This is a genomic window from Anabaena sp. PCC 7938 (assembly GCF_049315035.1).
Classification (GTDB): Bacteria; Cyanobacteriota; Cyanobacteriia; order Cyanobacteriales; family Nostocaceae; genus Anabaena; species Anabaena cylindrica.
In genome coordinates this window covers 1-57,671 of sequence record NZ_CP186034.1, presented here as the reverse complement: position 1 = coordinate 57,671, position 57,671 = coordinate 1, and the positions used below count along the sequence as shown (strand labels likewise).

Sequence of the window (57,671 nt, the reverse complement as noted above, 5' to 3'; positions counted from 1 at the left end):
CAAAGCCTGAATTCTACTGTATTTAACGTAGTTCAAAACCCAGATTATTCAAAGCCTCCCGTAACCTATCCCGACCTGATAAAGACTCAGCAAATGCTACTCTTTTGCTAGAATGTTCTGACCAATCACCAGGAATATTCATTTTCTGCGAAACATAAAAATCTCTCATAATTTGATTGTAAAGAGAAATTCCTTCATTTTGTTTTGCAAGTTGATAAGTTTCCCTATGTAGCACTACCGACTGAGGCAAACGTGGTTTAACAGCTACATTCACAATTGGATCGGCATAACCAACACATAACCCAAACACTGCAACTACATGAGAAGGCAAATTTAGTAATTGTGCCACTTCTTCTGGTTTGTTTCGTAATGCACCGATATAAACTGTTCCTAAACCAAGAGATTCTGCCGCTACCACTGCATTTTGGGCTGCTAAAGATGCATCTATAGCCGCCATCAAAAACATTTCTAAATAATCTAAACCCTCATGGGGTATTCCAGCACTTTCGGCAGTATATGTCAGTCTTGCCAAATCTGCTAACCACACTAAAAATAGAGGACTTTGGCGAATATGAACTTGATTATTAGCCAGCTTTGATAATTCTTCTTTACGATTTGCATCTTCAACTGCTACTACACTCCAAGTTTGGAGATTAGAGGAACTAGAAGCAGATTGAGCAGCAGCGATTAAAACTTCTAAAGTTCCTAGGGGTAAAACATCAGGTAAATAGGCACGAATTGAACGATGGGATAACAGAGTTTCTAATGTGTCACTCCAAGGAATATTTGGATTAAATTTGTCGTTACCATACCGATCATTGAGTAATTCAGTTGGGTTGGTCATAATTCGTAATTCTTGCTGTAAATGATTAACAGGATTAAAGAACTTTGAAGAAGAAATTCTGTAAATCTTTAAATCCTGTAAATTTTAATTCAGAAGCATTAAAACCTGAAGGTAGTACGCAGCCAACCTACTAAACTAGCAGGGTTGCTGGCATCGGAATCTGGTGCTGTTACCCAAATAAATCCAGGAGTAACTTCAATATTGTCAGTGAGTTTATATTGATACCATCCCTCAATGTGCAGTGAAGTATCTTTATCTGCTTGACCCTTACCTGCTCCTAAATCTACATTTGAACTCAAACGAGTCAGTGTAGGTGCCCGACCCACAAAAATAGCCCCTAAGCTACCTTTTTTTCCTAAATCGGGAAATGTTAGTCCTGTTCCCCAGTTCCAGACTTGACCATCTCCATGTCCCAAATAACGATGGGCTGAATAGCCCACAAAACCATTGACTGCTAACCTTGGATTAACTTTATATAATGCCCCAATGCCATAAAGGTTTCCCACAGTTCCGGCTCCAGCTACGGTACTGTTTGCCAAGTTACTACCAGCGGCTGGCCCAAAATTAGTTCCACTTTGACCAGTTGCACCCGGTGGACTGTAGGTATTAGCGTAACTTAAACCAAGGCGAAAATTTTTCTTGGGGCTAAAGTATGTTACTTGCCCGAAAGCCACATATCTGCCTGTAAATAAGCCATTATTAGGTAGAGGATTATCACCATTAGGCGCACTGTATGATGCCCCTAATTGCCACTGGTCACTCAGGTTATGGAGTATGGCAATTCCCGGACCTGTATCTCCATAATTATAGACCATATTTCGCCGGGAAAATCGTGATATTCCATTAGAAGCAGAACCTTCAAATGGGTTAGTAGGACCACTTAAACCGATTTCATTGGCTCCATCTGACTGAGCAAAAATGTTAAATTGTGTCTTTTTCCCAATTGGAAACCGATAACGGACACCACCAAGAATAATCTGATTGGGTTCAAAACGAGGGCTGCGATTATCGGCGGTTCTTCCGTCAAAGGTTCCAAAAATTCCTCTTCTAGTAGTCCCTAAAGACTCAATATTTCCGCCTGAGAGTGTTAACCGTAGTTGATCTTTACCAGTAAAACTGGTGTTTAATACTAAACGAGCCTGGTCTTGAAATGTAATGGTACGGGGTGCGGGTTGCTTGGTGATCACGTTATTGCCCGCTAAAACCCCTCCAAGTACGAACTGAACCTGACCACTCAGTGTGGTTGTTGTCGAGAACTGATTGGCTTCTACTTCTGCTGTACGTGCTTCTAAACTATCTAATCTCCCACGTAATTGAGCAAGTTCGGTGTTAAATTCTTCAGTTAGACGCTGTATGGTTTCCAAATCTGTTTTTACAGCCAGATCAGATGTAGATGATGCGATAAGTTTGTTGACTTGATCTAAACAAGCGTTTAATCCTGCGGCAAATTCGTAGCGACTTAAGGCACGATTACCTTTAAATGTGCCATTTGGATACCCAGCAATACAACCATAACGTTCTACTAAAAATTGCAAAGCTTGAAATGCCCAGTCACTTGGTTGTACATCTGAAAGTTGGGATACGGATGTAAGTTGTGATTCATCAATTGAAGAGGAAGGTTCTTTTTGAGCAATTATTTGAGTACCGTTGTCAGATTTAGGAATATTGATGCTGACGGGTGATAAAGCCTCTTTACCTGCTGTTTGATTTTTTCCTCCTAGTTCACTGGCAAGAGTTTTTGTACTAGCTGCTAAAACTAACAGGAATACAGACATTGGCAAAGTAAGCAATAAATTCCAAGCAGTTTTTTTCATTTTGATAACCTTACACACACACAAAATTTAATTCAGCACCAAATCACAGAGGATTTCGCACTTAATATAGGGAAAAGAAGAGAATTTCTCAGATAGAGATTTCCTGTCATTAGGTCTATCTAGATTAGTTTTGTATTCATAATGATATAAAAGCCTATAGTAGCTAGACAATTACCTCATGCATTAAAGCAATCTACGATAATTTGATCGATTCACAGTAGTTAATGATTGATAAGTAGCAATATTTCATAAAAAAACTCAAATAGTAGTATTAGTGGATACATTTTTTATAATTTTAAATTAATTGCTACAAAGGGTTGTTTATCTCAGTTTTGTATGATAATATACGTTTTTAGCTATTAACTCCGGTAAATCAGTAGATTTAATAGGGTTGCATATAATAGTCATATTTTTAGATTTTGTAGCAAAAAGTAATTAAGGAGAATTATCCAAATCTTATGAAATACAACCAACTGGGAGAAAGCGACCTCAAGGTTTCAGAAATTTGCTTGGGAACTATGACCTATGGGCATCAAAATACTATTGAGGATGCACATCAACAACTCGACTATGCGATTACCCAAGGGATAAATTTCCTAGATGCTGCGGAGATGTACCCTGTACCTCCTCGTGGTGAAACCCAAGGAAAAACTGAGGCTTATATTGGTGAATGGTTGAAAAAACAGCAACGAGATCAACTGATAGTTGCTACTAAAATTGCAGGTCCTGGTCGTCCTTTTTCCTGGTTGAGAGGCGGAAATAATAAAGTTGACCGTGATAATATTACACAGGCAGTAGATGATAGTTTGCAGAGATTACAAACTGACTATATAGATTTGTATCAAATCCATTGGCCTGATCGTTATGTCCCTACTTTTGGTCAAACAGCCTATAATCCCGAATTGGAAAGGGAAACCGTACCTATTGCTGAACAGTTAGCAGTTTTTGCTGATGTGATTAAAGCTGGGAAGATTCGTTATTTGGGTTTGAGTAATGAAACTCCTTGGGGGGTAAGTGAGTTTGTTCGCATTGCTAATGATCTGGGATTACCTAAAGTTGTAACTACTCAAAATGCTTACAATTTACTCAATCGTAACTTTGAATCAGGTTTAGCTGAAGTTTTTCGTTATACAGATGTGGGTTTATTGGCTTACAGTCCTCTGGGCTTTGGGTTTTTGACTGGGAAGTATATCGAAAACCAACAATTAGAAAATACGAGAATAACTTTATTCCCAGGTTTTGGACAACGGTATTTAAAACCCAATGTGCAGGAAGCGGTTAAGGCTTATGTGGAGCTTGCTAAAAAGTATAATCTCTCACCTGCTCAATTAGCGATCGCATTTGTCAAAAGTCGCTGGTTTGTTAAAAGTACAATTATTGGGGCTACAACTTTGGCACAATTACAGGAAAATATAGATAGTGTCAATGTGGTTTTGGATAAAGAGATTTTCGCAGATATAGATGCAATTCATACTCGTTATCCTAATCCAGCACCTTAGAGGATGTTTGAAAAGTTTTGGGCGAATATAATAGAGCCTACGGCACGCCAAGGGCGAACGCTACTACACAAACAAAGTCCACCTACGTGGACTTAGGGACTTCCAAGAAATAAATTATCCGGATTAACGTATCGCTAAAGCGAAAGCTCCGCTAACGCAAAGCGTGCGCGTAGCGCAGAGGACACAGAGGAATAAGGATTTGAGAGATTTTTGCGTTAGGTAGTTGAGTGTTTTTTATTTGGAAGTCCCTTAGTTTGTGTAGACGCGAATTGTATTCGCTTTAGAAAAAACAATGTTATTATCTAATTCTGTTACTATTACTGATATAGAAGCAGCACAAAGACGGCTTTTGGGTATTGCTCATCAAACACCAGTAATTACCTCTAGTACTGTCAATGAACTGACTCAAAGCCAAGTATTTTTTAAATGCGAAAACTTTCAACGGACGGGAGCATTTAAGTTTCGTGGTGCTTATAATGCCTTAGTGCAATTATCAGTAGAGCAGAAAATAAAAGGGGTGATTACCTATTCTTCAGGAAATCATGGTCAAGCGATCGCACTTGCAGGTAAATTACTTAATATTCCCACCATTGTAGTGATGCCTGATGATGCACCAATAGTCAAACAAACTGCAACTCGCGGTTATGGTGCGGAAGTCATTTTGTACAACCGTGAAACAACTAACCGGGAAGAATTAACCAAAAATCTCGCAGCAGAACGCCAATTAACTTTAATTCCACCCTATGATCATCCTCATGTCATTGCTGGACAAGGTACAACTGCATTAGAACTAATTCAAGAAGTGGGACAACTAGACTACTTATTAGTATGTTGCGGTGGTGGTGGATTAATTTCTGGTTGTGCAGTTACTACAAAAGCACTTTTACCTAATTGTAAAATAATTGGTGTAGAACCAGAATTGGCTGATGATGCTACTCGTTCCTTTTACACTAAAACCCTGCAAACTGTCCACAATCCCCAGACCATTGCTGATGGTGTACGGACTCCCAGTTTAGGTAAAATCACCTTTCCCCTAGTCTTGCAATACGTAGATGATATGGTGACAGTATCGGAAGCAGCCATCATTCGCACCATGTTCTTTATTTGGGAACGGTTAAAAATCGTTGTTGAACCCACTGGAGTCATAGCCGCAGCAGCATTATTAGAAGGTGTAGTTAAAGCACCAGCAGCAAGAATCGGCGTAATTATCAGTGGTGGAAACGTAGACTTAGCGCAAGTTAGTCAATTATTAGAAGCAACTTAATCATCTTTTGTATTACTACCTAGATAGCTAATTATCTAATTACTTGATTTTATGTGAATTGATATGGTAGTCTATGTTTATATTTAATCTACAGTTTCTTGATAGACTTGCCGTAGTTTAGCGCCAGAGTGATCAAATGCACTGTTGAAAATCTGAATTTTTAGCAATCGGGAATCTTCTTTTATGCCAAAAGATTGGTTAGAATGGCACGATCTTTACAATAGCGAACCAAAATTGCAGCAACGGCTAGAAATCGTGCGGGAATATATTTCCTATAGTTTGGATAACTCTCCAACTGGTACTATTCGTGTAGTTAGTGCTTGTGCTGGGGATGGCAGAGATTTATTAGGAACATTAGCAAATCATCCTCGTGCGAAAGATGTATCTGCGAGATTAGTCGAAATCAATCCCCAGTTAGTCGAACGTGGACGTGCAACTATAGAATCATTGGGTTTAACAAAACAAATTGAGTTTATCAATGGTGATGCAACTGCTTCAGATAACTATATAGGAGCAGTACCAGCAGATATTGTGATTGTTTGTGGTATTTTTGGCAATTTATCTGATGAAAATGAACTCAATCGGTTATTAGGAAATTTGAGTTTTTTAAGTAAAAAAGGTGCGTTTGTTCTCTGGACTCGTGGAAATTCTAACGGTATTGCTTATTCAGAAACCGTGCGTAAATACTTCCGTGATTTTGGATTTGAGGAAGTTAACTTTAAACTCACAGCCACAGGAGATATGGGAGTAGGGATTCATCGTTATTTAGGTGAAAATTTACCTACACCCAAAGAAGAACAACTATTTGTATTTTCTAACGGAGATTGCGAGAAATAAATTTCTGAATCTCTTGGGTAAATTTATCGGGTGTAATTATGAGTTTAGAACTAAATATATCAGGTAAAACAGCTATTGTTACAGGTGGTAGTGCCGGAATTGGGTTAGCTACAGCTAAAGCTTTGTATAGTGAAGATGTGAATGTAGTCATTGCAGCCCGCAATCAAGAAAGATTAGAACAAGCAGTATTTGATATTCAATCTTTACCCACAACTGGAACTAAAATTATTGCCATTAGTGCCGACTTAACAAAAGCAGAAGATGTTGAGAAAGTTGTCTCTACAACAATTGAACAATTTAGTAAAGTTGACATCTTGATTAATAATGCTGGTTCAGCCCGTGCAGGATCTTTTTTAGAATTAAGTGATGAAGCATTTTTAGATGCTTGGAATTTAAAACTTTTGGGTTACATTCGATTAGTTAGAGCCGTTGTCCCCCATCTAAAAAAACAGAGTGATGGACGTATTGTTAACATTATTGGTGGTGCTGGACGTACACCCCGCCCCAACTTCCTACCAGGAGGAACATCCAATGCGGCATTACTCAACTTTACAAGGGGCATTTCTAAAGAATTAGCCCTAGATAATATTAGAATTAATGCCATTTCTCCAGGTTTAACAGACACAGAAAGAGGCAAAACTTTAGCAATCCAAAATGCTCAAAGTTTGGGTATTACTGTGGATGAATATAAAGCCCAAGCAGTGAAATCAATTCCTTTAGGAAAAATCGTCAAACCTGAAGAAATTGCAGCTTTAGCATTATTTTTAGTTTCTGATTTAGCTGCTTCTATCACTGGTGCAGAAATTCAAGTTGATGGTGGAACTACACCAGGAGTTTAAGTTAGTTGGTAGGTTGGGAAGCCACCCTTGTGGACAGGTTTCCCAGCTGGAAACGAGTGGCGTTTGACGTAAGGAAACCCAACATCTTCAGGATTTTGTTGGGTTGCTACGATTTTTCAATAAATTAAGGTTACAAAAAAGAGGAATTTCTATGACTCAGAAACAATTATTTTCCCAGGATAGCGATGTTGATCAAACCTTATTAGCTGATGTATTAGTAATTGGTGGTGGACCGGCTGGAACTTGGTCAGCTTGGAGTGCTGCTAATGCTGGTGCAAAAGTGGTTTTGGTAGATAAAGGCTATTGTGGGACGAGTGGCTGTGCAGCCGCTTCGGGTAACGGTGTGTGGTATGTCCCACCAGAACCCGACAGTAGAGAAGCCGCAATGGCTTCTAGGGAAGCTTTGGGAGGATTTTTATCTAGCCGTAATTGGATGCAACGCGTGCTAGATCAAACTTATGCGAACGTCAACCAACTAGCTGATTGGGGTTATCCTTTCCCTACAGATGAAGAAGGTAAACCGTATCGGCGCAGTCTGCAAGGCCCCGAATATATGCGGTTGATGCGATCGCAAGTAAAACGGGCAGGAGTAAAAATTTTAGACCATAGTCCAGCTTTGCAGCTATTGGTAGATGCAGAAGGTGCCGTTGCTGGGGCGACAGGAGTTAACCGTCAGACTGGTGAAAAGTGGATTGTGCGTGCAGGTGCAGTAATCATTGCCACCGGAGGCTGTGCTTTCTTGAGTAAAGCCTTGGGTTGCAATGTGCTAACAGGGGATGGATACCTGATGGCAGCCGAAGCGGGTGCAGATATGTCAGGAATGGAGTTTTCCAACGCCTATGGCATCGCACCTGCTTTTTCTTCTGTCACCAAAACCTTATTCTATAATTGGGCGACATTCACCTACGAAGATGGGACACCTATCCCTGGTGCTGGTTCGCAAAAAGGGCGTTCTGTCATTGCCGAAACTTTGCTAACTCAGCCTGTTTACGCAATTATAGACAAAGCCTCAGAAGAAATGCGGGTAACAATGCGGTTATCTCAACCTAATTTCTTCCTACCTTTTGATCGTGCAGGTATTGATCCCTTTACTCAACGTTTTCCTGTGACTCTGCGTTTAGAAGGAACTGTTCGTGGTACAGGTGGCATTAGAATTACTGATTATACTTGTACAACTTCTGTACGTGGACTTTATGCCGCTGGTGATGCCGCAACAAGACAATTAATTTGTGGTGGCTTTACCGGTGGTGGTAGTCATAATGCAGCTTGGGCGCTATCTTCAGGGTACTGGGCAGGACAATCTGCGGCTACATACTCCCATGATTTAGGTGTGCAAGCCAACCAAAGACCAGTTCAAGCTGTAGGTGGAGCAGGATTTATATCTGGTAGTCAGCGTCAAACTAACAGTGAAGAAATAATTAAAGCTACTCAAGCGGAAGTTTTCCCTTATGATCGCAATTATTTCCGTAATCAACAAGGTTTGACCGAATCATTGCAAAGATTACATTTCCTTTGGCATAAAATTCGCAACAGCGAGGTTGCAGATGATAGCAATATTGTTCGCACCAGAGAAGCAGCTGCAATGGTAGCAACAGCCAGATGGATGTACAGCAGCGCCTTGGAACGCAGGGAAACTCGCGGAATGCACAAACATTTAGATTATCCACAACAGGATGCTAACCAACAACATCATTTAATTAGTGGTGGTTTGGATCAAGTTTGGGTGAAAACTACACCTATTCAGGAAATAAAAACGAAAGAACTTGTAACTGTGTAAATTGTTAGGTTGGGGAGCCATCGCCTTGGACGGGTTTCCCGGCTTGTGGCGAATGGCGTTTGACGCAAGGAAACCCAACATTATCAAAACTTTCGTTGATTTTTTTCACTTCATTCTACCCAACCTTTAATATTAATTGTGGTTTTTTATTATGATTGAATTAGTTAGTGAATCGCGGTGTATTGAATGTAATATCTGTGTCAAAGTTTGCCCGACAAATGTTTTTGACAAAGTACCAGATGCACCACCAACAATTGCCAGACAAAGCGACTGTCAAACCTGTTTTATGTGTGAATTGTACTGTCCAGTAGATGCGCTGTATGTTGCACCGGATGTAGAACCTTTAGCAGGGATAAACGAACAATCATTAGAAGAAGCTAAACTTTTAGGCAGCTATCGGAAAAATATTGGCTGGGGAAAATCTCTCACAACTACAGCTAAACAAGATTCAACATATCAATTGTTAAAAAAATGAAATAAACTCTTAGGGATTTACTAGCCATGAAACTCATTTTACCAATAGAAATTACTAGCGAAATTGAACCTCATTTACCTGAGACTACTATTGTAGTCCGTGTAGATGGTGATGGCAATTTAGATGGTGATGCCACAGATGCTGAAGTTTACTATAGTTGGTTTTATCTCAAACCTACAACTTTACATCGAGTATTAGATGCTGCACCTTCATTACGTTGGCATCATGCCCCAAATGCAGGTGTAAATCATATTTTGACACCAAAATATTTAGAAAGAGATTTAATTTTAACCAATGGTACAGGGGTTCATGCTATTCCCATTGCCGAATTTGTAATTGCTTATTTACTTTCTTACAGTAAGCAATTACCAACATTATATAAGCTACAAGCTGAACATAATTGGCAAAGAGGCTGGCAATTTCAAGAACTACTAGATAAAACTTTATTAATTATCGGTGCAGGTGGAATTGGTCAAGAAATTGCTGTTCGTGCTAAGGCTTTTGGAATGCGTATTTTTGGTAGTTCTCGTCACCCAAAACCATTACCAAATTTTGACTGCGTGGTAGGTGCTAATGAGTGGAAAGAATTACTTCCAGAAGCCAATTTTATTGTTATTGCTACACCTTTAACGCCAGAAACAAAGGGAATGATTGATGTGGAAACCCTGCGTTTATTTCGCCCCGATGCCTATTTGATTAATATTGCACGAGGAGCAATTGTTGATGAATCAGCACTTACCCAGGCTTTACAGGAAGGATGGATTGCTGGGGCAGCTTTAGATACAGTATTTACAGAACCATTACCAGCAGAGAGTCCTTTATGGTTATTACCTAACCTTTTTATCACACCTCACTGTTCTGGTCATTCTCCCAGGGCTAAAGAGCGTTGGCGTAGCCCGCCGTAGGCATCGCTTGCCCTGTTTCTTGATAATCTAACCCGCTATCGTCAAGGGCTACCTTTACGTAATATAGTAGATAAAAATGCAGGTTATTAATCAGCCAATTAATTCGATGTTTAGGAGGATTTTTAGAAAAAAGTGATAAAAAAGCCTAGCTCAGAGATTAGATCATGCCATAGGGATGAAAAAACATAATACTTTTAACAATGCTGGTAAACTGACTGCTTTACTATGTTTACTCACCCTCTTACTCACACCTTTTGTAATAGTTAATGCTGGTGAACGCGGTGTATTAATGCAATTTGGTCACGTCCAAGAACAAATATTAGGAGAAGGAATCCATTTAATTATCCCTGTCGTTAATACAGTTAAAAGAATCAGTATTAGAATTCAAAAGCAGGAAATATCGGCTGAGGCTGCTTCTAAAGATTTACAGAATGTTTTTATTGATGTAGCTCTTAATTGGCATATTCTTCCAGATAAAGCCAACACTATTTTTCAACAAATTGGTGATACGAATAATATTATTGAAAGCATTATTAATCCAGCAATTGAAGAGGTATTAAAATCAGTTATCGCCCAATATACGGCTGAAGAAGTAATTACAAAACGTGCCAATGTTAAGATACAATTAGATCAGGCATTAACCACCAAACTAGGGAGCTACAACATAGCTTTTGATGATATATTTTTAGTTCATATTCGCTTTTCTGAAAAATTTAGAGAAGCCGTAGAATCAAAACAAATTGCGGCTCAGGAAGCAAAGCGGGCTGAATTTATTGCTTTAAAAGCAGTAAAAGAAGCAGAAGTCAAAGTTAATTTAGCTAAAGGTGAAGCAGAAGCTCAAAGTTTACTCAGAAACATTTTGACACCCCAATTACTACAAAGGCAAGCTATAGAAAAATGGAATGGGAGGCTGCCATTAATTATAGGTAAAGATAATCTGAAGCTTGGAAATATTCAGGAGTTAATTACAGCCGGTGAAAATTAAATTTGATGAGATCATAGAGAACAAATTTTAGCAACTACTTAGGGCTTGCTGAAAAAGTTATCTGTGAGGGCTAGGAGTCAGGAGTCAGGAGTCAGGAGGAAGAATTAGAAGGAGATCAGAATATTCTCAAATCTGGGTAAATGAACGGTTTTTGATGATTTCATCGCTTATTTCTTGCACCTTCTCCTACTTTTTTCAGCCTGAAACTGTTGATATATCTAGGTTTTTGGTTTATTCAGCAAGCCATACTTAAACAAAATTATTTAAACATTTTTGAATACACATGAAATCGCTGTATTCTTTCACTGTTGCCCGTTCTCTATCCCCATGCCCAATTATGTAATTTATTTTGCATGATTACTAAATTACCCATTGGCAAATAAAACAGGAGTATCAATAATTTTCAATTGAATTAAGAGTACAATCACTAATGTATATACAGTTGAAGAAATTAGACTGTGAAATAAGTCTTTTTTCAGATTACGTTCTTTGTCTTCTTGTTGAAACATATCTACTGAACCAAATTGCATCAACAGAATGCCTATAATATTTGATAGCCAGTAGCCAAGAATAGTACAGGGAAAAAGTAATTTGGGTGATAATAAACTACATAAATACCCAAAAAAGTAAGCAATTGGTAAATTGAATAATAAATCATTCCACCAACATAGGGGAGAAAGCAAGTATCCCAGTACTAGCAAGAATCCACCTCTTAGTTTCTTCCAAATATTGATACTGGAATGCGCTGGAGGAATTGTTGCATTTTCACAACTGACACTGACTTCTGGGCTTTCTGTTTGGAGGATACTCATAAAAACACACTAATTCTATCGACTTAATGTAGTTTAACTTGGAAAGCGAGAAAATGTCCAGCTTTTAGCAATAGTATAGCGATTGTCATAATAAACCTCATCCAAGTTGAGAGCTAAAGTTTTTCAACTTAGTAATATGCTCCAATTAGGCTATAAGTCAGACTAACAAGGACTAATGATGTAATGATGACATAGATAAAATTTCGCTGTAAAAGAAAAGTGAAGAAAGAAATAAACACACGTAAAATAGGGATAGCAATGAGTAGTAACAGTCCTAATTGAATAATCCCTCGTCTGCTACCTGCCAAAACCGCATTTACTACACCTGTTGGGGAGCGAAACTCTGATGGTGTGCCTAAAAATACTTGATATTCAGCAGGTTCAGAGCCATGATGAATTAAGTACAATATTCCCCCGAATAATACTACAGAACTAGCGATTAAAACTCCATACTTAAGGAGGTTACTGAGTAAATATTCTAATTGTTTTTCACTTGTTGATTTTGTGAGTTTTTGATTACTCACATTTTCATCATGATGACTTATTTGTGCTGCATGATTGAAACGCTGTTCTTCTAACTCTTGAATATCAGAATCTCGCTCCTCTAATTCAAAAGCGAAAGTTCCCACTTTTGTTTCTATCTGTGTTGTGCAAGTCCACCGAAAACCAGAATTTAATTTATACATAATTACAGCCCTCCTATTAGACTGTTATAGACCATTTTTAAAGCCATTACTACCAATACAAAACTGAAAATAATTCTGAGAATCTGGGTTTTAGCACCAATTAAGATTCTGGCTCCCAAAAAAGCACCTGGTAACACTCCCAACATGACTGGCATAGATAAACCTGGATCTATGTATCCCTTTGTTAAATAAACACCTGCTGAAGCGGCGGCTGTTACGCCAATCATGAAATTACTGGTGGTAGTAGAAACCTTAAAAGGTAGACGCATGGCTTGATCCATCGCCAATACTTTGAATGCTCCTGAACCAATCCCCAACAGCCCAGAAAGCACTCCTGCTACTAACATAATACTAAACCCAGCAGGTAAAGCATGAACTTGGTAAGGAATTACACCATCAGAAGTGGGGTAAGTACCATTAAGCTGGAGATATTCTGCTAAGGGATCTGGTGAAACAATTTCTGTTTGTTCTGGTCTAGGTCGTTGAGATAGATATGCTGAATAAATTAGGACAATTGCCAAAATCAATGAAAGTATTTTTACAGTTACATGAGTGGCAATTAAAGCACCAATGAGAGCGCCTGTGGTGGTGGCTACTTCTAAAAACATTCCCAAACGCAGATTAGCGTAGCCTTTTTTAATATATGTAGAGGCTGAACCTAAGGATGTGGCAATGACTGATACTAATGATGCACCAACGGCGTAGCGAATATCAACACCAAAAACGGAAGTTAATAATGGAACTATGACGACTCCACCACCTAACCCAGTTAATGATCCGACTAAGCCGGCGCTAAATGATCCCAGCCAAACTAGTAAAGAAAATGCTAGTATGCTCAATTTGAGTTCCTCTTTTTTTAATCTATATTTATGATGCCTAGATAGTTTTGGTCAGCAGTATGTAAACATAAGCAAAGAGTTTATTTATGAATAAGATTGAGGAGGCTAAAACTATTACTGTCGATGAAAATAAAAGCACCTAATCCTATTAAGACAAAGGGCATGAAACGATTACCATATTTAGTGAAGATATTAGCAATAGCTTGGTTGTGAGTTAATTTATGTGCTATGTAACACAAAACTCCCACCAGGAGAAAGAAAACACCCAAAATTATTAGTAGACTTTCCCAATTACTGCTGGCGAATATCGGTACATAAATACTAATATTATCTGTTCCATTGGCAAATGTCACAGCTGCCACACTATAAGTTTGCAAATTGAAAAACTGCGCTAAGTGCGATAGCGAAGCGCTCCGTAGGAATCGCACAGAGTTTAGTGCCGGAGGCAATCGCTCTGAGACTTCTGTATCTGTCTCCACATCCTCTGATTCATCCCCTTCTTGATTCATTAAAGTCTTGATCCCAATTATGATTGGGACTAAACCAAATAAGCCAATCCAAGGACGGGGTAAGATTAAACCGCCAAAAAAACCAGGCAAACTAGCCAAAATCAAGGCGGTGAAACCTAGATACTGACCAATAATAATGTGCCAACGGCGAAATTTAGCATTTACCTGAGAGAAAAATAAGGTCAAAATGACTAAATCATCAATGTTCGTGGCACTAAAAGCCATTGCTCCGGTACTAATTGCAGTTACTATACTCATAGCGATTTTAGATTTTATAGTTTGATTTTTTCCAATTACCAATTACCACCCCTTAATAGTTATTTCTCTCCGCGAACCGGGCATGAATATCATCAACTCTTTGACGTATTCCTGCTACTAAAAGAGGAGAACGCTGTTTTTTGATAAAAAACCAACTACAAGTAGCAAAAAGATACAACAAGAACAAATAAGGAAAGGTATTATAAGGAGCTTCCGGTACTGGAAACAGATTACTACCAGGAATCCCTACACTCCCTAAAACAGGAATCATCATAAACGCCACAGCTAAAACTGCAAACACCACATCTATCGGTTGGAGTTTTCTGATTTTGTATAAATAAACTGGAGCCGCTACGGAAATTAGAATATAGACAGTTAAAAATCCATAACTGCAAATAGCCCCTAAATAGCCCATACACTCAAATAGTTTGATATTAAAGAAGGACATCATCGCCGGGATAAAAAATGTCAATAGTGAACACATTGTTACTGCAACATGAGGTGTTCTATTAGCTGCGTGGGCGTTACCTAAAGAGGCGTGAAACAAACCATGACGAGCCATTAAAAACGCTACTCTAGCCGCAGGATTAATACTGCCAAGAATACAAGCGAAGAAACTAAACAACGCCCCTAAAGCCACTAATTCTCCTAAAAAACCCACTCCTGCTTGTCGGGAAAGGAAACCCAAAGGTTCTTCGGTGTCAGTAATAGAGATTCCAGTACCTTGAAAACCAAGAATTTCTATATAGGTTGTGGAAACGAAAAATAATCCTGCAAGGATGACACTACCCATCACAGCCCTGGGTATGGTGCGTAATGGCTTTTTGGCTTCATCACCTAAGCTAGTAGCACTTTCAAAGCCGGAAAAACCAAACATTACCAATACCAGCCCTGTGGCTACACTACCAGGAGTCACACCAGAAAGGGTGATTTGGGACATATCCACAGCAAAACCTTTGTGCGCCCAAATGATAATGCACAAGATTGCTATTAAAACTAAGGAAGCACCTTCTAGCCAAAGCATAGCTACAGCCGAAAGTTGGATATCTTTATAAGCTGCATACCAGGAAATTCCTGCACCAATAGCTAAAAGTGTAATGCTAGAAGGATGAATACCCAAATGACCAATCAACATTCCACTAAAATTAGCAAAGCCGCACAGAACTGACATTCCCGTAAATAAATAAGCCAGCACTAAACTCCAACCGCAAATTACACCTGCTGTCGGTCCTAAACCTTGGGTGATGTAGGAATATAGAGAACCAGGAGATGCAGAACGACTAGCAAATTGGTTAATGTTAAGACTGACTAATAATAACCCAATCAACCCAATTACAAAACTTAGCCAAGTACCATTTCCTGAAAGTGCCACAATCAAGCCAATATTAGATGCTGGAATAGTTGTAGGTGCAATTACAGCAAATGACTGCGCTAATACTTCGGAAAAAGAAAGGCAATTTGACCGTAATCCATGAATACTTTGATGGGAAGATATTTCTTTACTCACTTTCATGTTTCTCTAATTTGAAATGACGCATACATAGATAGATGATGGGGAGATTTTGATGTTTGTCTGAATAAATAACTATGGTTAATGGAAATGTAAAATCTTCCTTTTATGTGGATGCTGTCAAGCCTATTAGACAGCCATAAATTCTGCCTCTCTACTAAGCTACGGATAATTTTAGTGATGCATTAATAGGCTTGTCAGTTCAATTATTTGTAATTTATGTGCAAAATTCTCTCTAATAATAAACTACAACTGCTATTCATAGATAACCCCTGTATCTATTAATCACAGTTACTATCATTAGTTGTATTTTATTGAACAAATCAAATAGTACCTGATGTATTTCTATTATGCAAGTGTTTAGTATTACTTTTTAGGAAATTTATTGATATTTGATAAATCCTCAAAAGTTCATCGGAGTTTGTGCGAATTGATTTGTATAAAAAAAATATTTAGGAAATAATTATTAATAGTCTAAAAAAATACACTACGTCATTATGAGGATTTTAGATTCATATATGACTAGAACCGTTGAAAATGCTGGAAATATTGATCAAATAAATACATAAATCAACTAAAATACTGGGTATTTTAACAATAAGAATCATATTGTTGCAAATCTGAATTAATGATGGTAATTTAAAATTGCTCATTATTCGGTAAGTAAAATAATTATGACTTTGTAGTTTTATTTTGATGAGAGAATTTATTTTTGACATTTTCTCAAGTTGTTTTCTACTTCTGCTCACAGGGATAAACTTAATTATTAAGCCAGGAATTGCTGCCATGAAAAGTTTGAAATACATATTGATGATTGCAATATGCTGTATCAGCCTATTATTTTCTGAATCTGCATTAGCAGATCCGCCACGATATAAGAAAAATCCTGATTACATAGCACTAACTCAACAACTGCATCAGTTAGAAACTGCTAAAGCTACACAAACTCCACCTGAAGGCTATACACCAGAGCAAATTGAGCAAGAAATCAGTGAATTAGAGTTTCAAAAAATTGCCTTTGAGTCAGGAATTGATTGGGGACAATGCAGTAATCAAACAGGAAAGACTCTAGCTATATATGGACCAGAAACAAATTTGGAAGATGATGATTACTCTAATGGAGCAGCATTATATTTTTTAGGTGATATTCAAACGACGAAAGACAAATGGAATTGTAAAGGAATTTATCTACCCGCTGATGTTCAAGCTGTAGCTTTAGCATCAGATGGACAAAACCAAGTATTAACTGGTGGTATTGTCATCAAAGTTCCTAATGGCACTAAATTAGTATTGAAGTCAAACCCAAATACAGGTGCAATTGAGTTTAATCAAGCGGGGACACAAATTCTCAAACCTGGTGAGATTAACTGGTTTATTCCTAATGTTTCCCAAGCAATTGTAGATGCAAGAGTTACTAACGCACCTACTAAAAAAGCTTAAAAAGGCAACAGGGAACAAAAGGTATATAGAATTGATACTAGATCCCCTACTTTTTCAAGAAGTAAGGGATCTGGGCAGTCTCATTTTAATTTTGAATTGGTTAATTGTTTTTCTTCAGGAAGTAGAGTTGTTTCAGTTTTTATGTTGCTATTAGTAGCGGTGACTCTATACAAATTAGGCTTGATAATGAGACTGACACCAATAGCCCAAGCTAACGCAACCATCCAACCGGCAAGAATATCACTGGGGAAGTGAACTCCAAGATAAAGACGCGTCCAAGCAATGGCTAAGAGGTACAAACTACCAATAGTTAGAACTAACCAACGCCAAGGACGATGCCAAGTTAAAATGACTAAAATTGCTACCAATGTCATACTTGTCATCGCATGACCACTGGGAAAGGCATAATCAAATTCAGGTGCTTTTGATATCCATAACTGGGGACGCACTCGGTGCATAAATTCTTTGGCTGTGCGGTTGATAAGGAGAGTTCCCAAAGCCGTAGTGAGTAAGTAAGCAAAAGTTCTCCATCTGCGATCGCGTAATAATAGAATAGCGATCGCACTCAACACAGGTAAAGCAGTCCAAAATGACCCCCATTTAGTCAACACTACGGCGAAAATATCCAGTTGCGGATTAGCTGTAGAATGGATTGCCCACAAAATTGGCGCATCCCAAGGAAAACCGTCTTCACTTTGCCAAATCTTCACCGCTAGTATTTCCACAACCTGCAAAGGTAAATACACACCCATTAACATCAGCAACAAAGAACGCCAATGAGAAAGCAGCAGGTTTTTCAAAAAATTAAGCGGTGACTTGCGTCTATCCTTAAACATCTTTGCTTTATTTATAACTACAAGCCTAATTTATATTATGTCTGCTTGAATACTTTGATGCAAACAAACAGAGAGTTGTTGGATCATCAATTAGCCAGAAATTATATTAAACCATCAGCCATATCATATTTTTTTAGTTGACTAATTAATTTAATCAGCAATACAATCCCACACAATTGTAGTTTGTATTGTTCTAGATTCTTGATCCTATGATTCTCTATCCTCAACAAGAGAATCACAAAAAAGAGGATAAGTTTACAGACATTGACACTGGACTTTTAACAATTTTAATACTAAAATACGGTAAGCCAATCGGAATAACGTATTTTAGTTAAGTTAAAAAAAATAACCACCTGTATTTTCATCAAGGGGAAAATTCATCCTTCAGAAGTGATGACAGTTTGTTCACCAGATTTATAATCATGCTCAACTCTTACACGTTACAGCTAAAAACAACTACCAAATAGGAATATGGACTATTTATTACTACCAGTTTTCAGTTTTTTCATAGGCATCGTCGTCGGTTTAACAGGAATAGGTGGTGCATCTCTGATCACTCCCATGTTGATTTTTGTTTTTCAAGTACCGCCTTCTATTGCTATCAGTTCAGATGTGGTTGCTGCCACATTAATGAAAGTAGTGGGTGGAGTTAAACACTGGCAACAAAAAACCCTTGATTTAGAAGTAGTCAAATGGCTGGCAACGGGTAGCGTTTCCGGTTCCTTGCTAGGTGTAGGAGTTTTACACCAACTCAGACAAAGTGGAGAACATAACATAGATAGCCTCTTGCTGCGGTTACTGGGAGTAATGATTTTGATAGTTACATTAACAGCATTAGTACAAATGTTGTTAATGACATTTTTTCCTAAAGTCAATTTACCTGAATTACCAAAATTAAATTTAAAAACCAATCAAGGACGTTTTCTCACCGTACTTATTGGCGCAATTTTAGGTTTTTGTGTGGGTATAACAAGCGTGTCATCAGGGTCTATGTTTGCCTTAACTCTGATAGCATTTTTCCGTTTAGATGCACGCAAATTAGTGGGTACAGATATTACTCAAGCAGCGATTTTATTAATATTTACATCCCTTGGACATTTGACATTAGGAACTGTTGATTGGAGTCTGGTCATACCAATTTGGATAGGTTCTGTTCCCGGAGTTATCATTGGTGCAAAACTTTGTGAGATCACCCCTCAACGTCCACTAAGATTTATTATTTATAGCATCTTAATGATGGTAAGTTGGAAACTAGTTGCCCAAGCATAATTACCTCTGCATACCTCTGCGTTTTAATTTTTCTTAAAAGCCAATAAATCAAAACTACCTCGTTCGTACATAATAAATAAACCCAAACCAATTAACACAAAAGGAACAATAGCCTTACCATAGCGACTTAAAATATTACTAATAGTAGATTGACGGTTTAATAAATAAGCAATGCTATACCAAATACCTACCATGACAAAAAATACTGCCAAAATTATGCCTAAACCGACAATACTTTGACCTGCAAATAAAGGTATGTAAATACTAATATTATCACCGCCATTAGCAAGTGTTATAGCCGCAACTTTATAAGTATTTGGATGCAGAATACTCAATAAGAAAGAAGATGCAGTTTTAGACTGTGATGATTCGGCAAACTCAATATTGACTGTCTGAACTTCTGTGCTTTCTTCTTCCCGATTTACTAATTGCTTGATCCCAATAGCAATTGGTAATAGTCCTAGTAATCCAATCCATTCTCGCTGAATGACTAAGCCACCAAAGAAACCTGGTAAGCTGAGGATAATAATGGCTATAAATCCAATGTATCGACCGATAAAAATATGTCTACGGCGAAAATTTTCATCTATCTGCGAAAAAAATAGTAGCAGAATAATGATATCGTCAATATTAGTGGCAGCAAAGGCAATTATCCCTTCTGTAAAAGCGGTAGTAAGCCTATTCATGGTAAAATTTTATAATCTACAATTTATTAACATACCAAACTTTAATTGTTTCATTGCATATAAAAACATTTCTTTTAACTGACTGTTACACTAAATGCTCAAAATTTATGTATTCTAAATACTATAGATTTAAAAAAATTGACATATGAAAAAATATCTGCAATCTAGTAAAGTTATTGATTTCCAGCATCCTTTAGTTATGGAACTGGCGCAAAAAATTGGCTCAAAATATCAAACTTTGGAGGAAACTGCTCAGGCTTGTTTTGAATGGGTACGGGATGAAATTCGTCATAGCTACGACTATCAAATGAATCCTATTACCTGTAAAGCCTCAGATGTACTTCAATACAAAACAGGTTATTGCTATGCGAAAAGTCATTTATTAGCAGCACTGCTTAGAGCTAATGGAATTCCATCAGGTTTTTGCTATCAGAGATTGAGCATTAATGATAATGGTGAACCTTATAGCTTGCATGGATTCAATGCAATATATTTACCGAAAATAGGTTGGTATCGTGTTGATGCTAGAGGAAATCGTCAAGGTGTTAATGCTCAATTTATTCCCCCAAAAGAGCAATTAGCTTTTAAAATTCAATTTCCCGAAGAAGCCGACTTTCAAAACATTTTCGCTGAACCACTTGAACTAGTAGTAGAAGCTTTAAAAGCTTACAATACATGGGATGATCTGCTGATTAATCTTCCTGATATTCCTCTAAAATCTTTTAAAGAATATGGAATTATTGTGAATAAAGCTAGACCTATGGAGTGTTAGCCAAAAGTACGATACCATTCTTATCCAGTATTAATGATGCGTTCATAACGCACTACAAATTTTAGATTTTTAAAATTAGAAGTCCTTGATCTGAAAATGGCTGTAAAATCTTGATCTGCGAAATCAAGGGATATGTAAATGAGCAATATTATTACTCCAATACTCACAGGGGTATTTGCCTTCATCGCTACTAATATTGATGATATTGTGATTTTATTGGTATTTTTTTCTCAAGTAAATGAGAATTTTCGCCCTTGGCAAATTGTTATGGGTCAATATTTAGGTTTTACTATTCTCGTCATCTTCAGTTTACCAGGTTTCTTTGGTGGGCTGATTCTGCCTCCAGCATGGATTGGTTTACTAGGTTTAATTCCTATAGGTATTGGTATTAGTAGCTTAGTAAATAAAGAAAAGGAACAATTAGCTGATGTTCCAGAGGAGATAATATCACCTGCTACATCAATAAATAATTATTCATTAACACCACAAATTTACACTGTGGCAGCAATAACTGTGGCTAACGGTAGTGATAATATTAGCATTTATATACCGTTATTTTCTAGTATTTCCTTCAACAGCTTTTTACTAATTATTGGTTTATTTTTTTTTCTTTTAGGAGTTTGGTGTTATGTGGCATATCAATTAACCCATCAGAAAAAGGTAGCTGATTTTTTTACCAACTATGGTAATTATCTTGTGCCGTTTGTGCTGATGGGTTTAGGGACTGTAATTGTGTGGAAAAGTAAAGCTTTAAGTCCGTTAAAACTCCTTGGTAGTTGTATTTGTTTATTGATTTTGCTGAAAAAAGATGATAGTAATCAAAATGCAGGAGATGAGAAAGAAATTGTTCCTATCACTAATGATGAAAGTTTCAAACTTTAATTAACCATTCATTCTCATCAGCATCTTTAAATAATGAGGTGCTGAGGTAGCGTTCACCAAAGCTAGGCTGCACCATAACTATCAATTTATTGACATTTTCTGGACGCTTGGCCAGTTCCAGTGCTGCATATAAAGCCGCACCAGCAGAAATTCCTGATAGCAGTCCTTCTTCTTTTGCTAACCGACGACTGTAGATAATCGCTTGATCATCTGCGACTTGAATAATTTCATCAACAAGTTCCGTCCGATAGATAGCGGGAATAAATCCAGGGCCTATCCCTTGAATTTTGTGTGGACCGGCTTTTCCTCCTGCTAATACCGGACTATTAACTGGTTCAACTGCTACTGCTTGAAAGCTAGGTTTGCGTTGTTTGATTACTTGGGATACACCTGTAATTGTTCCTCCAGTTCCTACTCCTGAAACAAGGATGTCAACTTCTCCATCTGTATCATCCCAAATTTCTTCAGCAGTGGTGAGAGCGTGAATTTGGGGGTTAGCAGGATTGCTGAATTGTTGCAACATATATGAATTGGGGGTGATGGCGACAATTTCTGTTGCTCGTGCGATCGCCCCCCGCATTCCCTCAACCCCTGGTGTTAACTCTAATTGCGCCCCATAAGCCTTGAGCATTAATCGCCGTTCTTGGCTCATTGTATCCGGCATCGTCAAAATCAGATGGTAGCCTTTAGCGGCTGCAACCATCGCTAAAGCAATTCCTGTATTTCCAGAAGTTGGCTCAACTAAAGTAGTTTTACCAGGAATAATTAAGCCTTGTTCTTCTGCTGCTTGAATCATGCTCACGCCAATTCTGTCTTTAACAGAAGCCGCAGGATTCATACTTTCTAGTTTGACAACAATCTGCGCTAATGCTCCTGACTGTTGAGGAATCTTGTTTAACTGTACTAAAGGCGTTTTACCTACTAATTCGGTAATATTTTTCGCTATACGCATGGCCTTACCTCTTGATGACTAAATGTAATACATGGGATTATTTTGGGCGCGAGTCTCTGTTTCCTGGCGTAAATCTTGGAGTGTATAGCTACGCAAAACCTCAATTGAAGCCGCGTTAGCTTGCTCCCAGATCTCTAGAACCAAAGTTTTTTCTATCGTTGGAGTCTCAGGGCTTTCTTTCTCTTTCCGTTCACCTTCTACCAAGGTGACAATTTCTAGCAAAGTAATTTGCCAAGGTTCGCGCATTAACAAAAAACCTCCTTTGGAACCACGTTGACTCTGTACCAAACCCGCACGCCGCAGTTGAGTGAGAATTTGTTCGAGATAGCGTTCCGGTATAGGTTGCTTGGCCGCAATCTCGTTCATAGTCAAAGGAACTTTTTTATCGTGATGGCTGGCCAGTTCTAACAGTGCTAGGAGCGCGTATTCCACTTTCGCAGAAAGATCCAGAAGAGCGTAGTTTTGACTATTCAAATCTGTACTCAGAATACTACTGTACATTGATAGGGTTTTCGGCTTTTAACCGAAATTATTTTGCTTTTAGGTGTTAGATGTGATAGTGCCACACTTACAATTAGTAAAATATCATAACTCTATCGGATTTGTGGTGATTATGTACAAGATTCTCAAAATTGCTTAATATTTCGTGGGAATTATCCTTATCTATCTGGCAAGAGCAATGCTTTTAGATCGAGAATCATGTATACTACGGTTAGTACATCGGAAATTTGTAATATTTAAGCTGATGTCATTATACACAGGTCTTACTCAATCATCTACTAACAATACTCAAAAGCATTTCAACAGGCGATCGCTATTGCCAATTCAAAAAAATGCCCTCTGGCAAATAGAAAGCGGCTTTGTGATGACATACACTTATCTAGAAAACGGTACAACAGTAGCGTTGGGATTATGGGGTCCGGGAGATGTAGTTGGTGAACTGCTATCGACAATGAAACCCTATCAGATCGAATGTTTAACCAAAGTAGAAGCGACTGCTTTACCTGTGGTTGATTGGCATCAACTCACACCAATTTTGCTTTACCACATCCAACAAGCAGAAGAATTAATGGTGATTCGTAGTCATAAAAAAGTAGAGGCTATGCTGATTCAACTATTAGCATGGTTGTCAAAAAAGTTTGGCTCAGAAGTAGAGAAAGGGCGTTTAATTGATATGCGTCTGACTCATGAAGATTTAGCAGCACTGATCAGTTCTACCCGTGTGACTATCACTCGTATATTAGGACAATTGGAACAGGAGGGATTAATTGATAGACTTTCTCTGCATCGAATTATCGTGCTACAAGAGGATATTTGGTATTACGAAATTTAAAGAACTTCCAATAAAACATCCCATGAAAGATGATAATAATTATGGCTCTTTAGTACTTGTTATGCTAAACTATTAGATATAATGCCAATTTAATAAGCATCTAATTCGGAAATTCTCAAAGTTTTTAAATCCATACCCCGAACGTTTTATTAGTTTAAGCTTGTTATTAATTCCCTCCACAGTACCACTGGTTGTCCTATTATCAAAGTAAGTGATAATTTCACTAAACCAACGAATAATAGTATTGTTACTATTTGGGAAGTACTTCTTGGCTTTTGATAACAGGGTAAGCTCATCTAATTTGGTATAATATGTACTTGACAAAGTAAACAAAATAAGCAATGAGAGATTGCGTAGAAACAATACTTGACAGATAAAACCGATAAGTGAGATGAAAACAATGCTGTAGTTGAAAATCTCATAAAACACCCTATATGTCTCAAGGCTTTGACAACAAAACTGCCGATGCTCAGAAAATTTTTCCTTCTGAGAGAAAACTAACAGAAGTAGCAGATATCGGGTGTATTCAAAAAAGTTTAGTTCAGCACTTCCAAGATATCAAAGATCCCAGAGTAGAGAGAACTAAGAAACATCAACTCACAGATATCTTGGTAATTGCTGGAGCGCAAGGATGGGAAGACATGGAAAATTATGGCATTAGCAAAAAACAGTGGTTAGAGAAGTTTTTGGCATTACCTCACGGTATTCCCTCTGATGACACGTTCCGCCGGGTATTTGAGTTCATTAATCCAGAAGAATTGAATCGTTGTTTTCTGCAATGGGTAGAAACCGAATGGCACTAAGAAAAGAGATCAAAAATCTCGAATCACGCTCTAGCAATAGATTTGAAAGAATCAAATAGAGAAGTGCTATTCAGTATATTGAAGAGATAGGTAAAAAGAGATACTAAAAAAATACTGTAGAAAACGTCTCTTAGAGTCTGAGAAACTAAACCAGACCATAAGAGACAACAAAAAAAAAAGATTAGCTACAGTATGCCAAATCGAGTGAAAATTCTCAAGGAAAAATTTAGTCAAAGTGTGGGATTACCCTTTGCAGAATTACTACCGGAATCGGTAATTAATGAGAGTATTCAAGAATTAAATCTAAAATATCACCAAAGAATATTTTCACCAGTAGTAAGGATATGGGCATTTTTATCGCAAGTGCTGGATGTAGATAAAAGTTGCCAAAATATAGTGAGTAGAGTAATAGCATGGTTGAGTACGACAGGAGCAGAATTGCCATCAACAAATACAAGTGCATATTGTCAAGCCAGAGAAAGATTACCAGAGAAATTATTGTCAAAATTATTTTCTAAAATAGGAATGGGGTTAGAGGAAAAAGTATCGCAGCAACAGTTGTGGTGTGGTAGGTCAGTGAAAATAATTGATGGTTCCACTGTGTCAATGCCAGATACAAAAAGTTTGCAGGAAGAGTATCCACAGCAGAAAAGCCAGAAACAGGGGTGCGGTTTTCCGGTAGCGAAAATATGCGTGTTATTTTCACTGGCTACAGGTGCAGCATGGGAAGTAGTAATAGATAAATTAAATGTACACGATATCAAACTAGGAAGAAATTTATATAAATTTTTGAATCCAGGAGATGTGCTGTTAGGAGATAGAGCCTTTTGCGCTTATGGGGATATCTTTTGTTTAAAAAATCAAGGATGCGATGTAGTTTGTCGGAAGAATCAAAAGCGTAAAAGTCACCCGGTGGAAGGAGAGATTACCAATGCATCAGACAGACAAGTAATTTGGTACAAACCGAAAACTAGACCTGCGGGAATGAGTCTAGAAGACTACAGGAGTTTACCAAAAAGTTTAGTTGTCAGAGAAGTGACATATTCGATAAATATCCCTGGTTTTCGCACAGAAAATGTGACGCTAATTACGACTTTATTAGATACAAATACATATTCTCTAGAAAAACTGGCGGAACTCTATGGTTTACGCTGGCAAGTTGAGTTGGATTTAAGGCATCTTAAAACCACTCTAAATATGGATATTTTGAGATGTAAATCTCCAGCAATGATTCGCAAAGAAATCTATGTATTTTTGTTAGCATACAACCTATTGCGAAGTTTGATGTGGAATGCTGGAAATCTTTATGGAGTTAATCCTCTATCTCTTTCTCTACAACGCTCTCGGCAGATGTTTATTAACTTTATTCCTACATTTTTATCGGTACAATCCAAATACCTTCGTCACTATTATTTGACTTTACTAAAACTGCTGGTTCATCAGTCCTTACCCTTTCGACCTAATCGCATTGAACCCAGAGTTCAAAAACGCCGTCCTAAAGCTTATCCCTTTATGCAAAAACCTCGGAAATTACTCCGAAGGACACTAATTAAAGACAATTTATCTGTCTTTTCTTAGTGCCATTCGGGTAGAAAACCTTGTCACCAAGATGGGAGGAGAAATAATCCCCATAGATGGGAAGACAGTTAGGGGTTCATATGACCGAAATCAAGGGAAATCAGCACTTCATGTCATTAGTGCCTGGTCGAGTGAACAACGTCTGGTTTTGGGACAGATGAAAGTAGAAGATAAATCTAATGAAATTACTGCTATTCCTGCATTATTAGAATTGCTGGATATCACTGGCTCCATCATCACCATTGATGCAATGGGGACACAAACAGAAATTGCTAAAAAGATTATCGAAAACAATACTATAGCCAAATTACGAGGGTTAAACGGCTGTAGAAGCATTGTGAATACGACCAAGAGAGGTTAGTTTGGCAAAAATCTGGGATAATAAAATAGGCTCAGGCTGTTGCGGAAGCATTTTTAACATTTCCCGAACATATCGAAAACCCCGACAATAAGCCTTTATATCAACAATGCCAGAGCCAGGATTATCTTCACGAAACTGAGCAAGAAGATAATGAGACTTTCTTGACCATAAAAAAAGAAAGATTAACAGCATTAGTCACAGCAGTTTGACCTCTGTTCATAAAATCTTCTAATCCCCAAAACTGTTTGGCATCCCGGAAATTAAATTCAATTTGGAAGCGGAGTTTATAGTAGTCGATTATTTTCTCATAAGATAAAGTTATGTCACTAGAAAACAGAATTACGTGACTGCAAGCATTAGTTTTTAGATTGGTTTTTACCAAAATCACTACATTAAGAGGCTGGGCAAATTCTTTGTGCAGTAAGGTAGCTTGATAAGTATTGGTTTGGATATCTTCTTCAATACTATTTTGACGCAAATATTCACCAGGAATATTACGCCAGTCAAATCTATCTCCCTTCGGGTTCAGCAGTCCCCTGCGACGGGAAACCCGTCTTCAGGGCTGCTTCACCGTATTTACGACGAGAAGGATGATGAGGATCAGAATTTTGGTAAGGTATATATAATGCCGAATCGTGGCGTAACTTGGAAATTATGTGTAACTTTACCTGCCTAGCCATCTGCAAAGCATTATTGTTCCCAAAGTGACCGTCTACGACTAAGTAGGTGAGAGGAATAAAGTCAGCTACTAACTTGAATAACTCATTAATCATCTTCTGAATTCGTAGTAATTCAAACGTGAAAATCACTTCCGTTTTATTTTTATTCTTACTTCCTTTAGGTCGTCCACGTCCACGTTTTTCTTGGGGTTTTATTTCCGGGTTTGGTGAGACAATACTTTTTTCTACATCGCTCTTGATTACCTGTTCTATCTGAATCGGAAATGAGTGTCTTTGCTGAACACTTACTAATGATAATGTAAAGAAAGATAGTCCCGATATCGGCTTGCTTAACAGACTTGAAAAGAACCTATCTAATCCATGTGTTTTTTTGCCCGCTTTAGTTATTACCACCTCGTCTCCTGCGAGCAGATAAACATCCTTTGGAGAAAACAAATGCCGCCGAAAAAACACCCAAAATAATGTTGCCCAGGGTATGACTGTATGAAAGAATCCACTTTCGGATAAGTAAATGAGTGAGTCTACCGATATAGATGAAATAAGTGCAGCTTCCCTAGGGTTGACTGCTCCTATTCCCATCACAGAACACCCTGCCTCTGTCTACCTTTCCAGTCTGTCCCCCGGTTCTCGTCCGGCTATGGGGCAAGCTCTAAATGCGATCGCTCAAATATTAACCAGCAATCAGTGTGATGCCCTTACTCTTGATTGGGCTGAACTCAGGTATAAACATACAGCAACATTACGCTCTATACTGATGGAGAGGTACGCACCAGCCACGGCTAATAAAATGCTGAGTGCGTTAAGGAGAGTCTTGAGAGAAGCATTACGTTTGGAATTAATGGATGCTAGGGACTTTGATCGGGCGGTGGATATCGCTAATATCAAAGTTTCCAAGGAATTACAGGGGCGTTGTTTAACTGAAGGTGAAATCAATGCCCTAATGCAAGTATGCTTTGCAGATCCAACTCCCATTGGTTATAGAGACGCTGCATTGATAGCGATTTTACGGGGTGCAGGATTACGGCGGGGGGAAGCGGTGAATTTAAACTTGAGTGACTTGCACTCTGGTAGTATTAAAATCCGCAATGGTAAAGGTGGAAGAGACAGGACTGTTTATTTACCAGATACAGCTGTGACGGTGGTGGAAGATTGGTTAAAAATTAGGGGACGGGCTGCTGGGGCGCTGCTATGCCACGTTAATAAAGCTGGTGCTGTAACTTTACGACAGTTGACACCTCAAGCGGTGCTGTTCATTTTGGATAAAAGGGGTATAGAAGCTGGTGTAGAAAATTTCTCTGCACATGATTTCCGCAGAACTTTTATCTCTGACCTTCTCGATTCGGGTGTAGATATTGTCACGGTGCAACGATTGGCAGGCCACGCTTCACCGGAATTAACATCAAGATATGACCGCCGGGGTGAAGAAACCAAGCGTCAAGCAGTACAGTTTATTAGTGTTCCCAAACGGAAATAGTTGTAAAATCTTTTACTGTGAAGCTGTAATCACTCTTTACTATAGGAATCCGGTTTGATTCTTGTTCATTATACTGAGACTCAATCGTTGATTAGATGGGGTTTACGGTTTACAGCTTGTATGGCTTACGCCACGCTACGCTATCAAAAATCAAATAGTAGTCCTATATATAAAAGGGAATAGGAATTGGTTAGCTTTTTTAATCAGGTTTGAGCCAGTTTTCTACTTTTAAATTAGGAACACGGGAAAATTCACGAATATTGGCAGTAATAAGAATTAAATTTAGGGTGTATGCTTGGACAGCAATTAATAAGTCATTACTACCAATGGGAGTTCCAAGACGTTCCAAGTGCGTGCGAATTATGGCATAATTATGATCTATATCAGGTATTAAGGGCAAGACAGGAATTATACTAAAAGCTAGGTCAATTCGTTGTTTTAATCTGAATGAGTTGCTTTTTTCTGCGCCAAATCGTAATTCACAAGCTACAATGATGCTGGTACAAATTTTTTCTTCACCAACATCTTGAATTTGAGAAAAAATCTTACCTGTTGGGTGTTTGATAAAATCAGAGAGTATATTGGTGTCGAGTAAGTAAGAATAAGACATTTTTACAGTTCAATATCATCTAAGGGTAATAATCCTTCATCCACGTCGGAAAAGTCTTCTTCGATGTCATCTAAGGTGGCAAAGATTTCGAGAAGGGATTTTTTCTTGTAGGGTTCAATAATCAATTTTCCGTCTTCTTGTCGGATGATTACTTCTGTTGTTGATAGGGTTAATTCTTGAGGAATTGTTAAGGTTTGGGTGTTTCCTTCTTGAATAAGTTTGACGTGATATTCTGTATTCATTTTAATTATCCTCTTTTTGATTGTGGTTTTCTGGGGTTAGGGGATGGGGGACTTGGCGTACATCTATTTTACCTGTGACGGCATTGGTAATTAAGGAGGTGGGATATTCTTTTAAACGAGATTTAGTTAAACAACATACATTTCTAGTCTAGTTCCAGGGAACTATGAAGATAATTAATGTAGTTTATTTCGGATTTTATCGGAAATAATGGAAAAAATTTTAATCATCTGAGTTAAGAGGAGGAATTTGTTCAGCGGTTAATGTCACAACTTGTCCATCTTGCCAAATGCTTATTGATTCTCCTAAACGGCGGTGTCTTTCTATAGCTTTCTTCATGGCGAGTTTAACACCTGCGTCTATTTGGCTAGATAATTTCTCAGGAATTGGTTTATTTACAGAAATTGGCTTATTCATTAGTAGTGATTTGACTCCATAGTTGGGGTAGATAAATTATAGACTCTTGATTTAAAGGTTGTTCAGCTATTAACTGTAAAATCGGGTTAGAGTTATCATAAATAATCCATCTATCGCATAAAGGTAAGTATAATTCAATTAAGTTCTTTTTACCACGTTCGTAGCGACGGCGAATAGTCTCTTCTGGGATGTTGTGACCACCACTTTCTACCCGTCTGCGTACCCGTGCTATCGCTAATTCTGGACTTTGTAACCAAAAGTAAATTAAGTTGATAATATAACCTTTGGCTTGACATTCTCTCAAGAATCGGGCAAAGTTACGGGCTGCTAAAGTTGTTTCAAAAGCAAAATCAGCTTCAGCATTTACCAGAGTTTCTAGCCTTGCTAACATTAATCTTCCGGCTTTAACTGCTACGGATTCGGGGTTAAGAGAACTCCACAGAATGATTGATCCTATAATGAGAGAAGATAATTTCAGTGTGCAGCCGACCTCATGCGTCCAAAATCTATAATTCAACTCACGGAGAACCTAAAATCTCTGTACATAAAAACAGCCAAAAAACTCAAGGGAAGTGACCGAAGACAATTCATGGCAGAAGTAGTCAAAGGATTGGGAATAGGTGGACAGACTTTAGTAGAACGGGAGTTAGGATGGAATAGACGTACCATCAGGAAAGGGATGCAAGAATTGGAGAGCGGTAAGCCTTTTATTGATGGTTTCGACCGGAGTGGACGCAAGGGAGCAGAAGTAAAATTACCGAACTTATTGAAGGATATAAAATCCTTAGTAGACCCACAAAGTCAAACTGACCCCAGCTTTAAGAGTACCAGGTTATATACACGCATAACGGCAGGTGAAGTGCGTCGTCAACTAATTGTACAATATGGTTACACAGACGAAGAATTACCTTCATCAGAAACAATTCGTCGAAAATTGAATGATTTAGGCTATACCTTAAAAAGAGTCCTGAAAACCAAGCCTATCAAGAAAATTCCGGAAACAGAAGCAATTTTTGAACAAGTTGAACAAATTAATATTGAAGCTGACAATGATCCTCATACTCTACGGATATCTATTGATGCTCATGTGGCAGTTAAGGTGGGAGAATTTGACCGAGGTGGTACAACTCGGATGCCAACAGTCTCATTAGACCATGACTTTCCGACGGAAACAACTCTGACTCCCTATGGTATTTTTATCCCTGAGTACAAGGAGTTATTTTTATTCTTCGTTACTTCCAAATTAACTGCTGATTGTATTGTTGACTTACTTGAAAGCTGGTGGCAAACTGTCAAACACCGTTTTACTCACATTCAAAAACTGGTAATTAATCAGGATAATGGACCGGAAAATCATTCTCGTCGGACTCAGTTTATGAAGCGGATGGTCGATTTTTCCACATCATCTCAACTGAATTTACAACTTGCCTATTATCCGCCTTATCATAGCAAATATAACCCGATAGAACGTTGTTTTGGTTGGTTAGAACAGCATTGGAACGGCAGTTTACTTGACACTGTTGACACTGTGCTGAATTTCGCTCAAACTCTCACATTTAAGGGTAAAAATCCGGTTGTCACATTGGTAGAGAAAGTTTACTCCACAGGTATTAAACTTACCATCTCGGCTATGGCAGAAATTGAAACACAGATTCACCGCCTCCCCAATCTCAAAAAATGGTTTGTGGAAATTTTTACTAAACCAGCCTAGTTATTGGATCATCTTTTTTGTGGAGTTCTCATAAAGCAACGAAGACTTTGGCAATCGGGGTAAGAAGGATTACCAATATTGGAACAAAGAAAGTCATTGGGAAATTCCCTTCAATGAAAATGAACACCATTATCTGGTGGGAATCACAAATCGAACGAGACTATATCTATTTACTGGAGATTGACCCCAGCGTTGAGTCCTACAAAGGTCAGCCCTTCAAGATCCACTACACATTGAGGGGTTCTTGCAGAAGCTATACTCCAGATTTCTGGGTTACCAGACCTGACAGACAACAGGTGGTAGAAGTAAAACCTGCTTCAAAATTCAACGATGCTTCTAATATTGACAAGTGGAGGCACATAGCTGTTTGGTGTGAAGAGCAAAACATGGAATTTATGGTTGTTACTGATGTAATGATTCGACAACAGCCAAAATTAGATAATATCAAACTGCTGTATAAGTATGCTAGAACACCGCTCACAATTCAAAATTACTTAGATTGCCAAAGGTATTTCATTTCAGTTTCGTCAATTCCTTTGAACGATGCTTGTCTTGATTTAAAAAAATTAGGAATAGAGAAAAGTATTTTATTTAAATTGCTTTATTTTGGATTGATAGAGATAGATTTAACGCAACCGATTACTGCCAATAGCCTGATTAAATTATCCCCCAATCCAGGCAATTTCCAATCATTAATTTCTTAGTATATGAAAAGAATTCAACTCCGAACAGGACTGCATTTCTGGCTTCATGGACGTGAATACGTGATAAAAGAGCGTTTAGATGGAGGAGAGTTTCAAATCTGTGAATTTGTTACAAAAGCATTATCTAAAATCACATATAGTGCTTTCATTCAGTTTTTATTTCAGGGCGAGTTAGAAATCCAGACAACTGTAACATCTGAAGAAAAAAACAATTATATAAAAGCTGATTTTACCCAAATTCCTGAGTCGCTACGCGCCGAAGCCAAAAGGAGATATTGCTATATCAGCTTGGTTTTAGAGTTAGATGTACCTCACCGAAATCAAGACTTTCTACAACCGATTATTGAAGAAATTAAGAAACAAATTGATGACCCTAATCCTCCAAGTTGGCTAACTCTTTACCGTTGGCTAAAAACTTATGAGGCAGCCGGGAAAGATATTCGTTCATTAATTCCAAAGCATTTTAGTAAAGGAGATTATCGTCCCAAACTCCATTCAGAAGTTATTCAAATTATTGAGCAAGCAGTTCAGTCAACTTATCTTACACGTTTGAAACCCGACATTGCAGATGTTTATGATGAAGTTTTACGCCTGATAATTCATGAAAATGAGCAACGAGTAGCTATCGGTATTGAAGCCTTAAAAATTCCACACCGTTCAACTATTTATAGATTTGTTTCTAAATTAGAACCATCTGTAATCACTTCTTCTCGTTACGGCTCTCGTATAGCTTCTCAAATGTATGACCCAGTAATGAAGGGTCCATGTTCTACTCGTCCCTTAGAAAGAGTAGAAATAGACCACACCAAATTACCGCTGTTTGTAGTGGACACATCCAATCGGTTGCCCATTGGAACACCTTGGTTAACAACTGCTGTAGACAAATATTCAGGAATAACGCTAGGTTATTACGCTTCTTTTGAGCCACCCAGTTATTTATCGGTGATGCAATGTCTCCTACACGCCATACACCCCAAAAATTATGTGAGAGCGCAATACTCCAGCGTAGAAAATACTTGGGAAACTTATGGGCTGCCCGAAGTAATTGTAGTTGACAATGGCAAAGAGTTTTACAGCACTCACTTTGAAGATGCCTGCCTTCAGTTAGGAATCGCCATTCAATATTGTCCCCCCAAAATGCCTTGGTATAAAAGTACGATTGAAAGATACTTTGGCACTTTAAATAGTCTACTGCTTTCAGATAAACCAGGTAAAAACTTTTCCAACTTGATGAAGCAGTATGATTACGACCCTCTCAAAAATGCTGTAGTTTCTTTTGAGGCTCTACAAGAAATTCTACACATTTTCATCGTCGATATCCATAATCAAAGTTCTCATCCCTCACTCAAGTCTCCCCGTCATACTGTTTGGTCAAAAGCCATCTCAGAATTTCCCCCGACTTTACCATCATCAAATCAAGAGCTAAAAGTTTTAATCGGTAATATAACGAAGCGCCAAATTACTAGACATGGGGTAGAATTTCAAGGTCTTTTATATAACAGTCATGAACTAGCTCGGATTCGTTCTTCCACATCTACAAAAGCAAAAACAACAGTCAAATATGACCCAACCGATTTATCACGAATTTATGTTTTTGACTCAACAATACACCAGTTTTTGGAAGTGCCTGCGCTATCTCAAGAGTATACGAAAGGAATGACTCTCTGGCAGCATCAAGTGGTAAAGCGTCTGGCAAGTATTGAAGCTGAAAAAGTAGATATCGTGGCACTGGCTTTAGCCAAAGAGAAGATTCAAAAAATTGTTGAACGGGAATGGCTTTCATCTAAAAAAGGCAAAACTCGTGTAGCAATGGCAAGATGGAAAGGAATAGGTGTCCCGGGAATAAACACAGAATACATTGAAGAAAAGCCACCGGAACAAATACATACTAATATTGATATTCCTGCTCATGAATCAAATGTAATGGCAGGAATATCAGATATTGGCAGTGCATTTAATAATTGCCCATCATCAGAACCTGATAAGAATCAAAAAACAATGGAAATTAATCTTGATGATAAAAAACTAAATTCTTCTGGAGAAAATGCCGCAGAAAAATCTACATCTAAAAAACAGCGAAATCCCTTAGCTAGTAAAGAATCTCCCGCCTCAACTATTAACAGCTTATCGGATAAAGTAACAGACGCTTATTTGGCATCAAATGAGATGGCTCTGCGTTTTTACTATGCTTCTGACGGAATTGTTGCTTATGTGATGAAGCTCATTCGTTATGGAACACATCTGGCACTGAAGTTAGGCAAAGAGAAGTTGGAATTGAATCTATTAGCTCTGGCATTTGATAAATATGTAAAAGCAGATAAACCTAATAAAAAAAATCCTTTCCTCACTAATGATTTTCTATCTCAAGCAGATAAATCTGCTGAGGATATAGAGTCATTAACGATAGTGGGAGGTACTTCTCGAAGAATCCAAAACAAAAAGAAAAAACTAGTTTCATCTGATGTTTTACGAAAATAAAAGATTTCTGCGCCGTCCTCTTCCCTATCCTGATGAGAGTTTGGCTGGTTATATTATCAGGCTTAGTGAGAGCAATTACTATCCTTCCCCTAATTTTATTTTTCAAATATCAGGTTTGAATAAGCGAGGAATATATGCTAATGTATTCCAGCCAGGAATAGATGATTTATCCCAACTCAGTAAGATTTCTGGTATAGAAGAAAGTCTTCTGTGGTCAATGACATTTCCTACTGTAGTTCCAAGTCCTATTAAATATGGAAGTAGTGTTAAGGTATTTGAAAGTATAGTCCCTCATTATACTTTAACCAATAGAAAAGCAAAGCTTTGCCAAATTTGTTTACAGTCCAAGGCTTATTGTCGAAAAATATGGGATTTATCTGTTGTTTCCGTATGTCCATTCCATTCTTGTTTACTAATTGATAAATGTCTTAAATGTTCCCAAAATATTACATGGCTAAGACCAAGTATCACCAGATGTAATTGTGGAATTGACTGGCGTGACTATCAACCAGACGAAATTTTAGATCCGCAAAATCTCGTTTTATCTTCACATATATATAAACTTTGTAAAATTGGGAATATAGAATCAGAAAATATCTGAAAATTATCATTATTAAATCCATTATACCAATTAAAATTAGCTTCTTTAATGCAGATTTTATTCTCCCTCATAAAATTTCGTTATTTTGATTATATTGGAGATAAATTCTTGGATAGGATACAATCTCCAGTCTCCCCAATTGAAAATTATAAGTTTTGTTTTGATAGAGTTTTTTGTATATTAATCAATTGGGAAGAAGAATTTTTAAGTTGGATGTTAGGTTATGAAGATTATCTAGAAAATCTTGACAATAACTCTGGACAACCTATTAACAAACATAATGTAGTATTGAGGGTATTTAAATCAATTTTTAAGTTATTTTTGCTGAATGAATACAAATTTATATTGAATGTTATGGAGGTTTATTTTTGGAGTCTATTATCTCGAATGTCTATAAAAAAGGTAAAAATTTCTTTGAGGACAAAATTCCGTGTTTATTCTTTATATGTTTCTCTTGAACAAAATCAGTCTCCTTTAAAACGATTCACTCAAAAATTTGGGTTACAAGAGATGAGCTTGGGTTTTTTATTGAATACGAGCCAATTTTATATTCAGGATGATACGATTTTCTTTAAGATGGGCTAAAGTCGGAAAATTTCAGCTAGTCTGCGATTTTGGTAGGAATTTTTCATCTACTCCGCGACAGATTTTCACTTTGTCTGCGACAAGGTAAGTTAGAACCCTGATTATTTCGTTGAAATTTTTTCATTTAGTCTGCGAACCGACACGTGCCTACTGTACTAATTCCTATAGTACGCCACTTAGCTAAAATCCACCGCAACGGTCACACAACAGCGCTGCTGCAAGCATTACAGGAAGTGATTTCACAATTCGATAGCAGCTTGGAACTGGAAGCAACAGGTGAATTACAGCAAGTTGACGATAAACTGGGGCAATTGGAAGCGCACCTTTGCCAACAAGATGAACTGCTGTCCAGTAAACTGGAAACTCTTGCAGAACAACTAGAGAAAATAGAACGTGCGCTTGCTTCTGGTAAATACAGTGGTGGTAACTCTAGACCCCGCCGTTCAGGATATGCCTATCAGTATCAACAACAACCAGTAGAAATTAATTCTTTTGCACCTGAAAATTTAGCGCAGAGATTGGGCGTTACTCTCCAAAGTATAATTACAGAACGGGAAAGCAAGAGTGAGCAGGAATTTATCAGCTGGTCGAGGAATCGTGACCCAAGTGGGTTAGGGTGGAAATTTCAGCCTAAAGATGGGTTGTATTATCCAGTGAGGCAGTAGGAAGCTCATTTTCCACTGCAAACATGATAATTAAAAGTCATAAAAACTGCTGAACCTTGATTTAAAAACCGCCCATAAAGTGTATAATAAATAGTAAGAAAATCCATTTTAAATAATTACTAAATTGAGTTACGATAACGCTTGTAAATATTTATCATAACAGTATCCAGATTTAGCAGGTGGTTGTTAGCAATAGAACCGCATTGAAATTTGAAAACCTAAAATAATGCCCAACTTATACATTATCGGCGGTGCAAACGGTTCTGGTAAAACTACCGCCGCATTACAAATCCTTCCCTACTTCCTAAAAGTATTTGAATATGTCAACGCTGATGAAATAGCCGCCGGACTTTCGCCTTTTAGAGAACTCCACAAAAAAGATGATCCAATAACTAGGCTGGTTTAGTAAAAATTTCCACAAACCATTTTTTGAGATTGGGGAGGCGGTGAATCTGTGTTTCAATTTCTGCCATAGCCGAGATGGTAAGTTTAATACCTGTGGAGTAAACTTTCTCTACCAATGTGACAACCGGATTTTTACCCTTAAATGTGAGAGTTTGAGCGAAATTCAGCACAGTGTCAACAGTGTCAAGTAAACTGCCGTTCCAATGCTGTTCTAACCAACCAAAACAACGTTCTATCGGGTTATATTTGCTATGATAAGGCGGATAATAGGCAAGTTGTAAATTCAGTTGAGATGATGTGGAAAAATCGACCATCCGCTTCATAAACTGAGTCCGACGAGAATGATTTTCCGGTCCATTATCCTGATTAATTACCAGTTTTTGAATGTGAGTAAAACGGTGTTTGACAGTTTGCCACCAGCTTTCAAGTAAGTCAACAATACAATCAGCAGTTAATTTGGAAGTAACGAAGAATAAAAATAACTCCTTGTACTCAGGGATAAAAATACCATAGGGAGTCAGAGTTGTTTCCGTCGGAAAGTCATGGTCTAATGAGACTGTTGGCATCCGAGTTGTACCACCTCGGTCAAATTCTCCCACCTTAACTGCCACATGAGCATCAATAGATATCCGTAGAGTATGAGGATCATTGTCAGCTTCAATATTAATTTGTTCAACTTGTTCAAAAATTGCTTCTGTTTCCGGAATTTTCTTGATAGGCTTGGTTTTCAGGACTCTTTTTAAGGTATAGCCTAAATCATTCAATTTTCGACGAATTGTTTCTGATGAAGGTAATTCTTCGTCTGTGTAACCATATTGTACAATTAGTTGACGACGCACTTCACCTGCCGTTATGCGTGTATATAACCTGGTACTCTTAAAGCTGGGGTCAGTTTGACTTTGTGGGTCTACTAAGGATTTTATATCCTTCAATAAGTTCGGTAATTTTACTTCTGCTCCCTTGCGTCCACTCCGGTCGAAACCATCAATAAAAGGCTTACCGCTCTCCAATTCTTGCATCCCTTTCCTGATGGTACGTCTATTCCATCCTAACTCCCGTTCTACTAAAGTCTGTCCACCTATTCCCAATCCTTTGACTACTTCTGCCATGAATTGTCTTCGGTCACTTCCCTTGAGTTTTTTGGCTGTTTTTATGTACAGAGATTTTAGGTTCTCCGTGAGTTGAATTATAGATTTTGGACGCATGAGGTCGGCTGCACACTGAAATTATCTTCTCTCATTATAGGATCAATCATTCTGTGGAGTTCTCTTAAGTGATTTGTTTGTTGATGTCAATATATTGGAAGAACCCAGTAGTGAGCGCAGAGATGAGGTAAAAAATCTGTGGCAAGACTTTCAGCACGGGTTAAATAATTATTCTAGGGATCGCAGTTTAGATCGGATTGGATTGGGACAAAAACTGAAGCGGGTTTCAGGTTTAGAAATTTTGGCAACGAAAACGAGCAATGGACAGATTGAGAATCCTAAACTGATGGTATTAGGCAAACCAGGTTCTGGTAAAACGACCTACTTACAGCGAATTGTGACGGAATGTAATACAGGAAAATTGCTAAAGGATCAAATTCCTGTCTTGATTCAACTAAGACGCTTTATTCAACGGAAAACTACGATTGACTACAACATTAAATGTTATTTGATGCAACTTTGGCAGATTTCAGAGATAGAAATTGAGGCAATTCTCCGCCAGGGTAAAGCGTTTGTTCTCTTTGATGGTCTGGATGAAATTACGGGAGAAAACGGTCGCAAGATCACAGATCAGATCAAGGAGTTTATTGAAACTTTCCCAAAAAATCCAGTTATTATTACCTGCCGAACCCAGAATCATGATTTACAGTCTGCCTGGAAGACTCTTCTTTTTCGGTATGTAGAGGTAGCAGATTTTAATAAAAAGCAAGTAGAAACATTTGTACAACAATGGTTTCAAGTAGTCATTCAGGATGTTAAGACTGGTGAAGAAAAAGCCAAAGATTTTTTAGTTCAGTTGTTTCTAGATGAAAACAAGCCGATTCAAGATTTAGCAATTACCCCGATTTTACTGAGTTTAACCTGTGCGGTTATAAGACAGGAAAATTTTACTCAAAGCGTTCTAAGCTATATAAAGAAGGGTTAGAATTGCTATTAAAACAATGGGACAAATCACGGGAGATTGAACGAGATGAGATTTATCGGGATTTGTCAGTGAAGAGGAAGCTAGGGCTATTGAGTTATCTGGCAGTGAAAAAGTTTGAGCAAGAGCAATATGTATTATTTGAGCAAACGGAGATTGAGATATATATTGCGGAGTTTTTGAAGATTGAGCAGGAAGATAGTCAAGTGGTATTGAAGGCGATGGAATCTCAGCATGGATTATTGATTGAGCGATCACACGAGATTTGGTCATTCTCGCATTTGACCTTTCAAGAATATTTTGCTACCCTATTTTATACTTCCAATTATACAGATATAAAAGATTATAAAAAATTAGCAAAAAAAATTATAACCAACAAAAAATGGTTACAAATTTTTTTATTGATTGGTGAAATTATAGATTATGAAGATTTACTTGTACTAATGAAGGAAGAAGCTGATGCGATTATAATCTCTAATAATGAATTGCAAAGTTTTCTTTCGTTACTTAATAAAAAATCTATCTTAATTAAGATACCATATATTAAAAAGTCAGCTATTCGAGCATTCTATTTAGATTGTTTATTTCTTACAAATAAAAATTCATTAGATGGTGGAATTTCACTCTCTATAAGTCCAAATTCTGAACGAGAGATGGAAAGAATAATAAAATTCAATCATGGTTTCAAATATATTTATGAACGAATTAATGATCTTAATTCAGAAATTATTTATAACTATTTAGATAATAAAAGCGTTATTAATTATCTTGAGAATACTAGATTTAATCATTTTGCTATCTGTATTAATGATGCTTTAATATATTCTATTCAAAATGCTTATAATGATGAAATGAAAAAAGATTTACAATATATTAAAGAACTACTTCCACAAAATCAACCGTATCCATATATGAACGAAAAAATCATTCAGTTTAAGTATTGGTGGAAGGATAATAGGTTAACTTTTTTTAATAAAATTGAATTAGTTGTGAAAAAGCATGGAGATATTGATGATTTTAAATTTAATGATAATCAAGAAAGAAACTTATTAAAAAGTTATTATGATGCTAATAAGTTGTTAATATTAACATATTTAAATAGCGGTTGTATAGTAAGTGATAGCGTGAGGCAAGAAATTGAAGAAACCCTATTATTGCCGATCGCCGAAATTGAAAAACGCAAACGTGAAATAGCCGAATAGAGCGATCATCTCATAATTTGTATTGAATTTTAGGCTACATCATCAGAGAGAAATTTAGGAATTTGATTGTAAACTTCTGAATTTTCTGCAAATGCCTGACGTAAATCATATTGAGTTTGTAAATTTAACCAAAACTGGGCAGTGTTGCTAAAATAGTAAGATAGACGCAAAGCTGTATCTGCTGTAATATAATACTGCGCTTTCCAGATAAAAATTCGCTAATTTGTGTCTGAGATACATCTCGTCTACCTACTTCTCTTCGTACTTTTAATTAGTGCTGAATAATTTTATTTCTGCTACCGCAGTCACCTTTCTAGTAATGACGCAACCAGAGATAAACGATTATGACTCAAACAGCACCAAGACAAAAGATAAAGACTGCAAATCAGACAAAACAAACAAGTGTTGCTAATCCTGAAATAGACAGTGAAGTATCAACAAATATCACAAAAATACCTGAAGTTAAAAAGAAGAAATCTACATCTGCAAACCCTGATACTCCAACTGAACCCATCGAAAAGAAGCGGAATAAGCAAAAAAAATCCAAATCAAAGTTAAACCCTCCAATACCCAGAGAATTAGGCATGGAGGTAATATGTGAACAAGCTAAATTTTACGATGCCCTCTTTTTAGTGAATTGTGCTACCCCAGCTAAACCTAGTCATCCTATTCTTGCCAATGTCCTTATAATTGCAGATGTGGAAACACAACAGATACATCTAACTGTCACAGATATAGCATTAACAATTCAGGCGAGTTTTGCTGCCCAAGTGTTATTAAAGGGTGAAATTACTGTACCAGTGCAAATTTTATTGGAGATAGTCAAGTATTGCCCTAATGGGACTATTTCTCTGAATAGTCAAACTCAAATTACTCAATTTACTGATGACTCATATCTTGCACCTTAAAATAGTAATGTCAATTCCATGACTAAGTGCTAAGGGTCGAAGTCGTTCAATGTCAAGTAATAACAAAGACAGGACTAAATGAGGAAGAAAAGTAGAGAGTGCAAGAAAAGCAGCTTTACCCCAGTCCAAAGAATCAGATAAGGAAGATGAAATATATGCCCAATATGCTAATAAATAGGCAGTCATAGACAAGATTAACCAACGATAAACCCCTAAAAGAGTGCCTTGTCCAAACTTGTCTAAACCAAAGCGATGTTTAGCAGTTTTGAACCAACCTCAAGAAAGCCAACGGCGTTTACCCCACCAAGAAATAGTGCTAGCTTTAATGGGTTTTGTAGAGATAACATATCTTTTGACAAACTGACCATTCTCGCGTTTAAAATAATACCAAGAAAGGGTAACAGGAAAATCTAATCCAACGAGTTGAACTTGTCTTCCTCGACGATGTAAAAGTTTAACAGGAGTGCCATTAATTAATTTACGATTACAACCAATACCAAGGACAGCATGATATTTAAGTTTACGAATACCGTTGATAAAATCTTTAGTGCCAAAGGCTGTATCAGCTAGAATTTTCACCTCGAATTTTTTGGTAAAATCTTTTGGTAAATTACGTACCATTCGTAGTGCCATCTGAGCAGGACTGGCTGTACCTTTACCTCTCCAGACGCGAAAATTCCAGGGTATACGCCATTTTCCAACTACCAAATATAAGATTACTATATGGAAACCTCGCCTACCATTGTAGACACTTATTAAGTTATTTAAACCTTTGAATTTACCACATTTTTCTAAAGTTGTGAGGTCAATAATCACTTGTAAAAATGCTTTTCGCCCTAATGGACAGTGACTATTAATTTGTTCAAGCGCCTGCTGGCGGAGATGATAAATGAGTTTACGAGTAGACCAATTACTAATATTCAAAAATCGACTTAATGCACTTTCGGATTTGGCTTTACTGTAATGTGGTAAAGGTTTATCCATCTGCGGCTAGAAATAATCCTAGCATTGCTTCCAAATTATCTCTTTGATAACGAGTAGGCATCAATGCTAGAATGGTGTACATTAGGTTATGGGCGTGGGCAAGAATGATTTCCATATTTCTTGCTGATTAATGTTTTCTACGCCCTTTTCTCTCATTTTTCATAAAAAAATACAAGTGTTTCTGTGCAGATGACATTATTTCTCTTTTCATATATGTCATTTGTAAATATACTGGGAGTAAATGTAGTTTATTATTTCAGTATATAAATTGTAGGTATGATTTTTAGATGTTTCTTTTGTTCTCTTATTTTCGGTTAATACTGAGGTTTTCGGTCAGGTGCAAGATGTGAGATGACGATAAGCAACAAACAAAAAATCCTCAATCTACTGATGATGATAAGCCACAAACAAAAATCTGCTTTCTGTGCTTATCTGATGCTGATGGTAAGTATGAAATTAGAGGCATTAGTGCTGAAGAATTCCCACCTACTAACATAATTGATGCTACTCCTGTGTCTTTAGCAACAACAATTTTCAAAGATGGTTTGAAAGGTGTACTTTATGCGGTCAGCACTGATGAAAATAAATATATCTTGACTGGAGTTCATCTCCAACTGGCACAGGAGAAGTTAAAGTTTATTGGTACTGATGGTCATCGAGTTGCTATTACTGAACTTTGCACTCACCGAATTGGCAGAAAACCTCGTCAACAAGTTTCATGTCAACAAGTTCAATCTCAACAAGTGCCATCTGAGGAAATTATGCAATTTACTCTGCCTGGTCGTGTAGTGAGAGAAATAGCCCGTAACTTAAATGATGATGTGAAATCTATTAATCTCCTGTATGATACTCAAAGTAATCGCTTGGGTTTTGCTTGGCAAGATGTCGTTCTTAGCTGTCAAGTTGTGGAAGGAATTTATCCTGATTGTGAGCAATTATTAACTAAATTCAGCTTTGAGAAAGAAGTAATTTTAGAAAAAGCACCGCTAGTTAAAGCACTGGAACGGTTATCTGTGTTAACAGATAAGAAAGAGAAAGGAATTTATTTACAGTTTGATGGCAGTTTACAGCAGTTACGATTATCTATTGAACGAGAATTTGGTAAGGGTGATCAGGTGATTGTTGCTAATTTACCGACAGAAATGATGTTGAATATTCAGTTTAATCTCAAGTATTTGATAGAAGCTGCTAAAGCTATTCCTAGTTCAAGTATCAAAATGCACTTGCAGCAATCAGATCATCCCGCTATGCTAGTTCCTGATGGAGATAGACCAAATCCAGAGGTGGAAATGTCCATGCGTCATTTCTTACTACCACTGTATACTCCACAGCAGTAAAGAAAATACAGTGTTGCTTCTTTTGTGGAAGTGAACTACCCCAACTCCAGCTTCGTTAGTTGGGGTTTATGATGTCAATCCCTTGAGGTATACGTTTGAAGCTCTTATTGGTGTTTTTGCCTAACTCTCAAAAATGTCCACAAATTGTGGACACGCACATCCATCCCCTTAACAGGGGCAAGAGCGACGAATTAAGATGAATAAATCCTATGTCTACAGTCGCTCTACATCAAAAATATCGCCCCCAAACTTTAGCCGAATTGGTTGGACAACCCTACATTAAAACTGCTCTCACTAATGCTATCAAACACCTGCAAATTGCCCCAGCTTATTTATTAACAGGTTCTAGAGGTACAGGTAAAACTTCGACTGCACGCATATTTGCTAAATCTCTGAATTGCCTCAACACTAAAAAACCAACTGATAAACCTTGTGGAATTTGTCAATCTTGTCGTTCAATTGAAACTAGCAATAGTTTAGATGTGAGTGAAATTGATGCTGCTTCTAACAATGGTGTAGATGATGCCCGTGCTTTAATTGAACGCTGTACTTTAGCACCAATAGCAGGACGTTATCGAATTTTTATTCTTGATGAATGCCACTGCTTAACCGGCAATGCCTTCAATGCTTTACTTAAATGTATTGAAGAACCACCACCTCATGTGGTTTTTATTCTCTGCACCACAGAACAGCACAAGGTTTTACCTACTATTGTCAGTCGTTGTCAGGTGTTTAATTTCCGCACTTTATCAATTCAAACAATTGTGCAGCATCTCCGTATTATAGCAGATGCGGAATCTATTTCTATTAATGAAGAGGCACTGATTGCGATCGCTCGACTGAGTGATGGTGGTTTACGGGATGCCCTGCAATTACTCGGTCAAGCCAGTCTTTTAGATGTAGATATCACTGCCCATCATGTCATGGAAATCGTTGGTGGTGTCACAGAAGCAGAGCTAATGGCTATTTTACAGGCTATCTCTACCAACAACACTTTTAACTTGCTGCAAGTTGCTAGAGAATTGGTAGACTCTGGGAAAACGCCCAAATTGATTATCTCAAATTTACTGCAAACATACCGAGATTTACTGATTATCAAGTCTGCACCGCAGGAACAAGCTTTACTAACTGGTTGTGTTAGTCATACTCAACTCAAAGCTTTTGCCAAACACTGGAATTTTGAGACACTGAATTTGTCTTTAGCCGAGTTACAAAAAGCGGAAAATTATCTGCGGTATACGGTAAATGCAGCAGTGTGGCTGGAGGTTTGTTTACTCAATTTGCTGCCCGGTTTATTGCCTGGGGGTGCAACGAAGACGGTAAATCTGAAACCTGGGCATGATGGCAAATTGTTACCAACTTTTGGCACGTACACCATCAACAAGGTAACTGATAAACCTGTGGATGATCCAGGTAAAGATAGCTTGTTACCAGCAGTTGCAACCAATACCGCTAATACTTCTAATACTGCTAATTTAGCGCAAATATGGCAGCAGGTGATGGATAAGGCGAAACCCAACCATCAAAAGCTGTTGGCTCATGCAAATCTGGTGAAATTGCAAGGGTCTAAGGCAATTTTAGAGGTGACACCAGCTTACCTGCAAAAGTTTGAGAATAGCAAGGAGGCGATCGCTAAAATGCTGCAACGAGCTACCCAAAGTCCAAAACCTTTGACTGTGTTGATTAAAACTGCCAATCTCAGTAATAATGGGAGGGTCAGAGGATGATTGTTTTGCTCACGGGTGATGACGAATACGCGATTCAGTCACAGCTAAACCAGTACAAGGCAGAGATTGATGCCCAATGGCTGACTCTATGCTATCACCGATTTCCGGCTGTTCAGCTTGATAAGGCTTTGAGTGTGGCTCGTACTCGTTCTCTGACTGGTGGTAAAAAACTGGTAATTGTGGAAAATTGCCACCTCAAGCAGTGGGGTGATCCTGAGTTGGAAACTTTGCAACAGTTGGTGCAAGTGCCTAAATCTACAATTTTGGTGTTTGTGGCTAATAATGTCGATAAGCGGCTGAAGGTCTACAAACATCTAGTCAAGTATGGGAAGTTGTTGGAGTTTTCGTTGATACCACCTTGGCGGTATGATTTGATTGAACAGGCGATAGTTTCGCTGGCTGCAAGACTCTACACGAATACCACAGATAATGCTGTTACACCTAAGAAAATTAAACTGGTGCTGTCGGAGGAGGCGGTGACATATTTAGCACAGGCTATTGGTAATGATATGACTCGTGCTGCTTCTGAGTTACGCAAACTGTCTATCTATGCTCAGGGTAGAAAGTTAGAGCTTGCGGAGGTACAGGAGTTAGTTCCATGTCAAACTCAGAATAGCCTACAATTGGCTGCGGCTATGCGTGAAGGAAAAAGCCATCAAGTTTTGCAGTTGTTGGATGATTTACTGTCTCGTTCTCAACCTTTAATGGTGATTGTCAGCACTCTTTTAACGCAGTTTAGAACTTGGTTATGGGTGAAGTCTGCGATGGTTTCTGGGGTGAAGAAGGATGGTGAATTAGCTCAAGTTTGTAATATCAATAATCCTCATCGCCTTTATTATTTGCGTCAGGAGGTAGCGAATACAAGTATCAATGCTTTGGCTAGGGCGGTGACTATGATTTTGGATTTGGAGATGTCTATTAAAAGGGGTGCTGATGGTAGGGATTTATTGGTGGTGATTCTTGGTGTTTGTAGGTTGTTTCAGGTCGTTTAATTAAGAGGAAATTGAGGGATAATTTTGGATTTTAGATTGGATGTTTGATGTCGGTCTAAAATCCAAAATTATTGATAAGTAGCTGTACATAATAAAAGCGAATTTATTGCGTTTTGTAAAATCGCTAAAGCACAAAAATGGTACAAATAGCAAAGCAATCTCTATAGGGTGAGATTGCTATTTTATGGATATTCAAGTTATCAATAATGATTATATTTATCTTTGCACACTGTTGCTGTAATTATTAAATACTGGTGGAGATTGCGGGACAATAATTATTGGATTGTAGATGAATGGTATAGGATTTGCAGGAGCAGGATTAGGTGAATATTGTGTAGGTGAATAAGCAGGGGGATAAGACTGTGTGGAGGGGTAGTTATTAGGCATTGTATTATTAGGAATTGGAGAGGACGGATAGGGATTGGAATAGTTAGGATTATTGGGATAGTTGTTTTCTGGAGGTTGCGAATATGAAGGTGTATTAGTGGGAGTTGGTTGTGGTGAAAATAGCTTGTCAATTAATTTAGTACCTAATTGTTCCAGTAGCGGACTCAATTCCAGGGCTGAGGCTTTTTGTACATTGATAGAAAATGTGGATAATGTGATAATAATGATAGCTGCAAGTTTAATTTTCATGGTTTTATTCCTGAATTTGATGATGAAAATTGTTTAAAATGAGTTCTATTAATTAGGAGAAGGTAAGGTGTTTGTACCCTCTCCTATGGAAAGCAAATCAATTAATTTCTATCTAGGATATCTCAGGTAGCAGTTAACGCGACCACCTTCTTCCCGATGAACAAAGAAAAACCAGCCAAAGGGGTTGATAATAGATTTTTGCCACCACTGTGCATTACTGGCACGATAAAATCCATCTTTACATTGATTATGAAAAAATGAGTTAGCAGACGTGCCATATTGTCTTTTAATTTGTTCAACCTGGGAGGGTTCAAAATGAGCGAAGTATGTTTGAAGATATGAAGACGAGTAATAATTCCTCCAAAAATTGGTGGCCATGTTTCTAATTTTCTCAAGAAGCCAAGCAAAATCAACATTGACATTAACACTAAGACTTTGAGCTTGGGCGCGGTTTTCAAGACCTGCAATTGGTATGGGACTATCAACAATTCCGGTAGTAATAGCTGTTGTGATTCCTGCTGTTCCGATAGTTAATGCGGCTAATGCTCCGGCTTTCATTTGATTTAATTTTGGATTTTTTGGACTCAACATGAGAGACTCCTTGATTTTGTTTAATTGTGAATAATTGAATTGCTGACTATTAATCAGATATTGAAAAAGGTTTGAGAAATAAGCTCGCTAAATCTGCTTTGCTTGTTTCTTGATAACCAAGCTATCAAAGATTTTTTGATTGGAAAAGTATTTATTAATATCAGTTTTTCAACTTTAATAACAGCAAATAACAAACAATAATAAATAACTAGAAATAACAGGAAATAACAATACATAAAAAGTAATAACAAAAAATAACAAAATCTAGAAATATGCTTTAATTGACGTAGGGGTTTAGCATTGTCAAAACCCTACCCATTAAGGATTACACAAAAATCTCAAGATAACAATTATAGGTTTTTAAAAGGTATTGACGGTGTAATCAATTTACCCTAGAATGCTTGTATAATAAATATTGAGAAAATCAAATGCTGCAAGATAAATTTTTAGAACAGATTAAACAACAGCTATATCCAAGAAGAAGAGAAACTTACCAGGAACTCTGTTTTCCTTTGCGTTGGCATCCCCAAAATGTCACACAATCTCAGGGATTTATTGAAGAAGAAATGAGAAAACAACTTAATGTGAATATTCAGGGTATTAGTCAGATTATTAGTAGGGTTGCTTATCAGATATGGGAAATATTTCAGGAAGAAATGATTGCTGATGGTTTTCAACTAGAAAAAACAAATCAACAGGGACAACCTAGAAATGAAGATCAATCTCCTTATCGTGTCACCTATAAATGGTTATGGGAGAAAAAATTTCCCCGTATGGCTTGGGATTTGGCTAAAGAAGTGGCTGAACCTGTAGAAGATGAAATCAAGATGATACCTTATGATGATGATAATAGTAAAGTTGACCGCATCATGGAAGATTATATCCCTAAAGAGGAAACGTTACAAAAGAAGACAAAGTATCGTTTAAAAATGAATTTAGACGCTACAGGTTATTTATTATTAATTAATGAAAGTGCTAATGGTAAAAAATACTTAATTTCTCCTTCTAAATGCTTTGCGGAGATTCCTTGTTATCCTCTCTCACAACCACTTTATTTACCACCTGACAATAAAAACAACCGCGCTCCTTTCGGTTTTAATACGGAAAAAGAGTTGTTTTTGGCAATTATAACCAAGCAAGAAATTAATTTATCATGGATAAATGAAAACTATACTAACAAGGATATCCCGTTGACTGAACAGCGTTTATTGGAGATTTTTCAAGAGGTAGGTAAATTATCTGATTTTCAGGTATTTCAGAGAATGTTTAGAGTGAATTGATTTGAAGTTGAAATAAATTTTGCATATTGTTTGTAAATCAGGTGACTATCATGAGTAACAGAATTATTCAACAAATTGAGTTATTATTTAAAAATGCCAATAATCTCTATCATCAAAAAAAATATCCTGAATTAATGCAGGTATTATCACAAATCCAGGCATTAATCAAAACACAGCCATTTTTTCATGCTGATACTGCGACTACTTTCAATAAGTTAGCCAGATTTTATGAATTAATGGGTAAATATCAACCTGCTTTATCTTTTTATCAGCAAGCATTAGCAATCATTAAAAATATTGTTGGTGAAAATAGTGAAGCTACTGCATCTTCCCTGGAGAAAATAGCAAATTCATATGAAAAAATGTTAAGATTTGAAGAAGCTTTACCTCTCTATCTACAGGCTTTAGAAATTCGCACAAATATCTTGGGTATCAATCATCCTGATACTGCAATGTTGTTAAATAATTTAGCAGGATTGTATTCATCAATGGGGAGGTATAAGGAAGCCTTACCTCTCTATCTACAGGCTGTACAAATTTTTACAAATACCTTGGGAATCAATCATCCTGATACTGCAAGTTCTTTAAGTAATTTAGCAGGATTGTATTCATCAATGGGGAGGCATGAGGAAGCTTTACCTCTCTTTCAACAGGCTTTAGAAATTAATACAAATATCTTGGGTATCAATCATCCTGATACTGCAAGGTCTTTAAATAATTTAGCAGAATTGTATAAATCAATGGGGAGGCATGAGGAAGCTTTACCTCTCTCGCAACAGGCTTTAGAAATTAATACAAATATCTTGGGTATCAATCATCCTAATACTGCAACTTTTTTAAATAATTTAGCAGAATTGTATAAATCAATGGGGAGGCATGAGGAAGCTTTACCTCTCTCGCAACAGGCTTTAGAAATTAATACAAATATCTTAGGAATCAATCATCCTGATACTGCAAGGTCTTTAAATAATTTAGCAGGATTGTATTCATCAATGGGGAGGAATGAGGAAGCTTTACCTCTCTTTCAACAGGCTTTAGAAATTAATACAAATATCTTAGGAATCAATCATCCTGATACTGCAAGGTCTTTAAATAATTTAGCAGGATTGTATGAATTAATGGGGAGGTATGACGAAGCTCTACCTCCCTTGCAACAGGCTTTAAAAATTAATACAAATATCTTGGGTATCAATCATCCTGATACTGCAACTTCTTTAAGTAATTTAGGAGCATTGTATTCATCAATGGCGAGGTATGAGAAAGCTTTATCTTTCCATCTACAGGCTTTAAAAATTCGTAAAAATATCTTGGGTATTAATCATCCTGATACTGCAAGTTCTTTAAATAGTTTAGGAGTATTGTATGAATCAATGAGGAGCTATAAAGAAGCTTTACCTCTCGTTCAAAAGGCTTTAGAAATTCGCATAAATATCTTGGGTATCAATCATCCTGATACTGTAACTTCTTTAAATAGTTTAGGAAAATTGTATGAATCAATGAGGAGGTATAAAGAAGCTTCACCTCTCTTTCAAAAGGCTTTAGAAATTCATAAGAATATCTTGGGTATCAATCATCCTAATACTGCAATTTCTTTACATAATTTAGGATTTTTGTATAAATCAATGGGGAGGTATAAAGAAGCTTTACCTCTCGTTCAACAGGCTTTAGAAATTCATAAGAATATCTTGGGTATCAATCATCCTGATACTGCAAGTTCTTTACATAATTTAGCAGGATTGTATGATTCAATGGGGAGGTATAAAGAAGCTTTACCTCTCGTTCAACAGGCTTTAGAAATTCATAAGAATATCTTGGGTATCAATCATCCTGATACTGCAAGTTCTTTACATAATTTAGCATTATTGTATTCATCAATGGGGAGGCATGAGGAAGCTTTACCTCTCGTTCAACAGGCTTTAGAAATTCATAAGAATATCTTGGGTATCAATCATCCTAATACTGCAATTTCTTTAAATAATTTAGCAGGATTGTATGGTTCAATGGGGAGGCATGAGGAAGCTTTACCTCTTTATCTACAGGCTTTAGAAATTAATACAAATATCTTGGGTACTAATAATCCTGATACTGCAAATTCTTTACATAATTTAGGATTTTTGTATAAATCAATGGGGAGGTATAAGGAAGCCTTACCTCTCTGTCTACAGGCTTTAGAAATTTGCACAAATATCTTGGGTATCAATCATCCTAATACTGCAATTTCTTTAAATAACTTAGCATTATTGTATTCATCAATGGGGAGGCATGAGGAAGCTTACGCTTTAATGTTACAATCTTCTGATATTGAATTAAAATTGCTGGCTCAAATTTTTAAAATTAGTAGTGAACGACAACGTTTAACTTATTGTCAGCAAAATTATTATAAATTTGAGATTTTTATTTCTCTCGTTTTTCAATCTCTTTCCCATTCCTCAGAAGCAATACAATCAGCCTTTGAATTAATTCAAAAACGTAAACTAATAGTTACAGAAACTTCAATGTTACAAAAAAAATATCTGTTATCAGGACGTTATCCCCATCTAGAAAAACTTTTTCAAGAATACCAAGCCAAAATCCAACAAATCATTACCTTAACTTTCCAACCTTTCACAGAAGCACAACAAAAATATCGTCATCAACTAATTCAAGAACAACAAGAAATGGAACAGGAACTCAGTCGCCAAATTCCTGAATTAAACATTGAACAAAAGTTACTAGAAATAGATCGCCGTGCGGTTGCTTCAAAATTACCTGAAGGTTCAACACTATTAGAATTTGTGCGGTTTAATGTTTGTGATTTTAAAGCGATTCGCGCTAATGGTGATAGTCAATGGAAACCTGCGCGTTATCTAGCGTTTATCTTACCCGCAGGACAACCAGATGATGTGCAAATGATTGATTTAGGAGAAGCAGAAAATATTGATCGTCTGATTAAAGTATTTCGAGAAAGAATTAGACCAAAACCATCAGACGGTGTTTCTAGACTTGATGAAGAGATACTGAATACAGACAACCTAGATGAAGTATTCGAGAATCTACCACAATTAAAACAATTGCTATTTGATCCTATTCAAAAATGCTTATCGGAACATACTCAAAAATTAATTATCGCTCCTGACAGCGAATTAAACTTACTTCCCTTTGAACTTTTACCCGGCAATAATCATCAATATTTAATGGATGATTATACCATTAGTTATCTGAACGTGGGACGGGATCTCATTCGCTTAAAATTCCCCAGTACCACCCAATCTACCCAACCTCTAATTATTGCTAATCCTGACTATAACCTCACGGATGAAACCGCTGTCACTTCCCAAGATACACCTACACAAACCCAGCGTAGCATTGACACTGTTTATTCTGATCTCCATAAATCCCAACCAAGAGGTAAGTTTGCACCCATACCCGGAACAGGTTTAGAAAGTGTACAGGTATCCCAATATTTAAAGGTAACTCCCCAAACCGAGAACAACGCCTTAAAATCCCTAGTCAAATTGCAAACTTCCCCCCGCATTTTGCATATTGCCACACATGGCTATTTTCTGACTGTTGAAAAGCTGGAAGAAAAATCTAACAACAGCAAAATACAACTAGGAAACTTGACTATTTCTACCCTTGACAATTTCCACCAAGCCGGAATGCAAAACCTCCAAAATCCTCTTGCCAGGTCAGGATTAGCCTTTGCCGGGGCAAATACGGCGTTAAATGGGGGCAGACTCCCAGCCGCAGCAGAAGATGGCATTCTGACCGCCCAAGATGTAGCCACATTTTTAGATTTAAGCGCGACCGAATTAGTAGTATTATCCGCCTGTGAATCAGGTTTAGGAGAAGTCAAATTAGGGGAATCTGTACACGGTTTAAGACACGCATTTCTCCAAACTGGGGCAAAAAGTTTAATTGTTAGTTTATGGGCTGTGAATGATATTTCTACCGCCATTTTAATGGGACAGTTTTATCATTATTATTTAGAGGATAAACAACCAGTAGGAAAAGCATTAGAACTAGCGAAAAGATATGTCTGTAATTTAACTGTGGGGGAAATGCGAGATACTTGGTTAACTGATGAAAAGATTGAATATGTGGGGCGATATAGTGAAGGAATGGAGGATAAATTAAGGATATTAAGGAATAATTCTGATGATTATCAACCTTATAGACATCCGAAATATTGGGGGGCGTTTATTTATCTGGGATTAACGGATTAAAGGAATGTGATTAAAAAATACCATAATGTATAACTAGAACTTGTTGAGGCACTTAATTGACTTCTATCAACTTAATATCTTCCCCCAATGGGGGATTTATGAGGGCAAAGTTCAAAAAACACCACCATGAACACGCCCAATTACAGCTTATTACTGCAAAGCCTTTGGATACCACCTACCACACCCATTCCCGAAAATTCCTCCTCAAATCACCATTCCCCAGAACCAACAGAAATCACCGAATTTCTAGGAGAAGAATTACTCTGGCAACAAACAATTCCCGCCACCGAACCCAACCTTAAAACCATCCTCAAAGACCTACCAAAACAACTAATCAAAGCCCTCCAATCATTAGGAATCACCCAACTATACTCCCATCAAATCAAAGCCTTACAAGCAATTAGAACAGGTAAAAGTTTCATCCTCACCTCCCCTACAGCCAGTGGTAAAACCCTCATCACATACCCCGGCATTATCGAAGGTTGCATCAATCAAGAACACCGAGCCTTAGCATTTTATGGACTGCGAGCTTTAGCACTTGACCAATTCCATAAAATCTCACAATTACTTTCTACCATACCCCCAAAATATCGCCCAGTCTTAGCAATGATCACAGGAGATGTTAAATCAGATGAACGAGAACAAATCCTTGCCAGTGAACCCCATATATTAGGTGTAACTCCCGAATTAATTCACTTCCAACTCAAACAAGTTTGGAAATCACCAAATTGGGCAAACTTTTATCAACAATTACGCTACATCTTAATTGATGAAGCACACACCCTTTCAGGTAGCTATGGCGCAAATATGGCTTGGTTAATTCGCCGCATCAAACTAGCAGTAGATCATTACGGTGGTGACTCCCAAAAACTGCAATTTATCTTCCTAAGTGCTACTTGTGGAAATCCTAAACAATTAGCTTTAAAAATCTCCGGTTTAAAACCCACTAAACTCAACCCCAAACCCTTAATTTGGATTCGTAAAAGTGGCGCAGCTTCACCACCAAGACAAGTAATTGTCACGCAACCAAGTTACAATTTAACTGCTGATACTGCCCGAATAATTCAATTTTTACTGAATCAAAATAAATCAGGAATCGCCTTTTGTAACTCCCGGCGCAGTGTGCGAGAAGTCACAGAACTGTTAAAATCAAATCAAGTCACCGCATTTTACAGTGGCATTACTGCCGAGCGTCGAGCCGAAGTAGTTAATCAACTTCAATCTGGTATAATCAAGTGGATAATTGCCACAGAAGCCTTAGAAGCAGGAATAGATTTACCAGAATTAGAATGTTGTGTATTGCGTGGCTGGCCTGGTTCTAAAATGGCGTATCAGCAACGCAGTGGTCGAGCCGGACGTTCTCAACCAGGACTCACAGTGCTGCTTCCCAATGCTTTCAATCCCATAGACTGTTATGTGGCAGAACATCCAGAAATGCTGGTATCTGGAGAATCTGAAGAAGTGTTTTTTAATGATGAATATCCCATCTTTGCAGCCAAACATTTGATGTGTGCAGCCGCAGAAACAGGCATTCCCACTAACAAAATTAAACACTATTTTGGTGCAGCCGCTTTTGATGTTGCCAAACTGTTATTAGCCCAAGGACATTTACACAAAGGTCGTAATGGTTTATGGGCTAAAGGTTATCCCCATAAAGATGTGAATTTTCGGGGTGGTTTATCGCAAACAACTATCAAATTAGTAGATGCCATTTCAGGGGAAGAATTAAGAGGAAATATCTGAAGATATCGCTTATCGAGAAGTGCATCCCCAAGCCATTTATAAACGACAAAATGCTAAGGGACAAATGCTGACTTATCAATGTATTTCCTTAGACCTCAACAGTAAACGGGGTCACCGTGGTCGGGTAGCAGGACTATATCGCTATAATCCCGCCCCCTCAGAACCGGACTTGCGCCTTACAACGCATCCGGCTCAAGCAAGTCACAAACTACTTATTGTTCCAGAATGTATTTGCTGATGACAGTACAGATGTACGAGTTGTAGGTTGCCGTAATTGTCACCACCACCCTGCGATTTTGGCTTTTTATGATGAAGATGTAATTCCTCATCATTTAATAGAGATTCCCCGCATACAGGACAGACATATTGTTGCCTTTGGGCTATCTTCTGCCTACTTTTGATTAATTCGGATTTAGTTTTAGCTGCCTGCCGTTTAATCCAGTAGTCTCTTAATTTGGGGTCATCGGGTGATGATTTGCCTTTAACAAGAATGTGCCTTTCAATCTTGAACCAGGAAAATTTCAACAGATAGGCTCCGGTTTGTTTATTACCGAAAACCCATCGGTCAAATGGTCTATCAAGATTTAAATTCCCCCAGTATTTCGCCTTACGCCAGCTATCAGATTTATTTCGATGAGTGCGTTTGGCGTACATTTTCTGCTTCTCATATAACCAGTGGTCAAGAGAATTGAAAATTTTTGAGGAAACCGCAGTTCGGAAGTAATTCGCTTGTCCTCGAATAATGGGATTGAGCTTTTTTATCACTGCATCTATTGACTTACCTTTACAGTTTAGCCATTCGGAACGCAGTTTACTCCGAATATTTAGCACAGACTTTTTACTAGGTTTGATTAACAGCTTCCATCCAGTTTTAGTAGTTTGGTCTTTGTAGTGCCTGATATTGAAACCTAAGAAATCAAACCCTGCTGTGAGATGCGATATTTTGGTTTTCTCCTGAGAGAGGGTAAGCCCCCTGACTTGCATCCAATTATTAAGAATTTGAACAACATTTACTGCATCTTCTTCTGTTTCACAGAACACCACAAAATCATCGGCGTATCTCACCAAAGCTCTTGCTGCACGGAGTTCTCCGTCTTTGTTATATTTAACTCCCAGAGCAGATTCCATACCGTGCAGAGCTATATTTGCTAACAACGGACTGACAACAGAACCTTGCGGTGTACCAGCATCTGTTGGATGCCAATAACCCGTTTCCATATATCCTGCTAGTAGCCATTGTTTAATTAATTCACGGGCTGGAAAACCTGTGATAAGCTCTAACAGAAAATTATGATAAATGTTGTCAAAACACCCTTGAATATCTGCATCTACCACCCATTTCTTCCGTTTATTTGGACGAGCGAGGTTATAGATACTTTGAATAGCATCATGGGGGCTGCGTCCTGGTCGGAAACCGTAACTTGACATGAGCAAAAATTGCTTCCCATTCGGGTTCTAAGGCATTTTTAACCATTGCCTGGATGGTACGGTCTTGTATTACTGGGATTCCTAAAGGACGTTTCTTCCCATTAGCTTTTGGGATGTAAATTCGTCGTGCTGGTGATGATTTCAGGAGAATAATCAGTTAATTTATCTACTAACTGACCCCTGGCTGTAGCAGTTTTGACTACTACTTTATCTATTCCTGGTGTGTTTCGACCTCTGTTATACTGCGTTACTTTTCTAACGCTGACTAGGCGATTAGAATAGCTACGCAACATCAGTTTCTGGAGAGAGCGTACCTTTTTCAGGTTGCCCTCAGTTTTTGCCCTAAAGATTCGCTGTCTCAAATTCCGCACAATTCGATTGGCTTTGCGCCAGTTGACACAATTCCAATCGGTCTGTCCCTTGGTTCGGTTTACAGTTGCCTGCATCTAACTTATACCTCGGTTTGAAATCATTACAACGGATATTGGTTGACTCACCTGCTTCCCGTCAGCACCTTTTCAAGTTAGGCATCTGCCCTATTCACCGGGTTATGGATTCCCCTTGCCTTTCGGCTGGTGACTTTCGCTTCTGGAAGCATCCTTGACCCACTGAAGAATTCGGCTCCCCTTACGGGTTGCTTACTGGGAAAATCCCAGACTTCATTGGGGTTACTACGTTACGCACGGATGAGATTTAATTGGGTAGGGTGTCCTCTCTACACCGGAGTATTTGGTGTCCCAGTTCAGCCAAATTGGAGGGGCTGAACCTTGACTGAATAATTTTGGGGTATTCAGTGCCTTTTACTCGTATCACCGTATCAGCCTTTTCGATGACCTTTTCTAACGATGCCTAAACAAGGATTCATTTACATTCACCCATCCAATCTTTCCTTTGCCCGGTTACATTTTTAGGCTAAATGCTTCCTTGGGCTTTACTTTCCGCTTCACACATCACCGTTACCAGTGGTGCATGGGAATGTTAGGAACAGTCTTGGACACCAGACTGGAGGAATCGGTTCCTCACTCATCTTTTGGAAGCTTTGCATATAGGGGCTTCCAACCCATCGTGCGCCATCGTGTCGCACCCAAAACGGGAAAATTGTACGCTAAGGCTGAAACCATTATCCATTAAGGATTTTAGTCACTAAAATTCCTATACATCCGCTTATTAGCTACT

53 protein-coding genes and 5 pseudogenes are annotated in these 57,671 nt (G+C 37.7%); 33 read left to right on the top strand and 25 right to left on the bottom strand.

All coding sequences use genetic code 11. From position 1 onward, the window contains the following. Nucleotides 1-22: 22 nt before the first annotated feature. Both ACOWPH_RS00290 and ACOWPH_RS00285 read right to left on the bottom strand, forming a co-directional pair. Nucleotides 23-844: an NADPH-dependent oxidoreductase gene (locus ACOWPH_RS00290; RefSeq protein WP_015213447.1), complete on the bottom strand. Its 822-nt coding sequence runs from the start codon at nucleotides 842-844 to the stop codon at nucleotides 23-25. 98 nt (nucleotides 845-942) lie between these two features. Then, nucleotides 943-2,658: an iron uptake porin gene (locus tag ACOWPH_RS00285; protein WP_015213446.1), complete on the bottom strand. Its 1,716-nt coding sequence runs from the start codon at nucleotides 2,656-2,658 to the stop codon at nucleotides 943-945. A gap of 458 nt (nucleotides 2,659-3,116) precedes the next feature. Here ACOWPH_RS00285 and ACOWPH_RS00280 point away from each other — a divergent pair, with 458 nt between their 5' ends. The 8 genes and pseudogenes from ACOWPH_RS00280 (at nucleotide 3,117) to ACOWPH_RS00245 (ending at nucleotide 11,239) form a co-directional block, all read left to right on the top strand. Further along, nucleotides 3,117-4,157: an NADP(H)-dependent aldo-keto reductase gene (locus ACOWPH_RS00280; protein ID WP_015213445.1), complete on the top strand. Its 1,041-nt coding sequence runs from the start codon at nucleotides 3,117-3,119 to the stop codon at nucleotides 4,155-4,157. A gap of 292 nt (nucleotides 4,158-4,449) precedes the next feature. Beyond that, nucleotides 4,450-5,421 carry a threo-3-hydroxy-L-aspartate ammonia-lyase gene (locus ACOWPH_RS00275; RefSeq protein WP_015213444.1) on the top strand — a complete coding sequence of 324 codons (972 nt, stop codon included), beginning with the start codon at nucleotides 4,450-4,452 and terminating at the stop codon, nucleotides 5,419-5,421. Nucleotides 5,422-5,604: 183 nt separating this feature from the next. Continuing rightward, the gene (locus ACOWPH_RS00270; RefSeq protein ID WP_015213443.1) at nucleotides 5,605-6,258 is read left to right on the top strand and encodes a class I SAM-dependent methyltransferase family protein; all 654 of its coding nucleotides are present in this window, start codon (nucleotides 5,605-5,607) and stop codon (nucleotides 6,256-6,258) included. Nucleotides 6,259-6,296: 38 nt separating this feature from the next. Beyond that, nucleotides 6,297-7,097: an SDR family oxidoreductase gene (locus ACOWPH_RS00265; RefSeq protein ID WP_015213442.1), complete on the top strand. Its 801-nt coding sequence runs from the start codon at nucleotides 6,297-6,299 to the stop codon at nucleotides 7,095-7,097. A 151-nt stretch (nucleotides 7,098-7,248) separates the two neighbouring features. After that, nucleotides 7,249-8,874, top strand: coding sequence for an FAD-dependent oxidoreductase (locus tag ACOWPH_RS00260; RefSeq protein WP_015213441.1), 1,626 nt, complete (start codon nucleotides 7,249-7,251; stop codon nucleotides 8,872-8,874). A gap of 151 nt (nucleotides 8,875-9,025) precedes the next feature. Further along, nucleotides 9,026-9,349: a 4Fe-4S binding protein gene (locus ACOWPH_RS00255; protein WP_015213440.1), complete on the top strand. Its 324-nt coding sequence runs from the start codon at nucleotides 9,026-9,028 to the stop codon at nucleotides 9,347-9,349. Between the two features lie 26 nt (nucleotides 9,350-9,375). Next, nucleotides 9,376-10,344 (top strand): annotated as a pseudogene (locus tag ACOWPH_RS00250) (D-2-hydroxyacid dehydrogenase). Between the two features lie 85 nt (nucleotides 10,345-10,429). Beyond that, a complete protein-coding gene (locus ACOWPH_RS00245) occupies nucleotides 10,430-11,239 on the top strand; it encodes a prohibitin family protein (protein WP_015213439.1) in 810 nt (269 codons plus the stop codon). A 365-nt stretch (nucleotides 11,240-11,604) separates the two neighbouring features. On the opposite strand, the gene ACOWPH_RS00240 is transcribed toward ACOWPH_RS00245, so the two are convergent. The 5 genes from ACOWPH_RS00240 to ACOWPH_RS00220 form a co-directional block, all read right to left on the bottom strand. Next, on the bottom strand, nucleotides 11,605-12,051 hold the full coding sequence (locus ACOWPH_RS00240) for a hypothetical protein (RefSeq protein ID WP_015213438.1): 447 nt from the start codon (nucleotides 12,049-12,051) through the stop codon (nucleotides 11,605-11,607). 128 nt (nucleotides 12,052-12,179) lie between these two features. Next, on the bottom strand, nucleotides 12,180-12,737 hold the full coding sequence (locus ACOWPH_RS00235) for a DUF1634 domain-containing protein (RefSeq protein ID WP_015213437.1): 558 nt from the start codon (nucleotides 12,735-12,737) through the stop codon (nucleotides 12,180-12,182). A 2-nt stretch (nucleotides 12,738-12,739) separates the two neighbouring features. Further along, nucleotides 12,740-13,576: a sulfite exporter TauE/SafE family protein gene (locus ACOWPH_RS00230; RefSeq protein WP_015213436.1), complete on the bottom strand. Its 837-nt coding sequence runs from the start codon at nucleotides 13,574-13,576 to the stop codon at nucleotides 12,740-12,742. A gap of 80 nt (nucleotides 13,577-13,656) precedes the next feature. Continuing rightward, nucleotides 13,657-14,343 (bottom strand): cadmium resistance transporter, encoded by a 687-nt coding sequence (locus ACOWPH_RS00225; RefSeq protein ID WP_015213435.1) that lies wholly within the window; start codon nucleotides 14,341-14,343, stop codon nucleotides 13,657-13,659. A gap of 52 nt (nucleotides 14,344-14,395) precedes the next feature. Further along, the gene (locus ACOWPH_RS00220; protein WP_015213434.1) at nucleotides 14,396-15,856 is read right to left on the bottom strand and encodes an APC family permease; all 1,461 of its coding nucleotides are present in this window, start codon (nucleotides 15,854-15,856) and stop codon (nucleotides 14,396-14,398) included. Between the two features lie 783 nt (nucleotides 15,857-16,639). Between ACOWPH_RS00220 and ACOWPH_RS00215 the strand changes: the two genes are divergently transcribed. After that, nucleotides 16,640-17,293, top strand: coding sequence for a hypothetical protein (locus tag ACOWPH_RS00215; protein ID WP_015213433.1), 654 nt, complete (start codon nucleotides 16,640-16,642; stop codon nucleotides 17,291-17,293). 80 nt (nucleotides 17,294-17,373) lie between these two features. On the opposite strand, the gene ACOWPH_RS00210 is transcribed toward ACOWPH_RS00215, so the two are convergent. Further along, entirely contained in the window at nucleotides 17,374-18,129 is a 756-nt protein-coding gene (locus ACOWPH_RS00210) for a phosphatase PAP2 family protein (protein WP_015213432.1), read from the bottom strand. Between the two features lie 471 nt (nucleotides 18,130-18,600). Here ACOWPH_RS00210 and ACOWPH_RS00205 point away from each other — a divergent pair, with 471 nt between their 5' ends. Next, nucleotides 18,601-19,398 (top strand): sulfite exporter TauE/SafE family protein, encoded by a 798-nt coding sequence (locus tag ACOWPH_RS00205; protein WP_015213431.1) that lies wholly within the window; start codon nucleotides 18,601-18,603, stop codon nucleotides 19,396-19,398. 23 nt (nucleotides 19,399-19,421) lie between these two features. On the opposite strand, the gene ACOWPH_RS00200 is transcribed toward ACOWPH_RS00205, so the two are convergent. Then, nucleotides 19,422-20,084 carry a cadmium resistance transporter gene (locus tag ACOWPH_RS00200; protein WP_015213430.1) on the bottom strand — a complete coding sequence of 221 codons (663 nt, stop codon included), beginning with the start codon at nucleotides 20,082-20,084 and terminating at the stop codon, nucleotides 19,422-19,424. 145 nt (nucleotides 20,085-20,229) lie between these two features. Here ACOWPH_RS00200 and ACOWPH_RS00195 point away from each other — a divergent pair, with 145 nt between their 5' ends. Both ACOWPH_RS00195 and ACOWPH_RS00190 read left to right on the top strand, forming a co-directional pair. Next, nucleotides 20,230-20,856: a transglutaminase-like domain-containing protein gene (locus ACOWPH_RS00195; protein ID WP_015213429.1), complete on the top strand. Its 627-nt coding sequence runs from the start codon at nucleotides 20,230-20,232 to the stop codon at nucleotides 20,854-20,856. A gap of 138 nt (nucleotides 20,857-20,994) precedes the next feature. Next, nucleotides 20,995-21,738, top strand: a complete 744-nt coding sequence (locus ACOWPH_RS00190) for a cadmium resistance transporter (RefSeq protein WP_015213428.1) — start codon at nucleotides 20,995-20,997, stop codon at nucleotides 21,736-21,738. Here ACOWPH_RS00190 and cysK read toward each other — a convergent pair. Further along, entirely contained in the window at nucleotides 21,728-22,690 is a 963-nt protein-coding gene (gene cysK / locus ACOWPH_RS00185) for a cysteine synthase A (RefSeq protein WP_015213427.1), read from the bottom strand. The genes ACOWPH_RS00190 and cysK overlap by 11 nt on opposite strands. An 18-nt stretch (nucleotides 22,691-22,708) precedes the next feature. Next, a complete protein-coding gene (locus ACOWPH_RS00180) occupies nucleotides 22,709-23,191 on the bottom strand; it encodes an RrF2 family transcriptional regulator (RefSeq protein ID WP_015213426.1) in 483 nt (160 codons plus the stop codon). 244 nt (nucleotides 23,192-23,435) lie between these two features. Between ACOWPH_RS00180 and ACOWPH_RS00175 the strand changes: the two genes are divergently transcribed. Beyond that, nucleotides 23,436-24,023, top strand: coding sequence for a Crp/Fnr family transcriptional regulator (locus tag ACOWPH_RS00175; RefSeq protein WP_042464681.1), 588 nt, complete (start codon nucleotides 23,436-23,438; stop codon nucleotides 24,021-24,023). A 72-nt stretch (nucleotides 24,024-24,095) separates the two neighbouring features. On the opposite strand, the pseudogene ACOWPH_RS00170 reads toward ACOWPH_RS00175, so the two are convergent. Further along, nucleotides 24,096-24,296 (bottom strand): annotated as a pseudogene (locus ACOWPH_RS00170) (transposase); the annotation flags it as partial. A gap of 161 nt (nucleotides 24,297-24,457) precedes the next feature. On the opposite strand from ACOWPH_RS00170, the pseudogene ACOWPH_RS00165 reads away from it, so the two are divergent. From ACOWPH_RS00165 to ACOWPH_RS00155, 3 genes and pseudogenes are all read left to right on the top strand, one after another. After that, nucleotides 24,458-24,814, top strand: a pseudogene (locus ACOWPH_RS00165) (ISAs1 family transposase); the annotation flags it as partial. Between the two features lie 204 nt (nucleotides 24,815-25,018). Then, a complete protein-coding gene (locus tag ACOWPH_RS00160) occupies nucleotides 25,019-26,404 on the top strand; it encodes an IS4 family transposase (protein ID WP_015213424.1) in 1,386 nt (461 codons plus the stop codon). 10 nt (nucleotides 26,405-26,414) lie between these two features. After that, nucleotides 26,415-26,693: pseudogene (locus ACOWPH_RS00155) on the top strand (ISAs1 family transposase); the annotation flags it as partial. Nucleotides 26,694-26,720: 27 nt separating this feature from the next. On the opposite strand, the pseudogene ACOWPH_RS00150 reads toward ACOWPH_RS00155, so the two are convergent. Further along, nucleotides 26,721-27,937 (bottom strand): annotated as a pseudogene (locus ACOWPH_RS00150) (transposase); the annotation flags it as partial. A gap of 19 nt (nucleotides 27,938-27,956) precedes the next feature. On the opposite strand from ACOWPH_RS00150, the gene ACOWPH_RS00145 reads away from it, so the two are divergent. Then, the gene (locus ACOWPH_RS00145; protein ID WP_015213423.1) at nucleotides 27,957-28,919 is read left to right on the top strand and encodes a tyrosine-type recombinase/integrase; all 963 of its coding nucleotides are present in this window, start codon (nucleotides 27,957-27,959) and stop codon (nucleotides 28,917-28,919) included. A gap of 199 nt (nucleotides 28,920-29,118) precedes the next feature. On the opposite strand, the gene ACOWPH_RS00140 is transcribed toward ACOWPH_RS00145, so the two are convergent. From ACOWPH_RS00140 to ACOWPH_RS00125, 4 genes are all read right to left on the bottom strand, one after another. Then, nucleotides 29,119-29,529, bottom strand: a complete 411-nt coding sequence (locus tag ACOWPH_RS00140) for a type II toxin-antitoxin system VapC family toxin (RefSeq protein ID WP_015213422.1) — start codon at nucleotides 29,527-29,529, stop codon at nucleotides 29,119-29,121. Nucleotides 29,530-29,531: 2 nt separating this feature from the next. Then, nucleotides 29,532-29,771 (bottom strand): antitoxin, encoded by a 240-nt coding sequence (locus ACOWPH_RS00135; protein WP_015213421.1) that lies wholly within the window; start codon nucleotides 29,769-29,771, stop codon nucleotides 29,532-29,534. 220 nt (nucleotides 29,772-29,991) lie between these two features. Further along, a complete protein-coding gene (locus ACOWPH_RS00130) occupies nucleotides 29,992-30,186 on the bottom strand; it encodes a hypothetical protein (RefSeq protein ID WP_015213420.1) in 195 nt (64 codons plus the stop codon). Next, a complete protein-coding gene (locus ACOWPH_RS00125) occupies nucleotides 30,179-30,703 on the bottom strand; it encodes a zeta toxin family protein (protein WP_042464677.1) in 525 nt (174 codons plus the stop codon). The genes ACOWPH_RS00130 and ACOWPH_RS00125 overlap by 8 nt, the downstream gene beginning before the upstream one ends. On the opposite strand from ACOWPH_RS00125, the gene ACOWPH_RS00120 reads away from it, so the two are divergent. The 7 genes from ACOWPH_RS00120 (at nucleotide 30,698) to ACOWPH_RS00090 (ending at nucleotide 37,336) form a co-directional block, all read left to right on the top strand. Beyond that, nucleotides 30,698-31,897, top strand: coding sequence for an ISAzo13 family transposase (locus tag ACOWPH_RS00120; protein ID WP_081593733.1), 1,200 nt, complete (start codon nucleotides 30,698-30,700; stop codon nucleotides 31,895-31,897). The genes ACOWPH_RS00125 and ACOWPH_RS00120 overlap by 6 nt on opposite strands. A 119-nt stretch (nucleotides 31,898-32,016) precedes the next feature. Beyond that, a complete protein-coding gene (locus ACOWPH_RS00115) occupies nucleotides 32,017-32,601 on the top strand; it encodes a TnsA endonuclease N-terminal domain-containing protein (protein ID WP_244887738.1) in 585 nt (194 codons plus the stop codon). 3 nt (nucleotides 32,602-32,604) lie between these two features. Then, nucleotides 32,605-35,079 (top strand): Mu transposase C-terminal domain-containing protein, encoded by a 2,475-nt coding sequence (locus ACOWPH_RS00110; RefSeq protein ID WP_015213417.1) that lies wholly within the window; start codon nucleotides 32,605-32,607, stop codon nucleotides 35,077-35,079. Continuing rightward, the gene (locus ACOWPH_RS00105; protein WP_015213416.1) at nucleotides 35,063-35,680 is read left to right on the top strand and encodes a TniQ family protein; all 618 of its coding nucleotides are present in this window, start codon (nucleotides 35,063-35,065) and stop codon (nucleotides 35,678-35,680) included. The genes ACOWPH_RS00110 and ACOWPH_RS00105 overlap by 17 nt, the downstream gene beginning before the upstream one ends. Before the next feature lie 108 nt (nucleotides 35,681-35,788). Next, nucleotides 35,789-36,265, top strand: a complete 477-nt coding sequence (locus ACOWPH_RS00100; protein WP_150110992.1) for a hypothetical protein — start codon at nucleotides 35,789-35,791, stop codon at nucleotides 36,263-36,265. A 143-nt stretch (nucleotides 36,266-36,408) separates the two neighbouring features. After that, entirely contained in the window at nucleotides 36,409-36,930 is a 522-nt protein-coding gene (locus ACOWPH_RS00095; protein ID WP_015213414.1) for a hypothetical protein, read from the top strand. Between the two features lie 226 nt (nucleotides 36,931-37,156). After that, nucleotides 37,157-37,336, top strand: coding sequence for a hypothetical protein (locus tag ACOWPH_RS00090; protein WP_015213413.1), 180 nt, complete (start codon nucleotides 37,157-37,159; stop codon nucleotides 37,334-37,336). On the opposite strand, the gene ACOWPH_RS00085 is transcribed toward ACOWPH_RS00090, so the two are convergent. Continuing rightward, nucleotides 37,323-38,522 carry an ISAzo13 family transposase gene (locus tag ACOWPH_RS00085; RefSeq protein WP_081593733.1) on the bottom strand — a complete coding sequence of 400 codons (1,200 nt, stop codon included), beginning with the start codon at nucleotides 38,520-38,522 and terminating at the stop codon, nucleotides 37,323-37,325. The genes ACOWPH_RS00090 and ACOWPH_RS00085 overlap by 14 nt on opposite strands. 112 nt (nucleotides 38,523-38,634) lie before the next feature. On the opposite strand from ACOWPH_RS00085, the gene ACOWPH_RS00080 reads away from it, so the two are divergent. Both ACOWPH_RS00080 and ACOWPH_RS00075 read left to right on the top strand, forming a co-directional pair. Continuing rightward, complete coding sequence (locus ACOWPH_RS00080) at nucleotides 38,635-39,465, top strand: NACHT domain-containing protein (RefSeq protein WP_171815781.1); 831 nt, start codon at nucleotides 38,635-38,637, stop codon at nucleotides 39,463-39,465. Nucleotides 39,466-39,467: 2 nt separating this feature from the next. Beyond that, on the top strand, nucleotides 39,468-40,664 hold the full coding sequence (locus tag ACOWPH_RS00075) for an NACHT domain-containing protein (RefSeq protein ID WP_190645383.1): 1,197 nt from the start codon (nucleotides 39,468-39,470) through the stop codon (nucleotides 40,662-40,664). A gap of 29 nt (nucleotides 40,665-40,693) precedes the next feature. On the opposite strand, the gene ACOWPH_RS00070 is transcribed toward ACOWPH_RS00075, so the two are convergent. Further along, nucleotides 40,694-40,834 (bottom strand): helix-turn-helix transcriptional regulator, encoded by a 141-nt coding sequence (locus ACOWPH_RS00070; protein ID WP_199327357.1) that lies wholly within the window; start codon nucleotides 40,832-40,834, stop codon nucleotides 40,694-40,696. 174 nt (nucleotides 40,835-41,008) lie between these two features. Between ACOWPH_RS00070 and ACOWPH_RS00065 the strand changes: the two genes are divergently transcribed. Next, nucleotides 41,009-41,572, top strand: a complete 564-nt coding sequence (locus ACOWPH_RS00065; RefSeq protein WP_242043077.1) for a hypothetical protein — start codon at nucleotides 41,009-41,011, stop codon at nucleotides 41,570-41,572. A gap of 276 nt (nucleotides 41,573-41,848) precedes the next feature. Here the strand turns inward: ACOWPH_RS00065 and ACOWPH_RS00060 are convergent, their stop codons facing one another. Both ACOWPH_RS00060 and ACOWPH_RS00055 read right to left on the bottom strand, forming a co-directional pair. Beyond that, nucleotides 41,849-42,556, bottom strand: coding sequence for a transposase (locus ACOWPH_RS00060; protein ID WP_422665654.1), 708 nt, complete (start codon nucleotides 42,554-42,556; stop codon nucleotides 41,849-41,851). Continuing rightward, on the bottom strand, nucleotides 42,549-42,671 hold the full coding sequence (locus tag ACOWPH_RS00055) for a hypothetical protein (RefSeq protein ID WP_422665653.1): 123 nt from the start codon (nucleotides 42,669-42,671) through the stop codon (nucleotides 42,549-42,551). The genes ACOWPH_RS00060 and ACOWPH_RS00055 overlap by 8 nt, the downstream gene beginning before the upstream one ends. 298 nt (nucleotides 42,672-42,969) lie before the next feature. Here ACOWPH_RS00055 and dnaN point away from each other — a divergent pair, with 298 nt between their 5' ends. The 3 genes from dnaN to holA all read left to right on the top strand — a co-directional run bounded on the left by dnaN (nucleotide 42,970) and on the right by holA (nucleotide 46,612). After that, the gene (gene dnaN / locus ACOWPH_RS00050) at nucleotides 42,970-43,893 is read left to right on the top strand and encodes a DNA polymerase III subunit beta (protein WP_342342686.1); all 924 of its coding nucleotides are present in this window, start codon (nucleotides 42,970-42,972) and stop codon (nucleotides 43,891-43,893) included. A 209-nt stretch (nucleotides 43,894-44,102) separates the two neighbouring features. Continuing rightward, nucleotides 44,103-45,620 (top strand): DNA polymerase III subunit gamma/tau, encoded by a 1,518-nt coding sequence (dnaX, locus tag ACOWPH_RS00045; RefSeq protein WP_015213412.1) that lies wholly within the window; start codon nucleotides 44,103-44,105, stop codon nucleotides 45,618-45,620. Beyond that, a complete protein-coding gene (gene holA, locus ACOWPH_RS00040) occupies nucleotides 45,617-46,612 on the top strand; it encodes a DNA polymerase III subunit delta (protein ID WP_015213411.1) in 996 nt (331 codons plus the stop codon). Before dnaX ends, holA begins: the two co-directional genes overlap by 4 nt. A gap of 216 nt (nucleotides 46,613-46,828) precedes the next feature. Here the strand turns inward: holA and ACOWPH_RS00035 are convergent, their stop codons facing one another. Next, nucleotides 46,829-47,248: a hypothetical protein gene (locus ACOWPH_RS00035; RefSeq protein ID WP_015213410.1), complete on the bottom strand. Its 420-nt coding sequence runs from the start codon at nucleotides 47,246-47,248 to the stop codon at nucleotides 46,829-46,831. Nucleotides 47,249-47,356: 108 nt separating this feature from the next. Beyond that, the gene (locus tag ACOWPH_RS00030; RefSeq protein WP_015213409.1) at nucleotides 47,357-47,839 is read right to left on the bottom strand and encodes a hypothetical protein; all 483 of its coding nucleotides are present in this window, start codon (nucleotides 47,837-47,839) and stop codon (nucleotides 47,357-47,359) included. Nucleotides 47,840-48,267: 428 nt separating this feature from the next. Between ACOWPH_RS00030 and ACOWPH_RS00025 the strand changes: the two genes are divergently transcribed. From ACOWPH_RS00025 to ACOWPH_RS00015, 3 genes are all read left to right on the top strand, one after another. Next, nucleotides 48,268-49,119, top strand: a complete 852-nt coding sequence (locus ACOWPH_RS00025) for a hypothetical protein (protein WP_015213408.1) — start codon at nucleotides 48,268-48,270, stop codon at nucleotides 49,117-49,119. Nucleotides 49,120-49,169: 50 nt separating this feature from the next. Then, a complete protein-coding gene (locus ACOWPH_RS00020) occupies nucleotides 49,170-53,324 on the top strand; it encodes a CHAT domain-containing protein (protein WP_096713180.1) in 4,155 nt (1,384 codons plus the stop codon). A 126-nt stretch (nucleotides 53,325-53,450) separates the two neighbouring features. Next, nucleotides 53,451-55,067, top strand: coding sequence for a DEAD/DEAH box helicase (locus tag ACOWPH_RS00015; protein ID WP_422665652.1), 1,617 nt, complete (start codon nucleotides 53,451-53,453; stop codon nucleotides 55,065-55,067). A 201-nt stretch (nucleotides 55,068-55,268) separates the two neighbouring features. Here the strand turns inward: ACOWPH_RS00015 and ACOWPH_RS00010 are convergent, their stop codons facing one another. Both ACOWPH_RS00010 and ACOWPH_RS00005 read right to left on the bottom strand, forming a co-directional pair. Then, a complete protein-coding gene (locus ACOWPH_RS00010) occupies nucleotides 55,269-56,495 on the bottom strand; it encodes a group II intron reverse transcriptase (protein WP_244887734.1) in 1,227 nt (408 codons plus the stop codon). A gap of 101 nt (nucleotides 56,496-56,596) precedes the next feature. Next, nucleotides 56,597-56,941, bottom strand: coding sequence for a reverse transcriptase N-terminal domain-containing protein (locus tag ACOWPH_RS00005; RefSeq protein ID WP_422665651.1), 345 nt, complete (start codon nucleotides 56,939-56,941; stop codon nucleotides 56,597-56,599). Nucleotides 56,942-57,671: the final 730 nt, after the last annotated feature.

Excerpts from the sequence above, each read along its gene's own strand:
- ACOWPH_RS00285 (WP_015213446.1), bottom strand. The coding sequence starts at position 2,658 with ATGAAAAAAACTGCTTGGAATTTATTGCTTACTTTGCCAATGTCTGTA.
- ACOWPH_RS00270 (WP_015213443.1), top strand. The coding sequence starts at position 5,605 with ATGCCAAAAGATTGGTTAGAATGGCACGATCTTTACAATAGCGAACCA.
- ACOWPH_RS00255 (WP_015213440.1), top strand. The coding sequence starts at position 9,026 with ATGATTGAATTAGTTAGTGAATCGCGGTGTATTGAATGTAATATCTGT.
- ACOWPH_RS00260 (WP_015213441.1), top strand. The coding sequence starts at position 7,249 with ATGACTCAGAAACAATTATTTTCCCAGGATAGCGATGTTGATCAAACC.
- ACOWPH_RS00140 (WP_015213422.1), bottom strand. The coding sequence starts at position 29,529 with ATGTCTTATTCTTACTTACTCGACACCAATATACTCTCTGATTTTATC.
- ACOWPH_RS00175 (WP_042464681.1), top strand. The coding sequence starts at position 23,436 with ATGTCATTATACACAGGTCTTACTCAATCATCTACTAACAATACTCAA.
- ACOWPH_RS00065 (WP_242043077.1), top strand. The coding sequence starts at position 41,009 with ATGACTCAAACAGCACCAAGACAAAAGATAAAGACTGCAAATCAGACA.
- ACOWPH_RS00265 (WP_015213442.1), top strand. The coding sequence starts at position 6,297 with ATGAGTTTAGAACTAAATATATCAGGTAAAACAGCTATTGTTACAGGT.
- ACOWPH_RS00235 (WP_015213437.1), bottom strand. The coding sequence starts at position 12,737 with ATGTATAAATTAAATTCTGGTTTTCGGTGGACTTGCACAACACAGATA.
- ACOWPH_RS00225 (WP_015213435.1), bottom strand. The coding sequence starts at position 14,343 with ATGAGTATAGTAACTGCAATTAGTACCGGAGCAATGGCTTTTAGTGCC.
- ACOWPH_RS00025 (WP_015213408.1), top strand. The coding sequence starts at position 48,268 with ATGCTGCAAGATAAATTTTTAGAACAGATTAAACAACAGCTATATCCA.
- ACOWPH_RS00105 (WP_015213416.1), top strand. The coding sequence starts at position 35,063 with ATGTTTTACGAAAATAAAAGATTTCTGCGCCGTCCTCTTCCCTATCCT.
- ACOWPH_RS00180 (WP_015213426.1), bottom strand. The coding sequence starts at position 23,191 with ATGTACAGTAGTATTCTGAGTACAGATTTGAATAGTCAAAACTACGCT.
- ACOWPH_RS00160 (WP_015213424.1), top strand. The coding sequence starts at position 25,019 with ATGCCAAATCGAGTGAAAATTCTCAAGGAAAAATTTAGTCAAAGTGTG.
- ACOWPH_RS00010 (WP_244887734.1), bottom strand. The coding sequence starts at position 56,495 with ATGTCAAGTTACGGTTTCCGACCAGGACGCAGCCCCCATGATGCTATT.
- ACOWPH_RS00205 (WP_015213431.1), top strand. The coding sequence starts at position 18,601 with ATGGACTATTTATTACTACCAGTTTTCAGTTTTTTCATAGGCATCGTC.
- ACOWPH_RS00020 (WP_096713180.1), top strand. The coding sequence starts at position 49,170 with ATGAGTAACAGAATTATTCAACAAATTGAGTTATTATTTAAAAATGCC.
- ACOWPH_RS00240 (WP_015213438.1), bottom strand. The coding sequence starts at position 12,051 with ATGAGTATCCTCCAAACAGAAAGCCCAGAAGTCAGTGTCAGTTGTGAA.
- ACOWPH_RS00200 (WP_015213430.1), bottom strand. The coding sequence starts at position 20,084 with ATGAATAGGCTTACTACCGCTTTTACAGAAGGGATAATTGCCTTTGCT.
- ACOWPH_RS00015 (WP_422665652.1), top strand. The coding sequence starts at position 53,451 with ATGAACACGCCCAATTACAGCTTATTACTGCAAAGCCTTTGGATACCA.
- ACOWPH_RS00215 (WP_015213433.1), top strand. The coding sequence starts at position 16,640 with ATGAAAAGTTTGAAATACATATTGATGATTGCAATATGCTGTATCAGC.
- ACOWPH_RS00055 (WP_422665653.1), bottom strand. The coding sequence starts at position 42,671 with ATGGAAATCATTCTTGCCCACGCCCATAACCTAATGTACACCATTCTA.
- ACOWPH_RS00210 (WP_015213432.1), bottom strand. The coding sequence starts at position 18,129 with ATGTTTAAGGATAGACGCAAGTCACCGCTTAATTTTTTGAAAAACCTG.
- ACOWPH_RS00275 (WP_015213444.1), top strand. The coding sequence starts at position 4,450 with ATGTTATTATCTAATTCTGTTACTATTACTGATATAGAAGCAGCACAA.
- ACOWPH_RS00195 (WP_015213429.1), top strand. The coding sequence starts at position 20,230 with ATGAAAAAATATCTGCAATCTAGTAAAGTTATTGATTTCCAGCATCCT.
- ACOWPH_RS00005 (WP_422665651.1), bottom strand. The coding sequence starts at position 56,941 with ATGCAGGCAACTGTAAACCGAACCAAGGGACAGACCGATTGGAATTGT.
- ACOWPH_RS00060 (WP_422665654.1), bottom strand. The coding sequence starts at position 42,556 with ATGGATAAACCTTTACCACATTACAGTAAAGCCAAATCCGAAAGTGCA.
- ACOWPH_RS00145 (WP_015213423.1), top strand. The coding sequence starts at position 27,957 with ATGAGTGAGTCTACCGATATAGATGAAATAAGTGCAGCTTCCCTAGGG.
- cysK (WP_015213427.1), bottom strand. The coding sequence starts at position 22,690 with ATGCGTATAGCGAAAAATATTACCGAATTAGTAGGTAAAACGCCTTTA.
- ACOWPH_RS00030 (WP_015213409.1), bottom strand. The coding sequence starts at position 47,839 with ATGTTGAGTCCAAAAAATCCAAAATTAAATCAAATGAAAGCCGGAGCA.
- ACOWPH_RS00135 (WP_015213421.1), bottom strand. The coding sequence starts at position 29,771 with ATGAATACAGAATATCACGTCAAACTTATTCAAGAAGGAAACACCCAA.
- ACOWPH_RS00130 (WP_015213420.1), bottom strand. The coding sequence starts at position 30,186 with ATGAATAAGCCAATTTCTGTAAATAAACCAATTCCTGAGAAATTATCT.
- ACOWPH_RS00280 (WP_015213445.1), top strand. The coding sequence starts at position 3,117 with ATGAAATACAACCAACTGGGAGAAAGCGACCTCAAGGTTTCAGAAATT.
- ACOWPH_RS00090 (WP_015213413.1), top strand. The coding sequence starts at position 37,157 with ATGCCCAACTTATACATTATCGGCGGTGCAAACGGTTCTGGTAAAACT.
- ACOWPH_RS00190 (WP_015213428.1), top strand. The coding sequence starts at position 20,995 with ATGAGCAATATTATTACTCCAATACTCACAGGGGTATTTGCCTTCATC.
- ACOWPH_RS00035 (WP_015213410.1), bottom strand. The coding sequence starts at position 47,248 with ATGAAAATTAAACTTGCAGCTATCATTATTATCACATTATCCACATTT.
- ACOWPH_RS00110 (WP_015213417.1), top strand. The coding sequence starts at position 32,605 with ATGAAAAGAATTCAACTCCGAACAGGACTGCATTTCTGGCTTCATGGA.
- dnaX (WP_015213412.1), top strand. The coding sequence starts at position 44,103 with ATGTCTACAGTCGCTCTACATCAAAAATATCGCCCCCAAACTTTAGCC.
- ACOWPH_RS00220 (WP_015213434.1), bottom strand. The coding sequence starts at position 15,856 with ATGAAAGTGAGTAAAGAAATATCTTCCCATCAAAGTATTCATGGATTA.
- ACOWPH_RS00115 (WP_244887738.1), top strand. The coding sequence starts at position 32,017 with ATGAACACCATTATCTGGTGGGAATCACAAATCGAACGAGACTATATC.
- holA (WP_015213411.1), top strand. The coding sequence starts at position 45,617 with ATGATTGTTTTGCTCACGGGTGATGACGAATACGCGATTCAGTCACAG.
- ACOWPH_RS00245 (WP_015213439.1), top strand. The coding sequence starts at position 10,430 with ATGAAAAAACATAATACTTTTAACAATGCTGGTAAACTGACTGCTTTA.
- ACOWPH_RS00290 (WP_015213447.1), bottom strand. The coding sequence starts at position 844 with ATGACCAACCCAACTGAATTACTCAATGATCGGTATGGTAACGACAAA.